Here is a 56,430-nt window from a genome sequence, read left to right on the forward strand (position 1 = left end):
CCCCAAGCTCTGCCGACCATCGTAACGGCGCAGGGCGACAAGTGTCTTTTATTATTGAGAACAAACGCTTATCCAATTACACGGACTGGATGAAGCATCGAGTTGATAGCCCGAAGGGCAAAGAGATTTACAGCCATCGAATGTCAGTCGTAGAACCGGTGTTCGGAAATATTGGCACAACGAAGGGGCTGAACCGCTTTAGCCTGCGGGGCAAGAAGAAAGTACAGGGCCAGTGGCAGCTCTACTGTCTGGTGCACAATATTGAGAAGTTGGCGAATTATGGGCACTTGGCCGCGTCATGAAGGGCTTGGAGCGGGGTATGTTGCTTTGTGAGCTCAAAAGAACATCTTCAACTGGCTTAAGCTGGGCGCTCAAGCGGCTAAATGCCGATATTAAGCTTACTCAGCCAGATGACCGGCTGGGTAAATGAATAAGAACAACAGGCGGTGGAGATAGCTCGAAATCGGGTTTTTCTACAGCCTCGTTATATCCCTAGGAGGTCTTCATGCAACGTACTTTTTCACAGCGAATAGCATCTTACGTCGAAGCAGAGCTGGCGAATGCAAAGCTGGCGAGGTCAGTCGGTGATATCCAGCAAGAGTTTGCTCATCTAGAACGGGCGCATGTGCTTGGGCAGGAATCAACTTATTGGCATGTTAAGGTGCATGTATTGATGCTGATGTGGGCAACTCGTAATCACTCAGTCCGAGAAATGTTGGGTCAGGTTTTCAGAATTGTTGGGGCTGCGACTAAAACCGTATTTGGGTTAGTACCTCAAGGCAATACAGGGGGCGCAAATGTCAGCCCATTCAAGAAAATACCAATTGCGCCTGAGTTGGCTACTTTGATTCAAAAGGCCAAGTCTGGTGTATAAGGCATACGCATCTCACGGATACCTTTTACGTCGTTCCGCTCTGTAAAAGGCACCGATGCGCTCTGCGTTATTTACTTGGAGGGAAATAACAATGGAAGTAACTATCGGTAATGATTCTGAGTTGATCAAGCTGGCTCAAGGTATCCGTTATCAGGTGTTTACACGTGAACAACAGATCCCAGCAGAGTTAGACCTTGATGGATTAGATGAGGAGTCATTCCATGCGTTAGTAACTGAAAACGGTGAACCAATGGCTACGGCTCGCCTAACAGTGAAAGAAGACGGTTCTTCTATTATGGCCAGGGTAGCGGTCAGTGAGGTATACCGAGGAATGGGAGTCGCTTCGAAAGTTGTCCAAGCAATAATTCAATATGCGCAAAATATAGGTGTCAATTTTATTGAAATCCACGCTCACAGTTACCTTAGAAGTTACTACGAAAGGTTTGGATTTGAGTTCATCAAAGAAGTAGAAGTTGTGGGCGAACATCAGTTAATTGAAATGCGGCACCAAATAGTGCGCCCGTAATGCGGCGTTATCAGTGTAATCGCCCCGAAAATCCGAAGCGGTTGTAAGTAGATAATTCCGCTAAATCGAACTCGGTAACTAATTACCGAATTTCGATCAGTAATTGTGCCTGCCTATGTAGTAATTTCTTCGTCGCCGAAGGTTACCAGTTAGCAATTGCGTCACGAGTGGTAGACCTGGCTGCGACCGCCATCGATCAGAATATCGGTGGCATTGATAAAACGCGCTTCATCGCTGGCTAGAAAAAGCGCCGTGTTGGCGACCTCATCGGCCTCACCGATGCGACGGCACGGCAGCAAGTCTATCTGGTGTTGGCGTTCGGCTTCGCTCAGGTCGGCCAGCCAAGCCTGAGCGGGCGGCGTGCGAATCAGGCCGGGTGAGATAGAGTTGACGCGGATACCATGCGCCGCATATTCGATTCCCAGTGAGCGGGTCAAACCGATCAGGCCGTGCTTGGCGACCGGGTACGGGAAGGCGCCGGGGATAATTTTGTGCCCGTGGACGGAGGCGATGTTGACGATATGGCCGTACTCGCGGGCCAACATGCCGGGTAGCGCAGCCTGTATGACCCGCCATGCGCCTTCCAGATTGATCGACAGGCAGCGCCGCCAAGTGGCTTCATCGGTTTCAAGCGGGTCTGAGAAAACGTTGACGCCAGCGGCATTGATCACAATATCGATTCGTCCCAAGGCATCGGTGACTGCCGCGACCGCGCGATTTATCGCTGTCGTGTCAGCTACATCGGCTTCCACGCCCACCACAGGGCGGCCAATTTCGCGCTCAAGCCGAGCACATTCCCTAGCCAGCGCATGGTTATCCCGGTCTAGTAGTGCCACGCTCGCGCCTTCGGAAAGAAAACGCTCAGCCGTTGCCAGACCGATGCCGCTGGCCCCGCCGGTAATGAGTGCCGTACGTTGCTTGAGTCTCATGCGTGGTAATCCCTCTATTTATAATTGGGATGATAAGTAGAGTACGTCAGGAAGCCATGGCTGCCTGTTCTTTAATAGTTATTCCGTCCAATGCCATGTTTGGCCGTTCATCACCCCAACACCTGCGGATTAAGCTGCCACACACTCCAGGTAAGCGCACAGGCTAGGCTGACCCAGGCGAGATAAGGCATTAGCAGCACACCTGCCAACGGCTTGAGCCGCCAAAACATCACCAGCGTAATTAAAATCAACACCCAGAGCGCGACCACGCCGATAAAGGCGATAGCGCCCAGCTGCCAGGCGAAGAAGAGCCAGGTCCAAAGGGCGTTAAGCGCCAACTGTATTATGAATACCACAAGCGCGGGCCGGGCGCCGGGTTCGCGCCAGGCAAGCCAGGCGGCAATGCCCATCAGGCCGTAAAGTGTTGTCCACATCGGCCCGAATAACCAAGCGGGCGGCGCCCAAGCGGGCTGTTGGAGTGATTCGTAGAAAGACGCGGCGTTGATGGAAGCCACGGCGCCTATGCCGGCGGCGATATAGGCCAATACCAGCCAGCCAATCAGGCCCAGAATCTGCTTCTTACGGGAAAGTGCACGCACGTGAGCCTCTGCTGTAAAGTATAAAAATCGTTTCAAGCTTAGTGTAAGGCAATGGGATCGGCCACGACGGCGGTTGTGAAAGCTTGCGGCTAAACACTTCGAGCGTTCCGGCTTAACTCAGGTTCACGGTGAGGCAGGCGCGGTACTTGGTGGCAATTTCCCATCAAGCATCAATCTTCTCTTTCTCGATTCTGAGCGTTCTGAATATCTAATTAGCTACAAGGAGCCGATAACATGAAAGATTTACCCGTAAATGTTTCTCCCTATAAAAGAACGCCAGAATTTACCGAAGAGAGCGTTCCCACGGGATTGTTGAAGGACCACACTACCAAAGACGGTGTATGGGGCAAGATTGTGGTGCTTGAAGGCTTGCTGGAGTACACGATTAAAGAGCCTGCACTGGATATCATCGAGCTAAGCCCAGAGCGGTATGGTGTTGTAGAGCCAACGATAAAACATCATATCAAGCCATTGGGTCCGGTAAGATTTTTTGTTGAATTTTATCGCTAATTTGCAAGCTGATGAGAACCGGCCGCTTGAATATCGTTCGCCATAAGCGTTACGGATTTTACAGGTTTAATCCTGAAGTCGGGATAGAAAAGCCAAATCGTCAAAAAAACTATGTCCCATAGACTGTACAGGTTGAGCATTCGAGCGCATACTTGTACCTTAAAATGTACATGTGGAGGTTCCATGCGAATCGTATCCTTTACAGAAGCCAGAAATGGTTTAAAAGCCGTGTTGGATAGTGTCGTTAACGATGCAGACACCACTGTTATTACCCGGCGTGATGCTGAGGATGCGGTGGTCATGTCATTGGATTACTACAACAGCCTGATGGAAACGGTGCACCTGTTACGTTCACCAGCCAACGCTGAGCATCTAAATCGTTCCATTGCGCAGTTCAAAGCAGGAAAAACAACCCAAAGAGAGTTGGTTGATGAGTAATCGCCTGCTGTCATGGACCGATGAGTCGTGGATCGACTATCTGTACTGGCAAACACAAGACAAAAAGACGCTAAAGCGAATTAATAAACTGATCAACGATATAAAACGTTCGCCCTTTGAGGGCATCGGTAAGCCAGAGCCATTAAAGGAAAACCTGGCTGGCTTCTGGTCCCGCCGTATTGATGATACCAACCGCTTGGTTTACGCCGTGGACGACCAAGCTATTACGATAATTTCGTGTCGCTATCACTACTAACACCATCATTACCGCTTTCAGCGCACAAGATACTTCAGCAGACGAAAAAGCTTAAAGGCGGCATGTCTGACAAATGCTGCCATACTCTTCCATGTCACTAAATCCATGGAAGAGAGGAGCGACACAATGGTACGTCCGGTTTTTGCACGTACGTTACTGGTGAACTGTATGGGCGCCGCACTCGCGGCTGGCTACATCGGCAGCGCCTCGGCTGAAGACGCACCTCAATACGACGGTGAACTGTCCGGTTTTGAATACGCCTACCCGGTCGAGCGGTTCGATTTCAGTTCTCAAGGCCAGGACATGCAGATGGCCTACCTGGATGTTCAGCCGGAAGAGGGCAGCGCCAACGGCCGCACGGTGGTGCTGATGCACGGCAAGAATTTCTGCGCGGGTACCTGGGAAGACACGATTGAAGCGCTGCATGATGCGGGCTATCGCGTCATCGCGCCGGATCAGGTGGGCTTCTGCAAATCGACCAAGCCTGAGCATTATCAGTTTAGCTTCCACCAACTAGCGGCCAATACCCAGGCGCTGCTGGAAGATCTTGATATAGATGATGTGACCGTGATGGGCCATTCCATGGGCGGTATGCTGGCTACACGTTTTGCGCTGATGTACCCGGAGCAGACCGAGCAGCTGGTAATGGTTAACCCAATTGGGCTTGAGGACTGGAAAGCCCTCGGCGTGCCTTACCAGAGCATTGATGAAGGGTATCAATCCGAGCTTGAGAAAACCGCTGAGGGTATTCGCGCCTATCAGGAAAGTACCTACTACGTGGATACCTGGGAGCCTGAGTACGACCGTTGGGTAGAAATGCTGGCGGGTATGTATGCTGGCGAAGACGGGGAACTGGTCGCCTGGAATCAGGCGCTGACGTCAGACATGGTCTTCACTCAGCCGGTGGTTCATGAATTTGATCAATTGCAGATGCCTACGCTGTTACTGATTGGCGAGAAGGACAACACCGCCATCGGCAAGGCGCAAGCGCCGGAAGATGTTCAGGAAACCCTGGGCCGGTACGATGTGCTGGGTGAACAGGCCGCTAACGCCATTCAGCAGGCAACGCTGGTCGAATTTCCAGAGCTTGGCCATTCGCCGCAAATTCAGGAACCCGAGCGTTTCCACGAAGAGCTGCTTAAAGGTCTGGAAAGGCTTTAACGCTGAGATGCATGTTTGAAAACAGCGTCAGCGCCTGAGTGACCTGAAGTGGGCAGGCGCGGGGAGCTTTAAGCGCCTTGCGCCTGTCAGCCTTAATCAAGCGGTCGCTGAGGCTGCCGCGATGCCTCTTAGCTGGCTAACATCGGCACGTGGTGGGGCGCCAAACATGCGGCTATATTCGCGGCTAAAGTGGGAAGGGCTTTCATACCCCACCCGGTAACTGGCGGTGGCCGCTTCCAGCCCCTCGGCCAGCATGAGTCGCCGGGCTTCGTGCAGGCGAAGCTTTTTCTGATACTGCAGGGGTGACATTCGGGTGACTTGCCTAAAGCTGTGGTAAAGCGTCGACTCGCTCATATTGGCAGCCGCTGCCAGTTCGCTGATCTTCAGGGGCTGGGTAAAGTGCTCTTTAAGCGCATAGATGACCCGCGCAATCCGATTCGCCTGAGAATCCGAGGCGGTAAACCGGCGCATATGAGACCCCAGGTCGCCCATCAGGGCTCGATAGATTAACTCTCGACGAGCCAGGGGGGAGAGCACCTTTATATCTTCCGGTGTGTCGAGCAGACTTAATAATCGATAGAGCGCGCCCTGCATCCGGGCATCCATGGGAGCCGACGTTAAGCCGCAGTCCAATTTGGAGCAGATGACATCGCTCCCCGTGGGCAGTGCCTTGTCGCCCAGTTCGAGTATCAAACCGGCGACTTCCTGAGGATCCACCGAGACCTTAACCGCCAGATAGGGCTGCTCTGGCGTGGCATGGTCAATTCTACCTACCACAGGAAGATCAATGGCGCTCGCCATATAGCTTGGGCCGCTGTAGACGAACTCCTTGTCTCCCAATAGCACGGTCTTACTGCCCTGAACCACAAAGCATAGGCACGGCTCATAAACGGCACAGTGAAAACTGGTAGGGGCGTCAGCGCGTATCAGTTGGACCTCGGCAATTGCCGTATCCTGCAGTGCTTCCAGGGGGGACCAGCGCCGCACGACGTGGCTCAATTGCTGTGGCAGGCTGTCGCTGAAATGGGTGATTTGCTCAGGCATGATAACGGTCAATGGCTTTCCTCCTTAACAGATTGCAGTATATGCCTACGCTTCAGGAACCGAAGGCTTTTCGTTGGGTTTTGCAGAATTAGGCAATCACCGCGTTGAAATCGGCAACCCTTGCCGTGTGTCATTAAACAGACACAATGCATAGAGGCGAAAACACACTGCTATCTTGATTCTCCAGCCTTGTTTAGCGACTCACGCCTCACGACAGAATCAGGCAATCATGCCGCAGGAACGCGCTACCTGACATTCGCTCGTCTCGCCTATCGTGAGTGACGTTTGATGGGCATGCCTTTCTGTTCAGCCTCTTCATGCCACCACCCTCGTCTGTCGCTCTCTCGCAGCTTAACCGACGCGTTAAAGCCAGCGCGGTGCGAATCTGTTTACGGGCCTATTCAAGAACGTACACAAGCACGTAATTAAAAACGTAATGAACAATCTAGCTATCGGAAGCCGGTGGCCATTGGAGCAAGTAATCATGGGAAGCCTTTTACAAAGAACCCGTCTTGCAGGCGGCCGGGCGGTGATCCTGCCTCTGCTGCTAACGGCCTTGCTGTCAGGATGCGAGGCTAAGAGCGAAGAAGTGTCAGCGCCTGCACCACCGCCACCGGAAGTTGATGTGGCAGAAATCGTGGCTCAACCAGTGGTGTTGAGTGAGTCGTTCACCGGGCGCGTAGAGGCCGCTGAAACGGTCGAGTTAAGGGCGCGGGTGAGCGGCTATATTCAGGAAGTTGCTTTTGAAGAGGGCGAGTTGGTAGCCCAAGGGGATCTGCTGTTTCTGATTGATCAACGCCCTTATCAGGCGCGTGTTAGCGCTGCTCAGGCAGATCTTGCCCAGGCCAGAAGCCAGCAGGCGCAGGCGGGCAGTGAAGCCGAGCGTGCCCGAGTGTTGCTGGGTCGCAAGGCTATTTCTCAAGAGGTGCACGACCAGCGTCAAGCCGCCATGAATAATACGCGTGCCATGGTGGATGCCGCGCAAGCGGCGTTAGATATCGCCGAGCTTGACCTTGAGTACACCCGCATTACGGCCCCGGTCAGTGGCCGCGCCGGTCGGGCAATGGTGACCCGCGGCAACCTGGCCAATGCCGATCAGAGCTTATTGACCACGCTGGTGAGCATCGATCCAGTCCACGTCTATTTTGAGGCTGACGAACAGGCCGCCTTTGCCAGCCAGGCACTGCTGGTCGGTGACGCGCCGAACAGCCTGAGCATTGAGCTGGGCGGCGACCCTCAGCGGCAGTACAAGGGAACCCTGGACTTTATCGATAACCACTTAAACCCCAATACGGGCACCCTGCAATTCCGGGCGGTGTTAGCCAACCCGGATGGCCGCATCCGCCCCGGGGAATTCGCACGGGTCGACATGCCGGTCGCGCGTTTAGAGCAAGCGTTACTGGTGGACCGCAAGGCGGTATTGACCAATCAGGATCGCCGCTACGTCTATGTCCTCGATGAAAACAACCTGGCAGAGCGGCGCCAGGTAACCACTGGGCGCCAGGTGGGGCAACAAACAGTTATTACCGAAGGGCTTAACGCCGGTGACCGGGTGATCGTCAACGGTGTACAAAAAGTGTTCTTCCCCGGCATGGAAGTGAGCCCGCAAAGCGTAGCGACTGCGCCGGCGGCTGATGCCCAACCCTCCATTGCTGCCAGGGAAGAATAAACCGCCATGAACTTCTCACGTTTCTTCGTGGACCGACCGATTTTTGCGGCGGTGCTGTCGATCATTATTCTGGCGGTAGGGCTGATCTCCATTCCCAACCTGCCGATCAGCGAATACCCGGACGTGGTGCCGCCCTCCGTGGTGGTGCGCACGGTTTATCCTGGCGCTAACCCGAAGGAGATCGCCGAGACGGTCGCCACGCCTTTAGAAGAGGCCATCAACGGCGTCGAGGACATGATGTACCTCAAGTCCGTGGCGGGCTCCGATGGCGTGCTGCAGATGACCGTCACCTTCCGCCCAGGCACCGATGCCGAGCAGGCCGCCGTTCGTGTGCAGAACCGCGTCAGCCAGGCGGAAGCCCGGCTGCCAGAAGCTGTGCGCCGCCAAGGCGTTACCACCCAGAAGCAGTCACCGACATTTCTGATGGTCGTTCACCTGACGTCTCCCAGTGGGGAATACGACACCCTCTACTTACGTAACTATGTGCGGCTGAATGTGCGTGACCGCCTGGCACGGATCGAGGGGATCGGTGATGCGCAGATATTCGGCGGCGGGGATTACGCCATGCGGGCGTGGCTGGACCCCGACCGCATAGCCGCCCGCGGCCTGACCGCCAGCGATGTAGTGGGGGCCATGCGTGAACAGAACGTGCAGGTCTCCGCCGGGCAGCTAGGGGCCGAGCCCATTGAGGAGAGTGACTCCCTAACGTTGATCAACGCCCGTGGGCGACTGGAAACGGTTGAGGAATTTGGTGACATCGTACTAACGCGTGGCGACAGCGGCGAAATTCTCAGGCTTTCTGATGTGGCGCGGCTGGAAATGGGCGCCGGGGACTATACGCTGCGCTCACAGCTGGATAGCAATAGCGCGGTGGGTGTGGGGATATTCCAGGCACCAGGGGCCAATGCGCTGGAGATTCGCGAGCAGGTAATCGCCACCATGGACGAGCTTTCCGAGCAATTCCCGGAAGGCGTGGAATATGAAGCGGTCTACGACACCACCATCTTCGTCAATGACTCCATCAAGTCAGTGATCGCCACCCTGCTGGAAGCCGTGCTGCTGGTGGTGCTGGTTGTCACGCTGTTCCTGCAGACCTGGCGCGCCTCTATTATTCCATTACTGGCGGTACCGGTCTCGGTGATCGGCACCTTTGGGGCGCTCTACCTGCTGGGTTACTCGATCAACACGCTGACCCTGTTTGGTCTTGTGCTGGCCATCGGTATCGTGGTGGACGACGCCATTGTGGTGGTGGAAAACGTCGAGCGGAACATTGAGGAGGGCTTAAAGCCACAAGCCGCCGCGCATCAGGCCATGCGCGAGGTCTCCGGCCCGATTATCGCCGTAGGGCTAGTGCTGTGTGCGGTGTTTATTCCCATGGCCTTTCTGTCGGGGGTGACTGGTCAATTCTATAGCCAGTTCGCGGTGACGATTGCCATCTCCACGGTGATCTCCACCATTAACTCGCTGACCCTGTCGCCCGCGTTGGCAGCCATGCTGCTCAAGCCCCATAACGCCCCCAAGGATCGCCTCACCCGCATCATCGATAAGCTGTTTGGCTGGATTTTCCGTCCCTTCAATCGCTTTTTCAACGCTAGTTCCAACAAGTATCAGGGCGGTGTGGCTCGCTCCCTGAAGCACCGTGGCGCGGTATTTGTAGTCTACGCGCTGTTGCTGGTGGGCACCGGCGTGATGTTCAAGGCGGTACCGCCAGGGTTTATTCCGGTGCAGGATAAACTCTACCTGATTGCAGGCGTCATTCTGCCGGAAGGCGCGTCTCTGGAGCGTACCGACCAGATGCTTCAGGACGTGGTGGATATTGCCATGGAGACTGAAGGCGTTGAGCACGCTATAGCCTTTCCTGGCTTGAATGCGCTGCAGTTCACCAATACCTCCAATACCGGGGTCGCTTTTCTTACTCTCAGCGCCTTTGGTGAGCGCACCCTTGGCGCCGCGGACATTAATGCTCGCATCAATCAGGGCATTGGCGGTTTGAAAGAGGGTTTTGCGTTCTCCTTCATGCCGCCGCCGATTCTGGGGCTGGGCAACGGTTCTGGTTTCCAGCTGTTTATCGAGGATCGCGGTAATCTTGGCTATGGAGCCTTGCAGGAGGCCGTTAATCAACTCCAGGGCGCGATTGCCCAAACGCCTGGGTTGGGGTTTCCTATCAGCAGCTATCAGTCTAACGTGCCTCAGTTGGATGCAGAGGTCGATCGGTTGAGAGCCAAAGCCCAGGGCGTGCCGTTGACTGAACTCTTCGACACCTTGCAGACCTACCTTGGTTCGACCTATGTGAATGACTTCAACCGCTTTGGTCGCACCTGGCAGGTCATCGCGCAGGCGGACGCCCCTTATCGGGCAAGCGTGGAAGATATCGCCAAACTGCGTACCCGCAATGACCAGGGTGAGGTGGTGCCGATTGGTACGATGGTGAATATCAAACAGACCTTCGGTCCGGACCCGGTACTGCGTTACAACGGTTACCCCGCCGCGGATCTCGCCGGAGAGATCGACCCACGGGTGCTCTCTTCTGCCCAGGCGATGGACGTTATCAACGCGTTGGCAGAAGACGTGTTACCTCCGGGTATGGCATTGGAATGGACCGACCTGAGCTACCAGCAATCCACTCAAGGCAATGCGGCCCTGGTGGTCTTCCCGCTATCGATTCTGCTGGTATTTTTGGTATTGGCGGCACTCTATGAAAGCTGGACGTTACCATTGGCGGTGATTCTGATCGTACCGATGTCGATGCTGGCCGCTCTGATAGGCGTTTGGTTTGGCGGGGGTGACAACAACATCTTCGTACAGGTGGGGCTGGTAGTGCTGATTGGCCTGGCGTGTAAAAACGCCATCCTGATCGTGGAATTCGCCCGGGAGTTGGAGCTGCAGGGCAAGGGTGTAGTGGAAGCGGCCTTGGAAGCCTGCCGGTTGCGTCTGAGGCCTATCATCATGACGTCGATCGCCTTCACTGCGGCGGTGTTGCCTTCGGTAATCGCCACGGGTGCGGGCGCCGAGGTACGGGCGGCGCTGGGTACCGCGGTGTTTGCAGGCATGATCGGCGTCACCCTGTTTGGCTTGTTCCTGACCCCAGTGTTCTACGTGGTGCTGCGTAAACTGTCCGGCCCTCTGGTCAGCCATCACAGCCCCACGTTAGAAGCCCCAGCTTACCCAGCCAGCCATTCCTGAATGGCAGGAATAACGACCGGGTAGCGCTTGGGCGGGCCAGCATAGAGCTTGGGCGAACTAACGTAGGAGAAAAGGGCGAAAGGCTCACTCAGTAACTGAACAGACAAGCACAGCGGGCTATTCCCGCTGTGCTTGTCTGTTTTCATCAGGCTAAAAAGAAAGCTGCTGCCGGGCATTTTCAATCGTCGGTCGCAGATTATAAAGGCAGCTACCGCTTCGGTAGACATCGGCGGGCCCAGTAATACGTTCCAGATCATCCGTAGTCGGAATCGTTTGGCACGTCTGATCATCTTGCGCCTGAGTGGCGCCGAGTAGCATCAAATGGCCGAACAACAGCCAGTTGCCATCCCGTTCGCCATACGCATTGCCCACCGCGCTATAGGGTTCAAAAATGAGCCACTGGAAGGGTGTGTCGCTGCTTACTTGCAGGGTCTGGCAGGGTTCCGTCTGGCTCAAGCAGGTGGAGTTCTGTTCAACCAGCAGGTTCAGCAAGGGCTCGGGAAGTGAGGCGCCGTTAGGGCTTGCCTTGAACTGCTGGGCGACGTCATTCAGCTCTTGGGTATCCACCAGCGGTTCCTGACTCCAGCGCTCGGTTTGCTTGAGCGAAAGCTCGATACGTCGGGCCAACTCAGGCTGCGACTGGGAAAATTCGCTCTCCACCAGGGTTTGTAAGGCCAGGGCGCCTGGCTGGCCGAGCTGAAAGCGCAAATAGTCGACATCAAAGGCCTCTGCCGTTGTGCGGCCATCCAGCAGTCGCTTGACCTGATGCTCGGCAACCCACTGGCGCATATCCGCAAGCGGCGTGTTAACCACAATCAACACAATGGCCACCAGCAGGGCCAGGCCGACGTTGGCGCGCTGCAGAGCGGGAAGCGCTGCTCGGCGCCGCCAGAGCAGAAGCACGCTGTAGCTTAGAGTAAACGCCGCGGTTAGCGCTTGCAGCAGGGCGGCCCACAGCCTGTCCAAGCTGAGGCCATATTGATCAATACGCAGCCAGAGCGCCCAGGCGGCCAGCACGCTACCCACCGGCAGCAATACAACGGCTAGTAAGATGACGCGGCGCAGCCAGGTTGGATAGGGGGATGGGCCATGTGTTTGATGAAAGACAACGTTGAAGAACAGCAGCAGGGTCAGCATCAGCGCCATTAATATGGAGGAAGCGCTGCCCGTATCCCACACGGGCTGCACGCCGGTGAAGGGAAGTACGGCAAAAAACAGCAGAATGATAAGCGCCACCAGCGGCAGTAATGCCTTGATAAGCGCCTCACCCATCTGCCGCACGCTTTGAATCAGGCGAAAGCGGTTGCGAATCATCACCAGCGTCAAACCCATCACCAGCCAGGTAGCGGGATAAATAAACATGGGCTCGCTGAAAAGCGTTTCGAAAAAGCCTAGGCCAATAGCGGCAAAGAGCGCCGCCCCCAGCCATAAAAGGCCCCAGAACACGCCAATAAATAGCGCCAACTGGGCAAGCGTCAGAACGAATTCCCAGGAGTAATTTAACAGCGGTGAATAGGCAGTAGGCCAGGTTCTGCTGACGGCGCTGCTACGAAAAAACAGCGCCAGGATGAATAGCGCCACGCCGAGCGCCACGCAAAAGGCAAACGTGAACTGATGCCGCGCCCACGGCTGCTCGGGCGTCTGTTCGGCCCAGCCAAGGTGCCAACCCAGCCAAAACAGCAGCGGGGCCAGCAGTAACGGTAGAAAATTGAGGCGATCATGCAGCCGTTCCATGCTGATCAGATAAAATGCGGGTAGAGCGAGCGTTACCGTATAAAGCGCTTTGAGCCAGCGCAGATCAGCGGTCACCCAGTGCTCGTGGTCGATCGCCAGATGAAGCGCCAACAGCGCAACGCCCTGCATAACGGCAAGCAGAATCAAGCCAGTACTAGTGGCTTTGTCCAGCGTATTCGGTCGATTGTCATCCATGGCAGCTCTTCGCAAGTTGAGTCAGCGTGAGGCCATCTGGTCAGGCCGTGAGTCACCATCATAGTCTGCAAAGAAGGCATTGATAACACTCATTTTGAATAGAGCTGACAATGGTGAGCCTAACAACGACGTTGAAAATGAAATTCTTTTGGCCTTGCAACGATCAACCCATCCTGCCCATAAACAACCCCTTAGCTGTTTACTTAACATTCTTCGCCTTGACGACCTCACTATTGAATCCTTCACTGTATCTTGATGGTTTCGAAGTTGAATCCTTCGTTAACGTGATGGCTTATGGAATCACTCAGGGCTTTCTATCGCAGGTCGGGCGGTGTGGTTAGCGCTTGGCGTGATCAGAAATATCACTTGAATGCTCAATAAGCCCAGCATTTAGTTGAGGAGAATAAAGTGTCTGATCACAAGCCTACACGCCGTGAATGGGGTGCACGTACCACGCCGAGCCTGCAAGGCAATGAACACTGGTGGCCCGACCAGCTCAACCTCAATGTTCTGCATCAGAAACACCCGGATGCCAATCCTTTCAGCGAGAGCTTTCGCTACGGTAAGGCATTTGCACAGCTCAATGTCGACGAGCTGAGTGCCGATGTTGATGCGCTGATGACCGATTCTCAGGATTGGTGGCCTGCCGATTGGGGACATTACGGCCCGTTCTTTATTCGCATGTCATGGCACGCGGCAGGCACCTATCGTGCGCTTGATGGACGCGGTGGTGGCGGCACCGGTGCGCAGCGCTTTGCCCCGCTTAACAGCTGGCCCGATAACGGCAACCTGGACAAGGCACGCCGCCTGTTGTGGCCCATCAAAAAGAAATATGGCGAGAAGCTTTCCTGGGCTGATCTGCTGGTATTCGCAGGCAACCGTGCGCTTGAAACCATGGGCTTCAAGACCTTTGGCTTCGGTTTTGGCCGCGCCGACATCTGGGCGCCAGAGGACGATATCTATTGGGGCCCTGAAAATGAGTGGCTGGGTGACAAAGACGAGCGCTATACCGGCAGCTTCGAAGACGGTAGCCGGGTGCTTGATAACCCGCTTGCCGCGGTGCAGATGGGGCTGATCTACGTTAACCCCGAAGGCCCCAACGGCGTGCCTGATGCAGCAAAATCCGCGATGGACGTGCGCGAAACTTTCGCCCGTATGGGAATGAACGACCGCGAAACCGTGGCACTGACGGTGGGTGGCCACACCTTCGGCAAGATGCACGGCAATGGGCCCGCCGACGCCGTGGGTGGAGCGCCGGAAGAGGCCAAACTTCATGAGATGGGCGTTGGCTGGGCCAACAAACACGAGACAGGCCTGGGCGAGTACACCATTACCTCTGGGCTTGAAGGTGCCTGGACGCCCACACCGACCAAGTGGGACAACACGTATCTTGAGACGATTTTCTCCCACGAGTGGCAAGTCAAAAAGTCCCCGGCGGGCGCCAATCAGTGGGAGCCGGTGGAGGTTAAAGATGGGTTCTGGGTGCCCGACGCGCATGTTGAAGGCAGAAAAAATCCGCCGGTAATGAACGCGGCCGACATGGCCATGATTGTTGATCCGGATTATCTGAAGATATCCAAGGAGTACCGCGAGAATCCGGATGTGCTGGCCGACGAGTTTGCCCGCGCCTGGTACAAGCTGCTTCACCGCGATATGGGGCCAAGTGCTCGCTATCTTGGCCCGCAGGTGCCTGAGGAAGTTCTCGTCTGGCAAGACCCGGTGCCTAAGCATGAAGGGCCGTTGGTTTCTGACGAACAGATCGCCACGCTCAAGCAGGCAATTACCGATACTGGGCTGACTGCCAAACAGTTGATAGAAACCGCCTGGGCCTCGGCCTGTACTTACCGCCAGACGGACCATCGCGGTGGCGCCAACGGTGCCCGCATCCGCCTTGAACCGCAAACCGGTTGGGATATCAACGTGCGCGGCGGCGTGGCGGAGGTGATCGACCAGCTAGACAAGATCAAAGGCGCTTCCAATACCACTATTTCGCTAGCAGACATGATTGTTCTGGGAGGAAGTGTCGGAGTCGAAATGGCTGCAAAATCAGCTGGGCACGATATTACCGTGCCATTCACGCCGGGGCGTACCGATGCGACCCAGGAAATGACCGAAGTGGATGCCCATGCCTATCTCGAACCGAGGCATGATGCGTTTCGCAATTATATGCAGGAACAATCGACGCCTATTCCAGCCGAGCACTTGATGATCGACCGGGCATTTATGCTGAACCTTAGCGCGCCCCAAATGGCCGCACTCCTGGGCGGCATGCGGGCTATCGGTATCAATGCCGGTGATAACAACACCGATGGTATCTTCACTCAGCGCCCGGGCCAGCTGACCAATGACTTCTTCGTCAACCTCATCGATATGGGCACCGTCTGGGAGCCGGTTGATGAGGACGAAGGGCGCTTTATAGGCCGGGACCGCAAGAGCGGTGAAACCAAATGGACCGCCACACGGGTTGATCTGGTCTATGGCTCGAACTCGCAGCTGCGCGCCATTGCCGAGGAGTACGCCGCGGATGGCGGCGAGCGCCATATGCTTCACAAGTTTATCTCTGGCTGGGTCAAGGTGATGGAGAACGACCGGTTCGACCTGCACCGCTAAGGTTCAAGCCTTTGATGAGCGAAAAGATTTTCGCTCCCTAACCTAAATGAGCGCGGCGGAAGGCTACTTCCGCCGCGCTTTTCAATGTCCTCTGTTAATATTCGTGATTTATAGCCTGTCGCTCGTTGGATAGGGCTTTGAATATGCCATAGGGAATCACTCGATGAACCATCCACAGCCTAACAACCCGTTACATGGTTTAAGCCTTGAAAAAATCTTAACCCGCTTGGTCGAGCGTTATGGCTGGGATGGTTTGTACGCAGAAATTAACGTCAACTGCTTTCACAACGACCCTTCCATCAAATCCTCGTTGAAGTTCTTACGCAAAACGCAGTGGGCTCGCGATAAAGTGGAAGCGCTGTATATCAATACGTTTACCTAAAGGTTCGAAATTGGGCCCAATGAGTTATTGAGAAGCCGACATTTAGTCGCATCGGCTAGATGCTAGCCGTAAAGGCGGTGTCGCGGCGACCGCTCGTACTCAGTTACGTTTTACGCTGTTTCATGAGCTGTACCATCTGGCCAGAGGCTGGGTAATCTACCGCGATGAACCGCGCACGACCTTTATGGAGGGGGTTGTCAGCGAAGGGCTTGCGGTTGTATTCGAGCGCGACGTGGGCGGGCGCCCAACACCGTGGGGAGAGTATCCAGATAATGTCCGCGAGTGGGTCGATGAGCTGTTAGCGCTTCCCGTCACGGCGCCGTACTACTCGTGGATGATCCAGCATGCTGATGGGCGGCGTTGGATCGGCTACCGCGCTGGTACCTATAATTGCCGAGCAGGCAATTCGTGCATCGGGCATGTCGGCGGCTGCGCTGGTTCAGGTGCCGACCGATGAGATTTTGAAAATGGCCGGTATTCATTCGATCAAGTAGTCGTGCTAGGCCAAGCGCTACCTCGAGGTTGTTCTATCATCATCCATAAAGAGTCAGAAACCGTGCTGAATCCCGTCATACAGGAAGAAACCACCGGCTGCGGTATTGCCTCGGTCGCCAATATTCTGGGTCATACCTATCCTGAAATGAAAGCCACCGCCAATGCCATGGGCATTTATGCAGAAGATGAATCGCTTTGGTCCGATACTCAGTACGTAAGAAAAATGCTGGCACACAAGGACGTGGTAACGTCACCCGATGAGGCGCCCTTTACCTCATGGCAAGCACTGCCAGATCTGGCACTGCTGGCGATCAAGCCACATCAACGTGACGGCAAGCATTTTTGGCACTGGGTAGTGTTCAAGCGTGCAAATGGCGAGGCGATGGTACTGGATTCCGCAAGCTACCTGCCCGCCAATATCCGTACGGATTTCGCTGCAATGCAGCCAGCGTGGTTTATCGAGGTTAGCCAACCAGCGGCTGAATGAGAAATAAAGGATCGAGACAGTAATGCAAATAGAGCCAGCCACTAAAGCCGATTACCCCGTGTTAATCGAAGTATGGGAAGACTCCGTTCGTGCGACCCACGATTTTCTGTCAGAAGGTGATCTATTGGCACTAAAGCCGCTCATTCTTGAGCAGTACTTTGATGCGGTTAATTTGATGGTAGCCAGAAACGATACTGGTGATATCGTCGGCTTTTGCGGGGTTAACGACGACAATATCGAAATGCTGTTTATTGCCCCACAGACGCGCGGGCAAGGTGTGGGTGTGCAGCTGGTATCTCATGCTATCAATACCCAGGCGGCCACCAAGGTAGATGTAAATGAGCAGAACGAGCAGGCAGTGGGTTTCTATCAGCACATCGGTTTTTCGGTTATAGGACGCTCGCCGCTGGATGGTCAGGGCAAACCCAATCCGCTGCTGCATATGGCGCTCTCAAGTCGCTAGGAGCGGTAGTAAAACAGCTTATACGCGTGTCTAGCGTCTTCTCATAAGCTCTTCATCTAGGGGTGAGCACGGTTCCTATCCACGCCTGGTAAATAAATGCTGGTTGCTGGATGGCCGCATCGTAATAGATAACCTGATCGTAGTTATGCGAACTTTTTCATTAGACCAGACCATAAACGTTAGGGCGATCCCCATGATATGGATTGGGATTGGAAGCCTACGAATGCTGGCGTCAATATAAAGTAGAGCGCGCATGGTGAACTTTGCTGGTAGTTAGTAAGAGCCACTACGCTGAATTTTTGTCTACAGTAAGAGAGTAACTAGAAAATTGATTAAGACAGTACTTAAGACAGTACTTAAGACAGTACTTAAAAAAGTATAAGCGGGTGTTCGCGCATGGTATCCGCTGCAAAGGAGGTAACTATGCTGCTCAAAGGATCATGTCATTGCCAAGCCGTGACGTTCAGCGTGAAGTCACACCACCCCTATCCCTTTAATCTCTGTTACTGCTCTGTGTGTCGCAAGACAGCGGGTGGAGGCGGTTTCGCAATCAATCTCAGTGGAAAAAGCAAAACGCTTAATGTGGAGGGTGATGAGCACATTTCGATCTACCGAGCTGTTATCAATGGCGAGCAAAGCACTGGGGAGCGACATTTCTGCAAGCACTGTGCGACAGCGCTATGGGTTTACGATCCCGATTGGCCTGAGCTTGTGCATCCCTTTGCCTCGGCAATTGATACGGATTTGCCGATACCGCCTGAGCGGACGCATATAATGTTGGGAAGCCGGGCCGATTGGGTTGAGGTAAGCGCACAGCCGCAAGATAAATGTTTCGACGAGTACCCAGATGAAAGCCTTGCCGAGTGGCATCAACGGCTAGGGTTGGAGAGTTAGCGCTATTGCTGGCCTGGGGTAAGGCTTTACCTCGTTTTTATAATATCCCAGTGTGCTGAATAAGGACCATAACGCCAATGCCGATCAGCACAACACCGCCAATAAGCTCGGCCCAGTGGCCGACGAACTGGCCAAATTTATGACCAAGCACGGTGCCAATGGAGGCCATTACGGTGGTTGTCAGGCCAATGGCTAAGCTGGTGACAATGATATCGGCATCAATAAAGGCAAGGCTTGCGCCGACGGCCATGGCATCAATGCTGGTGGCAGTCGCGGTTAAAATGAGCAGCCACAGGGTTTGTTTGCGGTGCTCTATCTTGTCCTCATTTTTAAGCCCGGCGTAAATCATATGCAGGCCGATGGCAGAAAGCAGCGTAAACGCGACCCAGTGATCCCAGGCCTCAACATACTGTTGTGATGCCTTTCCGGCCACCCAGCCAAGTACGGGGGTAATCGCTTCGATAACGCCAAATACCAGGCCAATGCCGATCGCATGATGAAATTTTGGTTTGTTTAATTCAGCGCCTTTGCTGATAGAGGCGGCAAAGGCATCGGCCGACATGGAAATAGCCAGAAATATCAGCGTGACAGGTGCCATGATAACTAAATTCTCTCACTAAAAAACGTACCCACGATGGCGTTCTATTAGCATGTGTCAATGAACATGAAAAAAAGAAAAGCTGGGTATTTGATAGCGATGAATTCTAGCATAATTAATAGCGTTTAAAGGCTAAGTGTCTAAAATATAAAGTTTATTCCCGTCAACTAACATAGCCTTGGCTAACTATCTCAGTATTGGGCTATTTATAAAAGCAGCGCTTTTTAATCAACATAGAAAAACCGAAATGCTAACAACGCTAGTTGAAAAAAATCAGGCCGCTGCGTAGTTATTAAGAGTTAAAGCGCGTTAAACGAGACGCTGCGAATTAACGCGGTTACCTGCATGCCTTGTTTTAGGCCCATCTCATCCCAGGATTTGCGCGTCAGCCGTGCGCGTAAAGCAACTGTGCCGATACTTAAACGTAGCTCGACGGTATATGGCGCCTCGGGAAGTATGGTGAAATCGCTGATAGTAGCGTTGAGCTGGTTACGGTAGCTGGTGTTGGTGGGTGGGGTAAGCGCCAGGGCAATATCCCGGGCCAAAATACGCACACGTAAGCGGCGGCCTAACGGCGCCGATGTACCGGGCAGCACTAACTGGTGGTCGCAATCTAATGCTAAGTGGGTAAGACCGTACGCTTCTTCATGAGCAACCACTTCGCCCTCCAGTAACGAGGCAGCATCGAAGCCGCCTAGCTGGTGCGTCAAATCAAAGCGCTGAAGCAGCGTGCTCAGGCTGCCGCTAGCCTGCACCTGCCCTTTATTCATTAGTACCAGATGATCTGCGATGGCGGAGATTTCTTCCGGGTCGTGGCTGACATACACGACAGGAATATCCACCTGCTGAGTGAGTCGCGTGATATAGCGCAGTAACTCCTCTTTACGCGCACCGTCTAGCCCCGTTAAGGGTTCATCCATAAGCAGTAGCTGTGGGTCGCTGAGCAGTGCACGGCCAATCGCTACACGGCGGGCCTCGCCACCGGATAGCGTGCCTGGCATGCGCTCTAAAAGCGCTTCAATACCCAGTAGTCCAATGATTTCATCAAAACGACTTGTAGCGTGGCGCGGCATTCCATAGGTCAGGTTGCCGCGCACTTGATAATGGGGGAACAGGCGTGCTTCCTGAAAAACCACTCCAATACGTCTTCGGTGTGGAGGTATAAAGACGCCTCGTTGAGTATCGAGTAGCGCACGGTCGCCAATGTAAATATGGCCTTCAGCAGACTTATCCAGGCCGGCGATGAGTCTTAGCAAGCTGGTTTTTCCGCTGCCCGAGGCGCCGAATAGGCCCGTCACACCGCTACCGGGTAGATCCAGAGTAGCGGCCAGCTGGAACTGGCCTAATTGCTGTTTCACCGCCAGCGTTAGTGAGCCAGGCGTTGATTTGTTGGGGTCGCTGGGTCGATTAGCCATCGCGTTCCTGTAAGCGTTGTCGGGTGCGCCTTGCCAGCCATTCAGAGGCGATCAGCGAAAGCAGGGCGATCACAATGGCAATAATGCACAGGCGGGCTGCCGTCGCTTCTTGCCCTGGGGTTTGAATCAGCGTGTAAAGCGCCAGTGGCAGGGTGCGGGTTTCACCTGGGATATTAGAGGCAAACGTGATGGTCGCGCCAAACTCGGAAAGTGCCCGTGCAAAGGCGAGCACGGTGCCGGTGAGTAGGCCGGGCACGGCAAGCGGCAGAGTGATAGTGGTAAATATCCGCCATCGGCTGGCGCCCAGCGTGCTGGCGGCGGCTTCAAGTTTAGGGTCCACCGCTTCAAGGGAAAGTCTAAGGGCGCGTACCAGCAAGGGAAAGGCCATCACACCGCTGGCAACCGCAGCGCCTTGCCAGGTAAAGGGGAGCGATATGCCTAGCGCGTTATACAGCCATTGCCCAATGATGCCTTGCCTGCCCAGCGCCACCAGCAATAAATACCCTACCACCACGGGTGGCAATACCAAAGGCAGGTGGATGAGACCGTCTACCAGTGCCTTGCCACGAAATTCGTGTCGAGCCAGCCACCAGGCGACGGCAATACCTGGCGGTAGAATCCAGGCCACGGCGGCTAAGCCAATTAACAGACTTAGCCTTATGGCTTCCCATTCGGCCGGTGAAAGTGTCACGGTGCTGCGATATCCGTATCGAAACCGTACGCTGCAAAAATCCTCAGCGCCTCATCACTGGCTAGCCACTCACGTAGTGCTATAGCGGCTTCATTATCTTGTGCATCCACCAGCGCGATTGGGTAAGTAATAGGGTCGTGGCTATCGATTGGGAAGAGCCCCAGCGTTCTTACCCGCTCGCTGGCAAAAGCGTCAGTTTGATACACAACGCCAACGGGGGTTTCCTGTCGCTCAACCAGGGTGAGTGCCGCACGCACATCGTTACCACGCGCAAGTCTTGATTCCAGTGTTACCCATTCGCCCAGCGCTTCCAGTGCTTGACGTGTATAGATGCCTGCTGGCACATGATCTGGATCACCAACGGATAGACGCTCCTCGTCACTCAGAAGCGTGGCAATAGCGCTGTCTTCACCTGGCGTAAAGTGTTCTGGAAGGTCAGTGCTAGCCGTGATGAGCGCTAAGCGGTTTTGCAGAAGGTCGCTGCGATCATGAATATTGATCCCTTGCTCTTCCAACCAGTCCATCCACTGAACGTTAGCGGATAAAAATAGATCGGTTGGACTGCCGTTAGCGATTTGCCGGGCCAGGGTGGAGGACGAGGCATAAATGGGCGTTATCTCAACATCATGTTGAGACTCATATATAGCAATAGCTTCATTAAATGCATCGGTAAGTGAGGCGGCTGCCGCTACTTGAACGTTATCCGTTGCATAAGCAGATACGGGCATTGCCAACACTAACGAAACGGCTAAAAAGCGGCGATTAAATATGGCATTGTTCATTGAATGATTCCGTTATTTCCATGTGGATATAGCGGAGATTATACAGAATTGTCGAGTAGCTCAAGATATTAATAATTACGCTTAAGCTTCGTTTTCGGGGCGATTGATGGGCGAAAGCAGTGACAGCAAGGCCTGAGCATCATCAGACTGCTCGATAGTTAGTTGGCTTTCTAAGGCACGGTAATGAGTAAGTACCTGCTTGCCAAGCTCAGTGAGCTGGGCACCACCTCGCTGGTTGCCGCCTGAGTGAGTGGCAACCAGCGGAGACGGGAAGTAGCTGTTCATGGTTTCAATCAACTGCCAAGCTTTTTTATAGCTCATCTTAAGCGCCCGGCCGGCAGCTGAGATTGAGCCTGTCTGGTCGATCATCTCCAACAGGTCTGCTTTACCCGGCCCGATGACCACATCATTATGCAGCGCCAAGCGTAACTGAAACGTTGGTTTAAGATGATGGGTCCGTGTCATATCGCGTGTCCTGCACCAGGGTATTAGTCTTCTAGTTTAGCAGTGACTGATTATCCAGGGCGTATCAATCCCATAAGAGTATAGTAAGGGCGCTTATCTACAGGGCGTTTAGCCGTTTGCTACCCGTTCATCGGGCAGGAAGATACGGCTGTGGGTCGGCCTAATCCAGGCGTCGCTGCCTTGTTTGAGGCCTAGCGAATGAAAGTGGTGCTTGGAAAGCTCGGCATGTACCAGCGTTTCGGTGTTGTCGGTTCTTAACTCCAGGCGCACTGTCGGGCCGATAACCGAAACGAGCTCGATTTGACTGTGCAGGGCATCGTCATGCTGCCGTGTGGCCAGTACTTCGATTTCATGGGAGCGCACGTAAGCTTCACCGCGCTCGTTATGGTAGCCATGAAATTCTGGCGCAGGCAGCTGGATATCACCGATCCGCGCCACGCCATCATGAATCCGCGCGTGAAAAAGATTAACGTTGCCGAGAAAACGGTAAACAAAGGGATTGGCCGGCGTGTCGTAAACCTGCTCGGGCGAGCCATCCTGCTCTACGCGGCCCTTGTTCATAACTACCACTCGATCGGAAACCTCCAGCGCTTCTTCCTGATCATGGGTAACAAAGACGCTGGTGACATGAATGTCATCGTGAAGGCGTCGTAGCCAGCGGCGCAGTTCAGCACGAACCTTGGCATCCAGCGCACCAAAGGGTTCATCTAATAGCAGAACCTTGGGCTCGACCGCCAATGCGCGGGCCAGGGCAATGCGCTGGCGCTGGCCGCCGGAAAGCTGATGCGGGTAACGGTGTGCAGTCCAGTCCAGTTGAACCAGCTCGAGAAGGCGCATGACCTTGGCGTTGATATTAGCCTTGCTAGGGCGGCTCTGGCGGGGGCGCACCGTCAGGCCATAGGCCACGTTCTGAAAAACCGTCATATGCTTGAACAGGGCGTAGTGCTGAAATACAAAGCCGACACCACGTTGGCTGACATGCTTGTCCGTGGTGTCTTCGCCGTGAAAACGAATGCGTCCGGTATCCGGCTGCTCAAGGCCTGCAATAATGCGCAACAGCGTGGTCTTGCCCGACCCTGAAGGGCCAAGCAGCGCGGTTAGCTCACCTTCGTTGAATGTAAGGCTGACGTTATCGACGGCCACAAAATCGCGAAAGTGTTTGTTGACGTGATCGATCTCGATACTCATGAAAGCTCTCTTGTGTGCGTAAGGCTGGCGTTAGGTGGCGGCAATGCGTTGACGACGCTCTTCCTGCCACTCAACCATGCTTTTGATGATGATCGTGACCAGCGCAAGACCGGTCAGCAGCGATGACACAGCAAAGGCGGCGGTAAACATGTATTCGTTGTAGAGCACTTCGATATGCAGCGGCATGGTGTTGGTTTCTCCACGGATTCGACCCGAGACCACGGCAACTGCACCAAACTCGCCCATGGCTCTGGCATTACACAAAATCACGCCATAGATCAGGCCCCATTTGATATTGGGAAGTGTCACGTACCAGAAGGTTTTCCAGCCGTTGGCGCCCAGCGTTAATGAGGCTTCCTCCTCCTCTTTACCCTGCTGCTGCATGAGCGGGATCAGCTCGCGGGCAATAAACGGCAGTGTGCCGAACGCAATCACGATAACGATGCCGGGAACGGCGAAGATGATGCGTAGATCATGGGCGGCGAGCCAAGGCCCTAGCCAGCCCTGCGAGCCAAACAGAATGACAAAGATCAAACCCACCACCACGGATGATATCGCGAAGGGCATGTCGATCAGTGAGATAAGTACGGGTTTGCCGCGAATTTCGAATTTGGCAATGGCCCAGGCCGCAGCGATACCAAACACGGTGTTGAGAGGGACGACGATAGCGACGATCAGCAGCGTTAAGCGAATGGCCGACAAGGCGTCGGGGTCTTGTACGGCCGCCCACCATACGCCAATCCCGCGCTCAAGCGCGCCATACAGCACCACGGTTAGCGGTAGCACCAGAAACAGCGTTACAAACGTCAAAGCGAGCGTGATGAGCGTTAGCCTTATCCACGCAGGCTCTTCGGTGGCGCGTCGCCAGCGTGTGGAGGAAATATCCTGCAGGGGAGTAGCGGTTAGGGAAGTACTCACAGTGAACTCCTTTTAGGCATACCGTCGACCGGCCCACCACTGCAGGCCATTGATGACCAGCAGCATGGAAAACGCCGCCAGCAGCATGACAGTGCCAATAGCGGCGGCGCCGTGATAGTCGTACTGCTCAGCCTTGGAGACGATGAGCAGTGGGGTGATTTCAGTACGAAACGGCAGATTTCCCGAGATGAAAACCACTGAGCCGTATTCTCCCAGCGCTCTGGCAAAGGCCAGGGCGTAGCCGGTCAACAGGGCCGGGAGCAGCGCTGGAAATATCACGCGCCGCAGGGTTGTCAGGCGGCCAGCGCCCAAACTTGCCGAGGCTTCTTCCCATTCGGCTTCCAGGTCTTCAAGAACGGGTTGCACCGTGCGAACCACAAAAGGCAGCCCGATATAGGTCAACGCCACAACGACGCCCAGCTGGGTATAGGCGACGCGAATGCCAAAGATCTCCAGGTACTGCCCCACCCAGCCGGTGCTTGCATAGAGTGTCACCAGCGCGATACCGGCCACGGCGGTGGGGAGCGCAAATGGCAGGTCAACCAGTGCATCGACCACGCGCCTGCCCGGAAAGCGGTAACGCACCAGCACCCAGGCTACCAGTGCGCCAAATACCAGATTGATCGTAGCCGCAATCAACGACCCGCCAAAAGAGAGCTTGTAGGACGCTACGACCTGACGCTGGGTAATCGCGCTCCAGAATATCTCCCAGCTCATGCTGGTGGTATAGAGCAAAAAAGCGCCCACCGGGATAAGAAACACAAGGCCCATATACAGCAGGGTGAAGCCCATGGTCAGACCAAAACCTGGTATGACCCGGCGTTTGGCAAGCGTTATCGACATACCGTTTTCCAGAGACAGGGCCGGGAAGCAAGTGCTCCCGGCGAGGTGGCGAAGTAGTATTATTGAGCGTTGATCGATTCGAGAATCTCGTCGAAAACGCCGCCGTCATTGAAAAAGCGCGCCTGGGCGCTTTGCCAGCCCCCAAACACATCATCAATGGTGAAAAGCTCAAGCGACGGAAACGCATCAATGTGCTCTGCCAGGACCTTTGCGTTGCTCGGGCGGTAGTAGTGTTTGGCAGCCAACTGCTGGGCTTCATCAGAGTAAAGGTATTCCAGATAGGCCTCGGCGACTTCACGGGTTCCCTTACGGTCGACGTTGGCATCCACGACCGCAACGGGCGGCTCGGCCAGAATGCTTTGCTCTGGCACCACAATTTCAAAATCGCCTTTACCCAGCTGTTCTACCGAAAGAATGGCTTCGTTTTCCCAGGCGAGCAGTACATCGCCCAGACGGCGCTGCACGAAGGTATTCGTCGCGCCACGGGCGCCGGAATCGAGTACCGGCACGTTCTCGAAAACCTGGCGCATGAAGTCGAATGTCTGCTCTTCATCGCCATCGAACTGTTCGAGCCCATAGCCCCACAGGGCCAGGAAGTTCCAACGTGCCCCGCCTGAGGTTTTAGGGTTCGGCGTAATGACTTCTACGTCATCACGAGTGAGATCCCCCCAACCCTGAATGTTTTTGGGATTGCCATCGCGAACCAGTAGCACGATGGTCGAGGTATAGGGCGAGCTGTTGCTCGGCAGGCGCGACTGCCAATCTTCGGGGATCAGGTTGGCGCGGTCGTGAAGTGCATCAATATCGTAAGCGAGAGCAAGCGTTGCCACATCGGCATCAATGCCATCGACAATTGAGCGGCCTTGCGAGCCCGAACCCCCATGAGATTGACGTACGGTAACGGTTTGGCCGTTCTGTTCGCGCCAGTATTCACCGAACAGTGCATTGTATTCCCGGTAGAACTCGCGTGTTGGGTCGTAAGAGACGTTAAGGAGTTCGACGCGCTCGCTTTCTGCGTGAGCGATAGCCGGTAGGCCAAGCGTGGTGGTGAATACGGCGCCTCCCAATAAGGCGGCTGCCACTAGCTTGGAAAGGGGCCATTGGATGGATGGGTGAAAGACGTTCATTGGCTGCTCCGATGCTTTTATGTAAGTAGGAAGACAGCCTAAGCAAGTTTATTGATTCTAATAACGAATATAAAATGGATTTATTATTACTTTTTAAGCTTAGCGAGTGGAGTGTGAGATTAAGGTTAATCCTGGCGGCCTGCCAGAACGCGCTGAACGGTGTCTTCATCCAGGTTATCGCGGCACAGCTTAAGAAATTGATAAACGTACCCGCGTAGAAAATGACCGCGCCGTAGCGCCAGATAGGTAGTGTTGCGTGGGAACAGCGCGCTGGCATCCAGTAGTTTAAGCCCTTGATCACGCGCTTCGTAATAGGCCATCGAGGCAATCAGCCCCACGCCCATGCCCAGCTCAACGTAGGTTTTGATAACGTCTGCATCCAGGGCAGTCAGCACGATATCGGGATACACGCCAACCGAGGTAAACGCCGTGTCAATGCGTGCTCGGCCCGTAAAGCCGTCATGGTAGGTAACAATAGGGTGCTCGGCGATTCGCTCAAGCGTTAACGGTAAGCCGTCGTTCAAAGGGTGCTGTTCGGGCACGATGACCCCGTGATACCAGTGATAAAAAGGAAAGCAGGCAAAAAGCTGGCTCTCTTCGTGCAGCGCTTCGGTGGCGATGCCTATATCTACCTTGCCCGCCTTGAGTAGTGAAACGATCTCCTCTGGCCCGCACTGGTGGAGCTCCAGATGTACTTTGGGAAAGGCCTTCTTGAACTGGGCAATAATCGGGGGAAGTGCATAGCGTGCCTGAGTATGCGTTGTCGCAATGGCAAGACTTCCCTGGTCTTCATGGGTTAGCTGGTGAGCCGAACGCTTGAGATTTTCGACATCCAGCAAGATGCGCTCAATGCAGTCGATCAACGTGCGGCCTGCAACGGTTAACCCAAGAATACGCTTGCCGCGGCGCTCGAATAACTCAACGCCCAGCTCGTCTTCCAAGTCGCGAATATGCTTACTGGCACCTGACTGAGAGGTCTAAAGCGCGTTAGAGGCTTCAGTCAGATTGAAATGCTGACGTACAGTTTCCCGAACGATACGCAGTTGCTGAATATTCATGACAGATATCCAATGAAAGCAGATTTAATATTCTAAAAAAGAATATTAAATATTGTTCTTATACAATAAATTGTATTTTCTGCTATCTATATCGTTTTTTACACCTAAGGCAAAAATAAGTCAGAACCGTTATCCCATTTAGCTATCTAACGCCCGATAGCGTGGTAACACTACGTTAAGCAATAAGTCGTTCAAAAGGGATAAAATCAATGAAAAACCGTGTAGTTAACGTAGCTGTTGTAGCCTTGCTGACAGGGCTTGCACTGCCATCCATGGCAAGCGCTGCAGAAGCCCTGTGCGAAAGCAAGGCGACTGATATTCGCCAGCAATTGGAGCATGCCCAGTCACAAGGCAATCAGCAGCGGGTAGAGGGTTTGCAGCGTGCGCTGGACGCGATAGAAAGCAACTGCACCAATGAAAGCGTGTTAAACGAAGCGACCGACGAAGTGAAAGCAAGCCTTGCCGAAGTGCAGGAGCGCCAGGCGGATTTTGAAGAGGCGTTAAGCGATGGCGATGAAGACGATATTCAGAAAAGGCGCGTTAAGCTCGAAGAAGCGACCCAGGAATTAGAAATGCATACCCAAGAGCTGAATGCGCTACAAAGCCAGATTACTAACTAAGTAGGCGGGGCGCTATGTGCTCAGAGGCGCCCCAGATTTAGCCTGATCACATTCGGGTCTATTTATGTTGAGACTGTTTGTAGAGCCATCTAATATCCATCCCAAATGAATAGGCTAGCGAGACTAGTGCGCTAAACGCTAACAGGCTTGCCAAAAACGGGTGGGTAAGTGGCGTTAATGCCAGCAATAGCGCGGACACCTGCCAAACGCATACCAGTTTGCGCCGAAAGCTGGCAAATAAAGGCGCAGATAGCCAGGTGAAATGCCAGCTGGCGGCCACAAAAAAATAGCGCATTAAGCCAATCAGCAGCACCCATAGGCCCAGCGATTCCAGTTGGATCAGCCCGATACACAGCAGAAGAATCAGTAGGGCATCCAGCTCCATATCAAAACGTGCGCCAAACGCGCTATAGCTTTTGGTTCGCCTGGCAATCCAGCCATCCACACCGTCAAGCATAAGCGCCACGGTCGCGATAACTAACCATAGCCAAATGGCCTGGGTGAAGACGTTATTGGCAAGTGCCCCGGCTGCCAAGGCAACCAGTATTGCGCGTAGTAACGTAATGCGGTTCGCCCATCCCAATGCGCCACCAGACCAAAAAATCATTACCAGTAAGCTAATCAGGGCATATAACCCAAATGCCAGCCCCCAGTTCAAGGTAGTGGCCAGTAGCGTCGGTAACACACTCCCCATCCCCAGAAGTACTAAGCTGCCCACAGTCAGTTCGCCAGCGGTATATAGTCGACTAGATAAAAGCGGAGTAGAGGCGGAGGGAAAGAATCGAAGCATGGCATCTCGCAGAGCGAACCGTCTGTCCGCAGCTAATTAATTGATGCAAATATTTTTATATGTACCATTCTTGTACATAGGCGCAGTGTTGTCTATCTCATTCATCATAGCGTATTGATGTTCCTGAAAACGGCTTACCTGATTTTTAAACGTTATTAAACGAAATTGGCTTCCTGCATTCATCGACCAATGGCTTTTCTACGCTAAGCTTTAAGAAACGCCACAATACGTTCATGAATTGGTAACGTTGAGTTACCCATCGGGGCACCCGATTCATTGGATGAAAACGCTAATAATAGGGAAACGTCATGTCGGCGACAGAAACATCCACCGCCTTTTGGGTCACTCACCCAGGGACGGGCAAGCTTAAAAGCGAACCGCTAGCCCACGTTGGAAGTAGTGACGTTCTAGTGCGCGCCTTGTATAGCGGCGTTAGTCGGGGCACCGAGTCATTGGTGTTTAATGGCCGTGTTCCAGAAAGTGAAGTGGATCGCATGCAGGCGCCTTTCCAGGCGGGGCGTTTTCCGGGCCCCGTCAAGTATGGCTACTGCAACGTTGGCGTAGTCGAGCAGGGGCCAGAGCATCTGCTTAGTAAAACGGTATTTTGCCTCTACCCCCATCAAGATCGCTATGTTGTGCCCGCCACGGTGGTACTGCCGATTCCTGAAAACATACCGGCTGCGCGAGCCGTGCTCGCCGCCAATATGGAAACCGCCATCAATGGCGTGTGGGACGCTGAGCCTATGCTGGGCGAACAGATCAGCATTATTGGTGCTGGCGTTGTCGGCACACTGGTAGCTTACCTATGCGCGCAGATACCCGGCGTAACGGCGACGCTGATCGATATTAACCCTGAGCGCCAAGTGCTTGCCGAGCGCTTGGGCCTTACCTTCTGTACGCCTGAGCGGGCCCCCAGTGACCAGGATTGCGTTATTCACGCCAGCGGCCACCCTGAAGGCTTACGCCAAGCGCTCGCTCAGCTGGGCAATGAAGGCCGTATTATTGAAATGAGTTGGTTTGGCGAGGGCGATGTGAGCATTCCTCTGGGTGGGGCTTTTCATTCTCAGCGCCTTAGCCTGCGCGCCAGCCAAGTGGGCCAACTGCCTGCCAAGTTACGCCCGCGCTGGGATTACCAGCGCCGCTTGACCCTTGCCTTGAGCCTCTTGACCGATAACCGATTGGATGCCCTGATCAGCGGCGAGAGTGACTTTGAAACGCTGCCTCAGCTTGCCCCTAAGCTCTTTGCGACAGGCAGCGATGTGTTATGCCACCGCCTTCGTTATCCCACTTGAAATTAATCAAATCCAGGAGCGTTTATGTACCGTCTATGTGTTCGTGATCACTTTATGATTGCGCATAGTTTTAAAGGTGAAATTTTTGGCCCCGCTCAGCGTACCCATGGGGCTACCTATGTCGTTGATGTGATATTTCAACGCCCTGAATTGGATGAAGATGGTCTGGTGATTGATATCGGCCTGGCGAGCGAAACGGTTAAAGAAGTGTTATCGCACCTGAATTATCGCAACCTGGATGACGAAGAGGCGTTTGCGGGCAAAAACACTTCTACTGAATTTATGGCCAGCGTTATTTTTAGCCGCCTGGCCGATGCCATTGGCGAAGGCAAAATGGGTAAGACCGCGCAGGGTATCACCCGTATGGAAGTCAAACTGCACGAATCCCATATTGCCTGGGCAAGCTATGAAGGGGATCTATGAGCCAATCACTAACCCTTATCGTCGCGGGTGATCTTAATCAGCGCACTGGTGGATATATTTACGACACTCGCATCGTCGAAGCGCTGCGTGGCGCAGGACATTCTGTTGATGTGGTTAGCCTGGCGGGGCGTTTTCCTGATGCTGACCAGCAGGCCAGTGACCAGCTATCGGCTGCGCTAGGTGACTTACCCGATGCAGCGACCGTCGTGATTGATGGCCTGGCCATGGGGGCGCTCCCTTCGGTGATTGCCCAGCACGCCGAGCGCTTAACGATAACGGCGCTGGTGCATCATCCGTTAGGCGATGAACAAGGGTTAAGCGATACACAGCAACAGCAGTTTCATCAGCGTGAGCTGCAGGCTTTGGCCGTCGTCTCGCAAATTATTGTGACTAGCCGGTTTACCCAGCGCCGTTTAAAGGCATTGGCGGACCACTATTCAATGTCGATTGCCGCCAAGATTAGCGTGGTAGAGCCCGGTGTAGATGCGGCTCTTATCAATAGTGAAATTCCGGCAAGTATAGGTTCAGAACCAGGTAAACCGCTGCGTCTTTTATGTGTAGCAACGTTGGTGCCACGTAAAGGGCAGGATCTGCTGGTTCGCGCCTTGGCAGGCGTGACGTCGACCAATTGGCAGTGCGACTGTTATGGCGCTGCACGTGACGCGGCGTTTGCCGAGCGCGTGCAGCAGCTTATTGAAGACAACGCGCTTAACGTGAATATTCAACTGCACGGTGAGTGCGATGAAGCCACGCTGATACAGGCCTATCAGGAGGCCGACGCGCTAGTGCTGCCTTCCTGGTATGAAGGCTATGGCATGGTGGTAACCGAAGCGCTGGCGCATGGCCTGCCAGTCATTACCACAACGGGCGGGGCCCTGGATGAAACCTTACCACAAGGCGCGGGGCTTAAAGTCGCACCGGGTGATGTCGAGGCCCTAAAGCATGCCCTAAGCCGTTTTTGTGATGACGCGGCGCTGCGTGATTCTTTGAAAGCCGGAGCATTAGCCGCGCGTGAGCAGCTCAATGATTGGCAGGCCGCGGGCGTAGCATTTGCAAAAGCGTTAAGCCATGCGCCCGCGTTGAGTGCGGGTAGCCAGTTTGCACCTGACTGGCTGACGCTGCGTGAAGAGATAGATTTTACATTTAGAAGCCAGCAGCTTCCGGGCAAAGCCGCCCAGTGGTTAAGCGCGCGTACTCAAGCGCCGCGTCTGGTCGATTTGGGGGCAGGTCGCGGCAGCAATATGCGTTTTCTTGCCCCTTTCATGCCCTTGCCGCAGCATTGGACGCTGATCGATCATGATGCGGCCTTACTTGAAGAGGCCAAGGCAAGTGCTAAGTCGCTTGCTGATCAAAGCGCGATAACGCTGGAAACCCTGTGCGTATCGCTCGATTCACTGGATCACCCGCCGTTGCAATCGGCCCATTTGGTAAGCGCATCAGCGTTGCTTGATCTCGTCTCGCAGACTTGGATTGAAACGCTCGTCACGCACTGTACCACGCACCAGCAGGCGCTTTTGATGGCGCTTAGCGTTACGGGCGAATGGGGCTTTACCGCCGCTGATGGCGAACCGCAAGCCGATGATGAAGATCATTGGCTGCAGGCGCTGTTTATCGCCCATCAGCAGCGTGATAAGGGCTTGGGTGATGCGCTCGGCGGTCAGGCCCATGGCGCGCTGGTTAGCGCGCTTGAGCAGGCAAACTATCAGGTTGAACAGGTAGAAACGCCGTGGCTATTGGGGGCAGGTAATCGTTCACATCAGCCTCTGATGACAGCCTTGATCAACGGCTGGACCGAAGCCGCGACAGAGCAGGCGCCTGAGGCTGCAACTCGAATTGCCGAGTGGCGTGAGCGGCGTACGCAGGCCGTTGCCAGTGGTGAACTGGGCATTTGGGTTGGCCATTGTGATCTGCTCGCAACGCCTTTGAGGGCGGAGTAAGCCTATGGGCATAAAGCGCATCGTGCGTTCTCCCTGGGTTCAGCGTGGGGTCATTAGCGTAGGGCTTTTGGGCGCGGTGGCACTCTTTGTGAACCCGCGCGAGATCATGGCTCAGGTGGAGCGGTTATCGCCTGGCTGGGTGGCGTTAGCGCTATTTATCAGCGTGCTGCAAATCATGCTGAGTGCCTGGCGGTGGCAGTTTACCGCTGAGCGGGTAGGGGCGCCGCTGCGCTTTAGCTATGCCTGGCGTGAATACTATCTGGCGCTACTCATGAATCAGCTGTTACCCGGCGGAGTGCTGGGCGACGCAGGACGTGCTCATCGGCATGCTAGCCAGTCGGTATCGCGCGGCAGCGCTTGGCGGGCGGTCATTATCGAGCGCACTTCGGGTCAGGTCGCCGTAGTGATTCTGACCCTGGCGGCGCTTCTGTTGTCGCCACTTTGGCATGCCGTGCTGGGGTGGCCGGTGAGCCTTATGATTGTCGGTGGACTTTGTGTGGTGTCGGTGGCGGTGTGGCAAGGGCTAATCCGTCTGTCTTCCTCAAGGCTGCCTGCGTGGTGGCACTCCATGCGATTGGATATCAAGCGTGGGCTGTTAAGTCGGGGGGTGTGGAATTTACAGTTAGCCTCTTCGCTGACCATCGTGATGAGCTATGGGCTCGTGATGGTGTGCGCCGCGCGTGCCATTGGTGTGGAGCTTGAAGCACTGCAGATTCTGGCGCTTGCCCCCGTGCTGCTTTTGGCCATGCTGGTGCCGCTTTCCGTTGCTGGCTGGGGAGTGCGCGAAGGTGCCGCGGTGGCAACTTGGGCGCTGGTCGGGTTGCCAACGGCTCAGGGCGTGGCGGTCTCCCTGGCGTATGGGGTACTGGTACTTCTTTCCAGCCTGCCGGGCATCTGGGTGGCGCTATCGCGTCATCACCGCGCTCAACCATCAGGTGAAGGTGGCGGCACGCAGCAGCACGTCAAACAGAGTGTCGTCACCACAACGGAACCGGCGCATCGTCGGGCGCAGCGCACTTTCAAGCGTTTCGATGGGCGTCATTTGCAGTCCGGGCCTGCCCGAGCCGATCAGCAGCGGGGCGACCAGAAGATGCAGGCGATCGATCACACCGGCCTCAATAAATTGGGAAACCGTAACGCCGCCGCCTTCCACCAGGATGCGCTTAAGCCCGCGCTGGTTGAGCAGGTTAATAACATCGCTGGGGGCGAACTGCCCCTGGGCATTGAGTGGCAACCTGCAGCGTTGAACGTTGGCACTCGGCGGCGCAAGCGCTGTATCCGGCCCCACCACGTGCAGCGTGGGCGCCGAATCGGTTTGGAACAGCTTGATATCGCGAGGCACGCGTCCACGTGGGTCGAGCACCACCCGCGTGGGGTGAGTGCCGGTGGCGTGACGTACCGTCAATTGGGGGTTGTCGGCGCTTGCCGTGCCCGCACCAATTACCACGGCATCCACCAGGGCACGCAGCCGGTGCAGGTGCACCAGGCTTTCTTGACCGTTGATGTAATGCGAGTGGCCACTTTGGGTCGCAATACGTCCATCCAGGCTCTGCCCCAGCTGGGCGATCACCCAGGAGGCGTGGCTCGCCAGCGGTGTCAGACAGTCCAGCAGCTCAGTGGCTGCTGGCGTAACAGCCGTATGGGTATGCCATTGCCCCTCGGGGCTGAGCTCAATTGGTGTGCTGGAGGGCTTACGATGGCGCATAGCCAAAAGCCAATCCCAGGCCGCCTCAATATCCAGCAATGTTTCGTGACGAGTGCAGCCATTTTGACGATCGGTGTCGGGCATAACGCCTCCGCGCTGAGAAAACCGTCTTATCTTGCGGGGCCACATGGCCCAGCGCAAGCGTACGCTATTCGCTGCAACAGGCAATTAGGAGGCCTATATGTATCACATTGAACGCGCTATCTTTGATATTCGCCGTGGGTTGCCGGTCGTTATCAACACGGGCGAAAAGCGTCTGCTGGTACAGGCATTGGAAGGCATTGAGTCGGTGGATATGCTGGCCAAGCTTGCAGGGACGCGTCCATCACTGGTGTTAACACGCCACCGCCTTGAGGCGATGGGAATGTCGCTTACCGCTGAGGCTGCGTGTTTGCCGCTGGTTGAAAATATCGGCGAGAATGACCTGAACGCGTTGGCCGTTACGCAAAGCGCGCATCGTCCTTCGCACTCGTTATTAAGTGGCTTGAAGCCGGCAGGGCCCGGCGAGCGCGGGGCGGTTGCCATCATGCGCCGTGCGTTACTTATCCCGGCAGCCCTATGTGCCGAGGTCAGTGAGCAGGCAGCAAGCGCCGTGGCCCAGGATATTGCCCAGGGTAAGCTGTTAGAGGTTGAGGCGAAGGATGCCGAAAAATGTCTGGCGGGGGCGCCGGGCATGCTCAAGCGGGTAAGCGAAGCCAGTATTCCGCTTGAAGACGCGCCTGAAAGCCGCTTTGTCCTCTTCCGCGAGCCGGATGGTCTGCGCGAGCATGTAGCAGTGGTCATTGGTCAGCCGGAAACGCTAGAAGGCGCTGTGCCGCTACGTATGCACTCTGCTTGCCTGACAGGAGATTTATTTGGCAGCCTGCGCTGCGACTGCGGTGAGCAGCTGCGCAACGCCGTCGCGGATATTCAAGCAATGGGCGGTGGTGTACTGCTGTATTTGGCTCAGGAGGGGCGCGGCATTGGACTTGCCAATAAGCTACGCGCTTATACTTTGCAGGATGGCGGGCTAGACACCGTGGACGCCGACCAGGTGCTGGGTTTTGGCGACGATGAGCGTCAGTACGCGGTCGCGGTGGATATGCTCAACGCCCTGGATATTTCCCAGGTTCAGCTACTGACCAACAATCCTTTAAAAATTGAAGCTCTACGTGAGGGAGGTATTGAAGTGGTATCGCGTCAGGCGCTTTATGGCAGCGTCACCGACCAAAACCACCGTTATTTGAGTGCTAAGGCCAACCGGGCAGGCCATCTTTTCGGCGATGTGCTAGGCAGCAATAGCCGCTAGCGGCCACGCTGCTCTAACACTAGGGTTTTTGAGATACTGCGGGTAGCCGGGCGGTTTCAGCCACCACGGTTGCCAGTTGGCTAGCGTAGTGTTGTACCAAGCGCTCACCCAATGCGGCGTTAGCCTGGCGGGCATCGCCTGCCACACCGTGTTGGCTGAGATCTTCGGCAAGCCAGGCAAACGCGGCCGCGCCTTCCGGCCCTAGCAGCTGATTATGCTGCAAGGTGCCAATTGGGGCAGTTTGATAGCCCTCAAGCTTTACAGAGGCTGGCGCGAGGTACTGCATCATGGCGGTTTCCAGCAGTCCGCCATGTAAGCCATAGCGCAGCTCGTCGGCATTGATAGCCCCTTCAAGTGGGGGCAGGCGGGTGTACGTTGCTTTAACGACGCGCATAGCAAAACGCTTACGCAAGGTGAGTGACGCCAAATCCATGATGGCTTTGTTACCGCCATGGCTATTGATTAATACCAAACGCTGGATGCCAGCCCGAGAAACGCTTTCGCCATATGCTTCAAGCGTCGCTATGGCGAGCGGTGCCGGAAGGCTTAACGTGCCTGAAAAGTTGGCGTGCTCGTCGCTTGCGCCCACCGCAATAGGTGGTAGGCAAACAACATCCAGGGCAGGGTCGAGAAGAGGTAGCATGGCGGCTTGCAGCCCTTCGCCGATGATAAGGTCTGTGCCTAGAGGCAGGTGAGAGCCGTGCTGCTCAATGGCTCCCAACACCAAAACGGCGATCGGGTCGCGCTTCGCTAGAGCGGCCAGTTCAGGGGTGGTCAGCGACTGCCAATGGTAAATCATAAATTTTAAATCCTGCGCCTTTAAGCTTGAATGTATTAGCACCAAAGCGGGTTGCCCCGCTTAGATGCTTACCAGCCCAGTCAGTGGCTAAGCATTAATTAGGCTCTTTTGCTTGAGGCTCGGGGGACGTCATTGTCTGCGCATTAAACTGATAGAGCGACTGACACGGCATATCGCCCGATAGCTCACAGGGCAGTGCGTTCAGGGTTAGCGTAGCGCCGTCTTCGGCTGGCGGTAGCGTTGAACTATCGCGCGACATCAGGGCATTAAACTCATTCAGCAGCGGTGGACTTAAACTAACGCTGGGCGTTTGTAAAAGTCGTAAGCGTTGGCTAAGGACTCCACCCCAGGTACTGCTACTTGAGTATTTTATAATCGGTACCGCTACAACCAAACCCAACCAGACAGGCGTTAGCCAACCAAAGGCGGAGGGCGAAAACAGTATGACGCCGCCTGACCAGGCAAGGCCGCACAGTGTCATCCATCCTGCGTGTTGCCATACCTCTCGCCAGCGTAGCGAACGCTCACCCCGCGGTTGTGTCTGCCACTCGATAGAGCCACCTATCAGGACGTTAATAACAAAAAGACTATGGAAGGCCATCATCAACGGGGCGGTTAGTGCGGCAAAAAGTATCTCCAGCACCGCGCTTGTAAGCAGCCGGAATCGGCCACCAAACGCGTGAGGGCACTGAATAAACGCCAGTAGCAGACCCAGCACTTTGGGGGCCAGCAACATACCCAAGGTAATCAACAGGAGCCCCACTGAAAGCGATTGGGGGAGCATCTGCTCGGATGTGTTATCGATGGCTTGATAGCCCACCAGTAGGCTTGTACAGGCCAGCAAGCCAAGCCAAACCAGCGACGATAGATAGGCAAATGCGCCGAACAAAAAGTGCAGACGACTAAGGGTGTGAAGCCCTGCACCTGTCAGTAGGCGTAAATGTTGCAGGTTGCCCTGTAGCCAACGACGGTCGCGCTTGGCAAAGTCGAGCATGTTGCTGGGCATTGCCTCAAAACTATTGTGGGAGGCGCTGGCGTAAGGGTTATGGCTTGAAACAGCGGTAGTCGCCGACGTATCCAGCAAAACCTGCCAGCCGCTTCTTTTGAGTAGCGCAGCTTCCACAAAGTCGTGGCTTAAGATTTCGCCTCCCAACGGCGGTTTGCCAGACAGCATGGGTAACCCTGCGCTTGCCATAAACGCCCGGGTGCGGACAATAGCATTATGTCCCCAGTAGTTAGCAGCGTCGCCCTGCCAAAAGCTTTGCCCTGCTGCCAGCATCGGGCTGTACAGTGCTGAGGCAAACTGGGTAAACAGGCCAAACAGCGTACGCTGGCCAACCGGGATCGGCACGGTTTGAATCAAGCCAACGCTTGGCTGGCGCTGCATGCGATGGACAAGCTTCAATAGCGTTGCACCGCTCATGAGACTATCGGCGTCGAGCACTACCATATAGTCATAGCGCCGCCCCCAGCGGCAGCAAAATTCGGCAATATTGCCCGCTTTACGGCCCAGGTTGTTCTCCCGGCGCCGGTAGTGAACCGATAGCTGGCCTGCCAGGCGTTGCTGTAATGCAACCACATGGGCGGCTTCCACTTTGGCCTTCTCGGCATCCTGGGTGTCGCTCAGAATAAACACTTCAAAGTGTTCGCTGAGCGGCGTTTCAATATGGTTATCCGGTGTTTTTGCCTGCTCGATCAACGAACGACAGGTAGCTTCAAGCCCCGCGATAGTAGGAATGGGGGGCTCTGCATAAATTGGCATCACCAGCGCTGTTCGGCTAACCAATAAACTGCCGTTAGGCGCAAGCGGTACTTGCCGCCGTAGGCTTAACGGATCGCGCCGCAGCAGGCATACCATAAAGCCAAAGACGGCTCCCCAGAAAGCTAGGGCGATCCAGGTGAAGGTGAGCGCAAATAGCACCAGCATGGTGACCTGCCAACCTATTTCCAGGTTGGAAATGACATGATACATGGCCACACAGCCAGCGATGCTGGAACTTATTACCAGCACGGCCAAAAGGATGCGGCGAAACCCGAGCCATGGAATCGAGGGTGCTAGTTCTGATGCAAGTTCTTGTGGCTGTTTTTGTGATCGTTCGTTTTTTTTATGCATCGGGATACCACACGTAGTTCCAGGTTTCGCTAATCGGCTGGCCGTTAAGCATTAAACGCAGGCGAATATCGCTAGGTTCATTATGAGACTCTATGCGAAAGCTGGCGCGCCAAGCATTGTCGGGTAGCGGCATCACATGCGCTGCGCTGGCTTCTCCTGTCTGCGTGCTAATTTCAAGCTCGACAGGTTGGTCGGCGGCAATATCGTTAAGCGGTCCGCCCTGAAAGTCGACAATAAATTGACGCTTTAGTGCATTATCTTCACCGGTTCCTGGAACGTTGGCAGTGCCATGGCGGGTGCGGATGACCTGGCCAAGCGTATGCTTTTCAGGAACATCATTGAGCGTGTAGGTATGGTAATGAAGCTTACGTGATTCTCCGGCCTTGAGCGGCTCGTCGGCAACCCAGTAAGCCACTATATTATCGAAGGTTTCATCTGGCGTAGGGATTTCCACCAGCTCAACATGCCCTGCACCCCATGGCTCGATCGGGGCTACCCATTGGCTGGGCCGGAGGTGGTACTGGGCCTCCATATCCAGGTAGCGGTCAAAGTTGCGCTGGCGTTGCATTAACCCAAAACCGTTGGGGGCGTCATCCAAAAAGCTTGAAATGTGTACATTTTTTGGGTTGCTCAGCGGGCGCCAAATCCACTCATCCGCGCCGGTATGGATCAACAGGCCGTCAGAGTCATGTACCTGAGGGCGAAAGTCATCAGGGCGCTCGTCACTGGCTTCCCCAAAAGCATACATGCTGGTCAGCGGAGCAATACCTAACTTGGCAACATCGCTACGCGCAAAGAGCCGAGCATCAATTTCTGCATCTGTTTGCTCACCCGGGTGTAACGTAATCCGGTAGGCGCCGCTTAAAGACGGGCTATCCAGCAGAGCGAGAAGGGTTATTTCATCGTCATTCGCACCGGGCTTATAAAGCCAGAATTCTCGAAATGCCGGAAACTCTTCCCCCTCGGGGGATGCCGTATCAATGGCGAGCCCACGCGTGGAGAGCCCGTAAGTTTGACCCTGACCCGTCAGGCGAAAATAGCTGGCACCTAAAAAGACCGCGAACTCATCGGCGTAGTCTTGGTTGTTAAGGGGGTAATGCAACCGAAATCCGGCATGGCCGCTACCGGTCAGATCCTGCTCCAGAAGAGCCTGGGCATCGTCATCGTATTGGAAATCATCGCTTGAAAAAGGCAGGGGGGTTACCGTGTCGTTCTCGATGATATTAAGGGTGATGGGCGTTTGAAATATGAAACCGCTATGAAATAGCTGTAGATTGAAGGGGCTTTCATCACGCCAATACGCCTTTTCAGGCGCAAAGCGTATTTGTCGGTAGGTGTCGTAATTAACGTCTTGTAATGCTGGGGGAAGCGACTCTTCTGGCGCTTGGTAAGTCTGTTCGGCAAGCTTTTGGGCTCGCTCAATGACTCGATTAAAGTGTTCATCTTGATTAGCGTTGACAGGCAGAGGCAGCGCTGTAAAGCAGCCGAGCAACAACATCCATTTTCCAGTATTTGTACTTTTCATGTTCGTACAGCGCATAAACGATTTCCTTTCGAATGCTGCCTTGAAGAAAGCTATATAGAGCTAACTAAAATGTTTTTTTAATACAAATATTATACGTTTAGTACTTTATGCACACAGTTTATTTAACGTAAGGTCATTTATTCGACGGTTTTTTTGATACAGCTAAGTAAGGTCCCCCGTCCTGTTGATTGCCCACCTCTTGAGAGGGTCTCGAACCTATTATGTTGCGATTATTGGTTGGTGCACTAGCACTCAATTTACTGCTTGTGGCTCCCTTATGGTGGCGCTTTGGCACCATTGGGCAGCCTCTTGTCGCCTGGGAAGCATGGGTCATCGTACCGCTTATGCTGATGCTCCCCGTCGGTTATGGGCGGCGCTTACTGGGGGTGGCTCTAATCAGCTGGGTTGCCTTGGTAACCGTTGCTAATCTAGGCAATGCAGCCACTTACGCGGCATTTGGGCGGCCCCTCAACCTGTATTTAGATCTCCCTCTGGTGCGCTCAATTTTTAACTTACTGGTAGGTAATGTAGGCCAAATATGGGCAGTTTGCGCAATGCTCGTCGGCGCCGTCTTGCTGATGGGAATATTGGGTGGGCTGCTTTACTTACTGCTTCCAGCACGTCCTTTGTGGGGGCATCGTATAAAAGGAGCGGTAGCCCTTTACATGTTAGTGGTTGCGCTTGGCCTGGGCATAGCCGATAGCACAGGGAAGCCGTTAGGGCACCATTCGTCGCTGCCCATGGCTGAGGCATCGCGCTTTCAGTGGCATCAGATAAGCGTGACTCATCAGGCACGGCTTGCGTTTTCCGAGCAACTTGACTCAGCACCTCTTGAAGCGCAGCCGCTCCAAGGGCTTGAAGGCCACAACGTGCTGCTTACATTCGTTGAATCTTATGGAGTATCGGCACTCAACGATACGCGCTATAGCGACTTGCTGCTTCCTACGCTTGCATCCATGGAGCAGAGGTTAGCCAAGCGCAGTCTGCATGTCGTCTCGGGATTGCTGCAAGCGCCTATTCAGGGCGGGCAGTCATGGCTTGCGCATGCCACGGTACTCAGCGGACGCTGGATCGATAATCAGCTGTGGTACCGACTAATGCTCAATAGTGAAACCTCAACCCTGATTGATGATTTTAAAGCAACCGGTCAGCGCACGCTGAGTATCATGCCCGCGATTACGCTTGCCTGGCCGGAGGGTAAAATGTATGGCTTTGACGATATTTTTGCAGCAAAAGATATCGACTATGCAGGCCCTGCCTTGAACTGGGTCACCATGCCGGATCAATTCACGCTCGACTATACGCAGCGGCAACTGCTGGGTGACACACCTGTGTTTGCCCAGATGGCGCTGATATCAAGCCATGCGCCCTGGACACCCATCTTGCCGGTTATTGAAGACTGGTCGACGATAGGTGATGGCGCTATTTTTGCGCCCTGGGAGCATGCAGGTGACCCGCCAGAGGTACTTTGGCAGGATGCTGAACGGGTTCGCGAGCACTATGGCCGCTCTGTCGACTACGCTGTAGATGTCACCGGGCGCTGGGCGGAAAGAGTAGTGGATGACAATACGCTGCTTATAGTACTTGGTGACCATCAGCCAGCGCCGCTCATCACCGGCGACAACGCCAGCAAGGCAGTGCCGGTACATATTATTAGCGGCGATGCCAGGCTGTTAGCGCCTTTTCGCGCGCATGGATTTATCGACGGTACCTTGCCGCCTTTGGACAACCCCCAAGGCGCCGCCAAAATGAGCCAGCTACGTCACTGGCTGCGTGAAGGGTTTGGTGAAGAGATTTCTCTGGAAACTGGCCAGTTGGCTCAGTAAAGCCGAAAATCATTGGCTTGCGGGTGCTGTTGCTGTTCTTCGACGACTTTCCGGTAGCGCTTGTATTCCCACTGGTACTGGGCTGGGTCAAGCGCGATCGATGCTTCGACACTCGCATTGACGCCAACGGCTGATTCCGCTTCTTCAGCGCTATACACACGCTCGTCGGCATCCAGAAAGTGGATCGCAAAGCCGCGGCCTGGAAGGCGCAGGGCAACGCCAGTGACCACACGCGCTTGGGTGCGGGCGACCAGCTTGGGTAAAAGCGTTGCGGTGTAAGCATTACGCCCATAAAAAGGCGCAAACACGCCGCTGCCCCAATCGGGCTCTTGGTCGGGCAGAATGCCGATGGCCTCGCTGCGCTTTAGCGCCTTGAGAAGCGCTGCCACACCGCGTGGGTTGGTGGGCACCAGTTGGGCACCCATGCGCTCGCGGCCGTGGCGAATTATCGGTTCAAGCTCAGCCATTTTGGGCGGCTCGTACATGGCGGTAAACGGGAAGTGGCTGGAAAGCCAGAAGTTGAGCACTTCCCAGTTACCAAAGTGCGGTGCCAGCACGATAACACCGCGGCCTTCAGCGCGGGCGCTATCCAGCTTCTCGCGGCCGTGCACTTCCAAAATTGATGCAGACACTTTCTCTGGCTTGGCCATCCAAGCATGGCCAAGCTCAAGCATTGTCGCCGTTGAATGCTTCAGACTCTGTTTGGCAAGCGCCTTGCGATGAGCGGCTGAGGTAGTCGGATAGACTACGTTAAGATTGAGCTCAGTGACTCGACGCTCGCGTTTACTGAACCGGTAAACTTGAGGGCCGAGCAATGAGGCCATACGCCAGAGGCGTGGCAAGGGCCATTTGGCGAGCGTTCTCCATAGCCATGAGATAGCGCTCGCCTGAGTGAATGGACGCCGCTTGGCGGAAGCCTTATGTTGCATCGCTTAAATCAGCCAGGTATCCACGTTGGCAGGGGCACGCTGTTCCTGCAACGCTTTAAAGCCGATAACGCAGCGAATGATGATCCATGCAGCGAGTGCAAAAAAGAGCAAGAAGCCGACTAGAGCCAGCGTAAGCACCAGCGCAATGCAACCATACACACAGCCGATCCAGAACGTGCGGATCTGGTAGCGGTAATGCTCATCTAGCCAAGCAGGCCCTTTACCACGATATACATAGGCAATAATAACGCCGACAAACATGCTGAAACCGACTAAAAAGCTTGCCAGATAAAGGCCATAATTGACCATGGCCATGGTGGTGTCGGGTTTTTTGACGGGAGAGTCTTGATGTGTCTCGTTGTGTATTACTTCGCCTTCCAGAGACGTATCATTATCGCGCATGATTACTCCTGTTGCATGCTTTGAAACTAAGCATCCTGTGGATACCGTTCGAGCGCGTTATAATAGCGCGCATAGCAATGCTTATCATCGAAGCAGAAAAGTTTTTTTCTATCGGGGCGCCGGACGACAAATTTCCAGCAAGTTGCCATCGGGGTCACGCAAGTAAACAGACTCAATGGCGCCATTGGCGCCCTGGCGGGCGACAGGGCCAAGCTCAACTTCGATATCCAACGCTTCCAAGTGCTGTTGAAATTCATCCAGTGGCAGCTGGCAACGCAGGCACAGATCTAAGCTGCCTGGAGTTGGGGTGGCAGAAATCGGCTCGATATCGGTATCGGTTTGATGAAGCCGTAAGGCCGTGTCGCCCAGCATTAAATCCACCCGTTGTGCATCGCGATAACGTACATCCAGCCCCAAAACGCGTGAATAGAAATCAACCGCGCGACCCATGTCAGTCACAGTCACTACAAGATGGTCCAGACCTGAGAGCATGCCACTTTCCTTAAATGCAAAACCGAAAACCAGAGGATACGACGATGCGATGCTGTCCGCTATGTGGCGAAACGAAAGTCAGCTTATATCACCAGGATCACCGTCGTGATTATTACCAGTGTGCCACGTGTTCGCTGGTGTTTGTGCCGTCAGATCAGCATTTAAGCGCAGCGGATGAAAAAGCGGAATACGATAAGCATCAAAATTCACCCGAGGATACGGGGTATCGAGCGTTTCTCGGCCGATTGTTTACCCCGCTCCGCGCCAAATTGCCTCAAGGGGCTAAGGGTTTGGATTTTGGTGCGGGGCCGGGGCCAACGCTTTCGGTAATGTTCGAGGAAGTTGGCCATCCAATGGCCATTTTCGATATTTTCTACGCGCCCGATACATCAGTGTTGCAGCATGTCTATGACTTTATTACCGCCACAGAAGTGTTGGAGCATCTGGCGCTGCCCGGCCAAGTATTGGCGCAATTGGTTGGCCAGCTTACCCCCGGCGGTTATTTGGGGCTGATGACCAAGCGCGTTACCACACAAGCAGCCTTTTCACGCTGGCACTATATTAATGATCCTACCCATGTGTGCTTTTTTAGTGAAGCGACCTTTGAATGGTGGGCTGCAAAGCATCAGTTTACAGTCGAATTTCCTGCAAAGGATACGGTTATTCTGAGAAAACACTGATTACGGCAGTTAAGGTGTGAAAAAGCGTTGACTTTGTGCTATCCAAAGCAATAATTGCGCGCCCGTTTCTTGCCTGTCGTGGTGTGGGAGGCGATAACGGTCCTCTAGCAGCGTCTTTAGCAACTTGTTTGGCAAGGTGAGGTTTTCATGTCGCGGCAACTACTGGCCATGGCGCTAGCGCCCCTGTTAGGCCTGTTTATTCTAGGTATCGGCAATGGTTTTTTAGCGACCTTAATCACCGTACGCTTGGATGCCGCCGGGGAGTCCGCAACGGTTATCGGGATTGTCTCTTCGGCCTATTTTATTGGTCTGGCGCTGGGTGCCATGGTTAATGACCGTTTGCTGCTGCGCATTGGCCATATCCGTGCTTACGGTAGTTTTGCATCGCTGGTCGCCGTCACGGTGCTTCTGCAAGGTTTGTTCTTCGATCCCTGGGCATGGTTTGCGCTACGGTTGGTGGGCGGCTGGGCCACGGTAGGTGTTTATCTGGTTATTGAGAGCTGGTTGCTGACAGCGGGGGACCAGAAAGTTCGCGGCCGTTTGCTGGCGCTGTATATGATTTCGCTGTATGCCGCCGGTGTGGTGGGCCAGCTATTGCTGGGCGTGACCAATGCGATGGGGGTGACCGCACCCTTTATGGTGATTGGCCTGCTGGCTTCGCTCTCTGTGTTACCCATGGCCATGATCCCCCGCGTATCACCGATTATGGAGCATGCGGAACCATTGCCTCCGCATCGCCTGATTACGCTCACACCTACAGGCGTGATGGGCAGCTTAGGCTCAGGCATGGTGGTTGCTGCCGCGTATACGCTGCTGCCGCTATACTTGCAGCGCATCGGTATGAGTGTAAGCCAGGTGGGGCAGATGATGGCCGTGGTAATCATGGGCGCGATGCTGCTTCAATACCCGATTGGCCGCTGGTCGGATCGGCATGACCGGCAGATGGTGCTGATTGGTATTAGCGGTTTCTGCGTGCTGATCTCGGCAGCGATGCTCTGGCTGCCGCTCTCTACGCTAGTGCTGGGGGCGCTTCTGTTCCTGCTCGGTGGCGGAGTATTTGCGCTGTATCCGGTTGCGGTGAGCCACGCCGCCGATCGTGCGCCGGCAGGCGCGTTGGTGCGGATGAGTCAGGGACTGCTGTTGATCAACTCGATTGGTGCCACCATCAGCCCGTTGTTGATCTCACCGGTGATGACCGCCATGGGTGATGCGGGTCTGTTCTGGGCTTTCGGCTCGCTAAGCCTGTTCCTGGTGGCGTTCTTCTCCTGGCGTCGGCATGTACGCCCAGCGCCGCTGCCTGTTGCGCCGTTTACACCTACTACTCCCATGACGGCTGCAGGGGCTGAGCTGGTGGTAACCGAAGAGTTGCTGCAAGGGGCGCTTGAGCACGAGTATCTGGAAGATTTATCCGATGCCGTCTGGGATGTGGATGCCGTCGAGCCGGTCGTGGGGCCACCTGCAGAAGATGAGAGCCATATCACCTTCTACGACGATGTTGAACAATCGGCAGTGCGTAAATAATCAGGCATAAGAACGGGATGGGAGGCGGCTGATACCTTGGGCTAATGGTATCTGGGCGAGTATTACTACTATCCTAGGCATACTTTCAAACAATTGTTTAAGAAAGCTCTGTTTAATTTTCAGCCCGAGGTTTGCCATGAATGTCTATGCCGCGCCGATACGCGATTTGCGCTTTGTGCTTGAAGAGCTCTTGGCGCACCGTTCACTTAGCTTACCGGGCTTTGAGGATGCCTCGCCTGACTTGGTCGAGGCGGTGCTTGAGGAAGCGGCAAAACTGGCGGGTGACGTTTGGGGGCCGCTTAATACCATTGGCGACCGCCAGGGCGCTAAACGCCAGAGCGATGGCAGCGTAACAACGCCAGAGGGCTTTGCAGCCGCCTACCAGGCCTATGTAGAAGGGGGCTGGAACGGCATCGGCGTATCCGAGGCGTTAGGTGGTCAAAATCTGCCTGAAGTGGTGGCCAGTGCCGTACAGGAAATGCTGCATGGCGCCAATATGGCGCTAGGCCTTTGTCCCATGTTGACCGCGGGGGCTATTGAAGCGCTGGCGCATCACGGCAGTGATGCATTAAAGGCGGCCTACCTCCCTAAACTTGTTGAAGGTACCTGGACCGGTACCATGAACTTGACCGAACCCCAAGCGGGGTCGGATCTTTCCAAAGTACGCACCAAAGCGGTTCCCGAAGGCGATCACTATCGGTTAAACGGCCAGAAGATCTACATCACCTGGGGTGAACACGACGCCGCTGAAAATATCATCCACTTTGTGCTGGCGCGCAAACCCGATGCCCCTGAAGGCAATAAAGGCATTTCGCTGTTTCTGGTGCCTAAATTCCTGGTCAATGATGACGGCACTCTGGGTGAGCGCAACGACGTGATCTGTACCGCTATTGAGCACAAGCTGGGTATCCACGGCTCGCCCACCTGCTCGCTAAGTTTTGGTGAACAGGGTGGCGCGATAGGGTACTTGGTGGGTAAAGAAGGGCGCGGCCTGAACCATATGTTCACGATGATGAATGAGGCGCGCCACAAAGTCGGCATTCAGGGGATTGGTGTGGCTGAGCGTGCCTGTCAGCACGCGTTTGCCTATGCCCGCGAGCGCCAGCAGGGGCGCCTGCCCGCCGCGCGTGGTGGCCAGGAATGTACCATCAGCGAGCATCTGGATGTACGGCGCATGCTGCTTGCCATGCGTGCCCGCACTGATGCTCTGCGTGCCTTGGCACTTTACTGCGCCGCTCAACTGGATATCGCCCGCCATGCGCACAATCCAGCAGAGCGTCAAACGGCCCAGGCGCGTGTCGACATACTCATCCCAGTAGTGAAAAGCTTTTCGACCGATCAGGCGGTAGAGATCGCCTCGTTAGGTGTGCAGGTGCATGGCGGAATGGGGTATATCGAAGAAACGGGCGCCGCGCAGCTGCTGCGTGATGTACGTATCGCACCGATTTATGAAGGCACCAATGGTATCCAGGCGCTGGATCTAGCCGGGCGCAAGTTACAGCGCGACAACGGCGAAGCGTTTGCCAGCCTGTTAAAAGATGCGGCTGAAACCGTTGAGAAGCTTAACGCTGAACCGGCGCTTGGCCACCTGGGGCAGGCGTTAGCCGCCGGGCTTGAAGATTTAAGCGCCGCCCAGCAACAGGTACTTGAACAGGGTAAAGATCCTGACCGTGGGCCAGATGCTGTGCAAGGCTATGCAACGCCGTTTTTAAACCTGGTAGGTCACGTGCTGTGCGCCTGGCAGATGGGACAGGCAGCACTTAGCGCGCAGGCTGCGCTTAACAACGGCAGCGATGACCCTTTCTATACCGCCAAAATGCGCAGCGCCGAGTTTGCGATTATGCAGTGGCTTCCGATTGGGCGCGCCCAGCGGGCCGTGATCGAAGCGGGCATCCAGTGCTTGAGCGATTTTGAAGTAGATTAATACGCAGCCGCAGCCGCCGCCCTTGGGCGGCGGCTGTGTTTCTGGCGATGAAAACAAGCTATAAACCGGTTTAATACAACAAACGCTATTCAGGCGAACACGCTAGCGCAACGGGCAGACTTCGCCAATCAAGGAGCGCTGTATGTCTTCTATTTTCGAGCAGGATCTTCCCCAAACCGTCGCCAATCATGTACCGCTCTCGCCGCTGACGTTTATAGAGCGTACGGCGTCCATTTACCCCGACTATCCCGCTATCGTACATGGCCAGATCCGTCGCAACTGGGCTGAAACCTGGGCACGCTGTCGTCAGCTTGCATCAGCGCTTGAGCAGCGCGGACTTCAGCCAGGTCAGACGGTGGCCGCCATGCTGCCCAATATTCCTGCGATGTTTGAAGCGCACTTTGGCGTGCCTCTGGCGGGCTGTGTGCTCAATACCCTAAACATTCGTCTCGACGCTGAGGCGATCAGCTATATGCTGGCCCACGGCGAGGCCAAAGCCATTCTTGTGGACCCTGAATTTTCCGAGGTGGTTCAGGCAGCGGTCGCCATGCTTGAGCAGAAACCATTGATCATTGATGTTGCTGATATGGAGTTTCTGGGCGATCCCCAAGGCATTGGCGCAGTTGAGTATGAAGCTCTGCTCGCCGAAGGCGACCCCGACTACGCCTATCGGCTGCCGGATAATGAGTGGCAGGCTATCTCGCTTAACTACACCTCAGGCACTACCGGTAAGCCTAAAGGCGTGGTTTATCACCACCGCGGCGCCTACCTGAACGCTGTCAGCAACGTGATGGAGTGGGCGATGCCGCATCATCCCATCTACCTGTGGACACTGCCGATGTTTCACTGCAACGGCTGGTGTTTTCCCTGGACGATTGCCGCCAATGCCGGGGTCAATGTTTGCCTGCGTAAAGTCGAGCCTAAAAAGGTGATGCAGCTGATTGCCGATGAGCGCGTCAGCCACTTTAGCGGCGCACCGATTATTCTTAACGGCTTGGTTAACCTGCCCGCTGAAGATAAGCGCGAATTCGACCACCCGGTAAAAGTGACGACTGCGGGAGCCGCACCGCCAGCCTCGGTGATTGCGGGTATCGAGACATTGGGAATCGAAGTAACCCACGTGTATGGGTTAACCGAAGTGTATGGGCCGGTAACGGTATGCGCCTGGCGCGAGGCCTGGAACGAGCTACCCCTGGCTGAGCGCGCCACGATCAAATCGCGGCAAGGCGTGCGCTACCATATGCTGGAAGCGCTGTGTGTTGCCGATCCTGTCAGTCTGGAGCCCGTGCCCAAAGATGGTGAAACCATCGGCGAAATCATGATGCGCGGCAACAACGTGATGAAAGGTTATCTAAAAAATCCAAAGGCCACGCAGCAGGCGTTAGAGGGCGGTTGGTACCACACAGGTGACCTGGCCGTCTGGCATGCAGACGGCTATATCGAGATTAAGGACCGTTCCAAGGACATTATTATTTCGGGCGGTGAAAACATCTCCACTATCGAGGTGGAAAACGCCATCTACGCCCACCCGGCGGTAGAGGAAGCCGCCGTTGTCGCCAAGCCGGATGAGAAGTGGGGAGAGACGCCCTGTGCTTTTGTAAAATTGAAAATTGGCTATGGCGAGGTTAGTGAAGCGGACATTATTGCGCATTGCCGCGAGCGGTTAGCCGGCTTCAAGGTGCCCAAAACGGTAGTGTTCAGCGAGTTGCCCAAAACCTCGACGGGCAAGATACAAAAGTTTGTTCTGCGCGAAGAGGCAAAACAGCATTAAAGAAACGACGATACAAGAAGTGATTGCCTCCCAACCAAGCGTTAGCTAGGGTTGGAAGGCAGGCCAGTTAGCGCCGCCATAACAATGAAGGAGCCAATATGAGTGAAGCAGTGATTGAGAAGGTCGACAACGACGGCGTGGTACGTCTCACCATTAACCGCCCGAAGGCACTGAACGCCCTGAATAGCGAAGTGCTTGCCGCGTTGGAGTCCCATCTGGTTGAGCTTGAAGCCCAGTCCGATCTGCGCGCGGTACTGATTACCGGCGCGGGCGAGAAGTCCTTTGTTGCTGGTGCGGATATCACCGAAATGCGCGATAAAACGCCCGAGGAGGCCCGCGCGTTTGCAAGCCAGGCGCTGCGTACCATCAAACGTTTGGAAACCTTGCCAGTGCCGGTGGTCGCGCTGGTGAACGGGTTTTGCCTTGGCGGCGGCTGCGAACTGGCATTGGCCTGCGACTGGGCGGTAGCGAGCGACAACGCCGTATTTGGTCAGCCGGAAGTATTGCTGGGCGTGATCCCCGGTTTTGGCGGCACACAGCGCTTGCCGCGCCGTGTTGGCCCGGCGATGGCCATTGATCTGGTCACCACCGGGCGCAAGATCGACGCGCAGGAAGCACTGCGTATCGGTCTGGTGAACCGCGTCATGCCCCAGGCTGAGCTGGAAAGCTATGTCGAAGAATTTACTAAGCAGCTTAAAGGCAATGGTCGGCTATCGGTACGCGGCGCCAAGCAGGCCGTACACGACGGCATGGATCAGGAACTCGACAGCGCTCTGGCGCTCGAAACCAGCCTGTTTGCGTTCTGCTTCGCCGGTGAAGAGCAGAAAGAGGGCATGGCGGCCTTCGTCGAGAAGCGCAAACCCAACTTTTAAGCGCAGGCGTTAATCAATAGAAGCGGGCTCTTGGCCCGCTTCTTCTATTTTGTGCCCAGAAACGTTTTTGTAACCAGAAACGTTACGGCCAGAGTTCAATCAGCACCTTGCCGGAGATTTCAGAATCCTTGGCGATGGCAAAGGCGTTCTGGGCATCAGCGGCGGGCAGCACATGGGTGATGACATCATCAAAGCGGGCGTCGGCGGCCAGCAGCGCAATCGCGTCATCGATTTCATCATGAAAGCGGAAGCAGCCGCGTAGCTGAACTTCCTTGGCAATCAGCGGTGCCAGAGCAAGCGGCTGCGGGGTAGCGGGCATCATGCCAATCTGGGCAATAACGCCTGCACGGCGAACCGCCAGGATCGCGTCGTTGATGGAGGCCGGTACGCCAGTACACTCCAGCACCACGTCGAATGCTTCTTGGGGAACCTCATCTTCGCCGATGCGGTAGGTGCGCTGCACGCCAAGCGCGCGCGCCCGAGAAAGCGGGCCTTCCAGCACATCGGTAATGCTCACCTCTAAAGCGCCCTTGGCTAGCGCCGCTGCGGCTGCCAGCAGCCCGATGGGGCCTGCGCCGCAAACCAGCACCCGCTGCTTCTCGACACCGCCAGCCACTTCAATGCCGTGCAGGCCAACCGCCAGCGGTTCGGCCAGGGCGGCGCGCTTGAGCGGAAGAGAGGAAGGCAGAACCCGTACCATACCGGGGTCCACATCCAGATACTCACTCATGCCGCCTTGGGTATGCGGCCAGGTAGAGGCAGAGCCTAGGTAGGCGCCTTCCGGCCACAAGTGCGGCTTGCCCTCAATGCCTGGCTGGCTTTTGCCAAAAGTGGCGGGGTGGAGGGTAACCGGCGTTCCTGGGGCCAGTTTGCCGCTCGGGTCTTCCTCGACTAAGCCTGCCATCTCGTGGCCGGGGATAAGCGGTTCGCGCACCACGAAGGCCCCGTTGGCGCCCTCATGGTAGTAGTGAAGGTCCGAGCCGCAAATCCCGCCAAAGGCCATACGCAGCCGAACTTTTCCCGCTGCCAGCTCGGGAAGGGAGAGACTCTCTTCGCGCAGATCCTGCTTACCGTGAATAACTAATGCTTGCATGGCGTTTCATCCCAAAGGGCGGTTCTCGGAGGTTAAACCACCGAGGTCATGCCGCCATCAACAAAAATATTTTGTCCGGACACGAAGCTCGAAGCGTCCGAACACAGATAGACCAGCGTGCCCACCAGCTCGTCGAAATGTCCCCAGCGTTGTGCAGGAGTGCGTTTTTCAACCCACTGATTGAAGCTTGGGTCTTGCCATAACGCGGTGTTCATTTCGGTTTTGAAGTAGCCGGGTGAAATGCAGTTGACCTGAATGTTGAAGCGCGCCAAATCGGCAGCCATACCCTGTGTGAGTAGCACAACGCCGCCTTTGGTTGCTGAATAAGGGGCAATGGTTTCGCGGGCAAGCTTGGACTGTACCGAGCCGATGTTGATGACTTTACCTGAGCCACGTTTGCTCATGGCGGGAGTCAAGGCTCGGGATACGTAAAACAGGCTCGACAGATTAGTGGCGATAAGTGCATCCCAATCTTGTGTCGCGTATTCGTTGAACGGCGCTCGGCGTTGAAGCCCGGCATTATTGACCAAGATATCCGGAACGCCGAATTGATCGATAAGGGCTTCCACGGCTTGCTGGGTCGCTTGGGCATCAGTGACATCGAAGCTGACGGCTTCAACGCTGGCGCCTGTCTCCTGAGCGATGTTGCAGGCTTCCTCCTTCACGCGGTCTAGATCCCGGCCGTGCAAAATGACGCGAGTGCCTTGTGAAGCAAGCCCCCTGGCAAGTGCATTGCCCAAGCCCCTTGAGGACCCGGTTATTAGTGCTAGACGGTTGCTAATATCGAAAAGTGCTTTGGTCATCGTGTTCACCTAAAACAGCATGAAAATAATAGTGGCGAATATAAAGCCGACAACGGATTCCAGCGCTTGCTGAACTGTCCAGGTCTTTAGCGTCGTCTTGACATCCATACCTAAAAGGCGGCCAACCAGCCAGAACCCAGAGTCGTTGACATGCCCCGCAAAGACAGAGCCCGCTGCCGTTGCCAGGGTAATCGCGACTACCTGCATGGAGGTAAAATCACCGCCAATCACGGCGGGCGCCATGAGTCCGGCAGCGGTTACCAACGCCACGGTAGCCGAACCCTGAGCCAGGCGCATAATCACGGCAATCACGTAAGCTGCCAGAATGATCGGAAGACCAATATCGCTGAGGGAGTTAGATAAGGCGTCGCCAATGCCTGACGCCCGAAGCACGCCACCGAACATGCCGCCGGCGCCGGTAATCAGTACTACCGAGCAAATCGGGCCTAAGGAAGAGTCCAGAACTTTTTCCAACGCGCTGCCCCCGATACCCTGGCGACGACCTAGTACTAGCATGGCCACTAGCGTTGAAATAAGCAGCGCCACCGGCGTGTTACCGACCGCTGAGAGCAGCTGAAACCATAGCGCGTCGCTATCGACAACACCCATTGAGCGTAGGAAGTCTAAGCCGGTATTCATGAAGATCAGCACAAGCGGCAGCAACAGCATGCTGATAACCACGCTGACCGAAGGCGGGTTGGTAACGCTGTCATCGCTGACTTCACCGAACAGCGAGCCAGCGAGAGGGAAGGGGTAGCGCTTAGCGACGATTTTCCCCCACATATAGCCTGATATCCACCAGAGTGGAAACGCAATCACCACACCGGCAAGCAGTAGCAAACCCAAGTTCGCATTATAAAGTTCTGATGCGGTAACGGGGCCTGGGTGAGGCGGTAGAAATACGTGCATAACCGAGAACGCTGCAGCGGCGGGCATGGCGTAAAGCAGGACAGGGCCACCCAGACGGCGTGACACGGCAAAGATGATGGGGAGCATAACGATCAAGCCCGCATCAAAAAAGATTGGAAAACCCATCAACAGCGATGTAATACCCAAGGCAAAAGGCGCGCGTTTCTCCCCGAATAGGTCGATCATTTTATCGGCAAGGGCTTTGGCGCCCCCCGATTGCTCCACCAGCTTGCCCAGCATGGCGCCTAGCCCAACCAATAGAGCAACCGCGCCTAGCGTTCCTCCAAAACTATTCACCATGGTCGGAACAATGGCGTTGACCGGAATCTGAGTGGCTAGCGCCGTCAGTAAACTCACTAGCATTAGCGCCAGAAAAGCATGCATCTTAAATCTGATGATCAATACTAAAAGGGCCAACACCGCTACGGCTGCAATGCCTAGCAGCGGTCCTGCGGACATCGTTTGAGTCCAACCATCCATGCGAGTGCTCCAATAAGTGAAAGTTTGTTACCGGTAATGTTATCGGTAACATCGTATAGATTGGCAGCTCCTTGGATACACGACCTTGGTTTAAGATGGCTACAAAAAAATGCCAAAATCGTAAAAAGCGGTCTACAGAACTTTAACTGGAGAGGGATATACTGTTTATTTCTAATTTCATTGAGTATTTGTTTTTACCAGTGGCGCATTTCTCGCTTGGTCTCTTTAAAATGAGGTATTCATGTTTGATCTCTATATCGCCAATAAAAACTACTCCTCATGGTCGCTGCGCCCCTGGGTGCTGATGAAGGCGCTCAATATCCCCTTTAAAGAGTACGTTATGCCATTTGAAGGAGGGACCGGCGTAAGCTACGCCACGTTTAAGCGCTTTTCGCCCTCAGCGCTAGTGCCCTGCTTGGTCGATAAAGAGCTCGCCGTGTGGGATTCGCTTGCCATTATTGAGTATGTGGCCGAGCAACACTCTAAGGTGTGGCCACAGGATGTCGCAGCACGCGCCTGGGCGCGCTCGGCCAGCGCCGAAATGCATAGCGGCTTTGCGACCTTGCGAAATGAATGCCCCATGAACTGCGGGGCACGCGTTGCGCTTGATGATTTATCGAGTGCTCTCAAGGCCGATATGGCGCGGCTGGATGAACAGTGGCAGCAGGGGCTTTCACGCTTTGGCGGGCCTTTTCTAGCCGGTAAAGACTTTACCGCGGTGGATGCCTTCTATGCGCCAGTCGTATTTCGCGTGCAAACATTTGGTTTGCCGCTGAGCGAAGCATCCCAAGTATACGTAAAACACATGCTGGCACAGCCAGCCATGCAGGCGTGGTACCAGGACGCACTTGAAGAGCGCTGGCGCGAGCCCAGCCATGAAGCAGATACGCTAAAGCAGGGTACGCTAACCGCCGATTATCGTAAGGCCTGCCCATAACCGGCGATGCATCAGGTAAACTAGGCTTTGTACGAAAACTGCTTGCGCTCGACCATACGGCGTTAAAAACCAGATCAAAATACTCATTTACACAAGTAAACTCCGTTTTTTCACTGATTTTTTCCTTGTCTGGTCTTCGCTCAGCTACTTTTCGCGCAAACCCTAGCGAATATTTACCGATGGAAAACCCCATGGCCCTTAGCGCAACGCCTTATAAAGTCGATATCAACCTCACCGATTTGGATCGTGGGGTATATGAAACGTTACGGTTTACCGTGGCGCGTCACCCTTCTGAAACAGAAGAGCGGATGAGCGCACGGCTAATTGCCTATGTACTTTGGTACAGCGAAGCGATCGCATTTGGGCGCGGCCTTTCCGATGTGGATGAGCCCGCCCTTTGGGAAAAAAGCCTGGATGGCCGAGTGCTCCACTGGATCGAAGTAGGTTTGCCGGATGCCGAGCGCTTGACGTGGTGCTCGCGCCGTGCTGAGCGGGTGTCGCTGCTCGCCTACGGGCGTATTGATGTGTGGGAGAACAAGGTATTACCTAGTGTGAGCAACCTTAAAAATGTTCACGTGGCTGCCTTGCCTCAAGAAGCGCTAGCGACCATTGCTCAAAACCTGCCCCGGGCGATCAATTGGGCCATCATGATTAGTGAAGGATCGTTGTTTATCACTGATGAAATAGGCCAGCATGAAATTACTCCCCAATGGCTTTTAGGCGACCGTTAAGCTTCATTCTCGGGCAAGTTCTACTACGCTTTTTATTAGCCTAGCTACTTACCAGTTCTACTAGGCTGTTAAGTAGTGCTACTACGCTATAAAAGCCAGGATTAAGAATTTTTAAGAAAAACGCGTTAAATGACGTTTGTTGAAGATAATTAACCTTGTTTGCTTGCTATCTTTTTGCACATTTACATACAATCAGCAATGTTTGTTGGCGCATTACTCTGCGTTAACACGGTTTGCCCCTCACTCAAGGAACGAGCAATGCACAAATTCTGTCTGCCTACCTGGCGCCTGCTTCCTCTTGTAGCAGCGATGAGCCTCTTGCCTGCTTTCGCTCATGCAGATAACAACGTCATTACTGTCAAGCATGAAAACGATGGTCTGGCGAGTAGTGATGATGGCCATTTTACCAGCGGTTTCGAAGCTAACTGGGCATTTAAGCCCAGCCCTGAGAGCTGGACCCAGCGTTTAGCCACCTCGCTACCTAATAGCTTGATAGGGCAGGCAGACACCGTGGCTTTTCGGCTGGTGCATCAAATCTATACGCCAGATGATATTAGGCGTTCCGAGCTGATTGAAGATGATCGCCCATATGCTGGCTTGGTGTATGGCGGCCTATCGCTTTATGAAGATATACCCATGGGGAGCTGGCAGCAGGCGACGGATCTGCATGTAGATATCGGTTTGGTTGGTCCCTCATCGCTTGCCGATAGCGTGCAGCGTGAAGTGCATCGTATTACTAATAGCGATCGACCCAACGGTTGGGACAACCAGCTAGGCGATGAGCCGCTGCTTAACGTAACCATGCGCCGCCAGTGGTGGCACAACGTTCCGCTGGCGGGTAAACGCTTTGCTCATGGTCCTAGCCTTAGCGTGGCGCTGGGTAACCTTAATACCTACGCAAGCGCGGGCTACAGCGTACGTTGGGGCGACGATGCCAGCGGTATCCCGACGCTGACGCCCAACCCAGGTAATCGTGGTCGAATGACAAGCACCACCGGCTGGCAGTGGTACTTATTTGCTAATGTTGAAGGCTA

Annotated in this window: 53 protein-coding genes and 3 pseudogenes (1 of these 56 only partly in view); 30 read left to right on the top strand and 26 right to left on the bottom strand. The window is 54.8% G+C overall.

Annotated features, from left to right (window positions below):
- The 3 genes from ACT3XD_RS12715 to ACT3XD_RS12725 form a co-directional block, all read left to right on the top strand.
- A partial coding sequence (locus tag ACT3XD_RS12715) for a transposase (RefSeq protein ID WP_444280594.1) occupies nt 1-302 on the top strand: 302 nt, incomplete at its 5' end.
- Between the two features lie 203 nt (nt 303-505).
- The gene (locus ACT3XD_RS12720; RefSeq protein WP_192538375.1) at nt 506-874 is read left to right on the top strand and encodes a DUF3703 domain-containing protein; all 369 of its coding nucleotides are present in this window, start codon (nt 506-508) and stop codon (nt 872-874) included.
- 91 nt (nt 875-965) lie between these two features.
- Nucleotides 966-1,400, top strand: coding sequence for a GNAT family N-acetyltransferase (locus tag ACT3XD_RS12725; protein WP_192538373.1), 435 nt, complete (start codon nt 966-968; stop codon nt 1,398-1,400).
- A gap of 161 nt (nt 1,401-1,561) precedes the next feature.
- Here ACT3XD_RS12725 and ACT3XD_RS12730 read toward each other — a convergent pair whose 3' ends face one another.
- Together ACT3XD_RS12730 and ACT3XD_RS12735 are read right to left on the bottom strand one after the other, a co-directional pair.
- Nucleotides 1,562-2,329 carry an SDR family oxidoreductase gene (locus ACT3XD_RS12730; RefSeq protein ID WP_192538371.1) on the bottom strand — a complete coding sequence of 256 codons (768 nt, stop codon included), beginning with the start codon at nt 2,327-2,329 and terminating at the stop codon, nt 1,562-1,564.
- A 110-nt stretch (nt 2,330-2,439) separates the two neighbouring features.
- Nucleotides 2,440-2,928 (bottom strand): TspO/MBR family protein, encoded by a 489-nt coding sequence (locus tag ACT3XD_RS12735; RefSeq protein ID WP_192538369.1) that lies wholly within the window; start codon nt 2,926-2,928, stop codon nt 2,440-2,442.
- Between the two features lie 234 nt (nt 2,929-3,162).
- Between ACT3XD_RS12735 and ACT3XD_RS12740 the strand changes: the two genes are divergently transcribed.
- The 4 genes from ACT3XD_RS12740 to ACT3XD_RS12755 all read left to right on the top strand — a co-directional run bounded on the left by ACT3XD_RS12740 (nt 3,163) and on the right by ACT3XD_RS12755 (nt 5,293).
- Entirely contained in the window at nt 3,163-3,438 is a 276-nt protein-coding gene (locus ACT3XD_RS12740; protein WP_018918780.1) for a DUF1971 domain-containing protein, read from the top strand.
- 183 nt (nt 3,439-3,621) lie between these two features.
- Entirely contained in the window at nt 3,622-3,876 is a 255-nt protein-coding gene (locus ACT3XD_RS12745) for a type II toxin-antitoxin system Phd/YefM family antitoxin (protein WP_192538367.1), read from the top strand.
- Nucleotides 3,869-4,132, top strand: coding sequence for a Txe/YoeB family addiction module toxin (locus ACT3XD_RS12750; protein WP_192538365.1), 264 nt, complete (start codon nt 3,869-3,871; stop codon nt 4,130-4,132). The genes ACT3XD_RS12745 and ACT3XD_RS12750 overlap by 8 nt, the downstream gene beginning before the upstream one ends.
- A 126-nt stretch (nt 4,133-4,258) precedes the next feature.
- A complete protein-coding gene (locus ACT3XD_RS12755) occupies nt 4,259-5,293 on the top strand; it encodes an alpha/beta fold hydrolase (protein WP_192538363.1) in 1,035 nt (344 codons plus the stop codon).
- A 96-nt stretch (nt 5,294-5,389) separates the two neighbouring features.
- On the opposite strand, the gene ACT3XD_RS12760 is transcribed toward ACT3XD_RS12755, so the two are convergent.
- Nucleotides 5,390-6,349: an AraC family transcriptional regulator gene (locus ACT3XD_RS12760; protein ID WP_192538361.1), complete on the bottom strand. Its 960-nt coding sequence runs from the start codon at nt 6,347-6,349 to the stop codon at nt 5,390-5,392.
- A gap of 472 nt (nt 6,350-6,821) precedes the next feature.
- Here ACT3XD_RS12760 and ACT3XD_RS12765 point away from each other — a divergent pair, with 472 nt between their 5' ends.
- Both ACT3XD_RS12765 and ACT3XD_RS12770 read left to right on the top strand, forming a co-directional pair.
- A complete protein-coding gene (locus ACT3XD_RS12765; protein WP_192538359.1) occupies nt 6,822-8,006 on the top strand; it encodes an efflux RND transporter periplasmic adaptor subunit in 1,185 nt (394 codons plus the stop codon).
- A gap of 6 nt (nt 8,007-8,012) precedes the next feature.
- Nucleotides 8,013-11,189: an efflux RND transporter permease subunit gene (locus ACT3XD_RS12770; protein WP_192538358.1), complete on the top strand. Its 3,177-nt coding sequence runs from the start codon at nt 8,013-8,015 to the stop codon at nt 11,187-11,189.
- 150 nt (nt 11,190-11,339) lie between these two features.
- On the opposite strand, the gene ACT3XD_RS12775 is transcribed toward ACT3XD_RS12770, so the two are convergent.
- On the bottom strand, nt 11,340-13,118 hold the full coding sequence (locus ACT3XD_RS12775; RefSeq protein WP_192538357.1) for a DUF4153 domain-containing protein: 1,779 nt from the start codon (nt 13,116-13,118) through the stop codon (nt 11,340-11,342).
- Nucleotides 13,119-13,526: 408 nt separating this feature from the next.
- Here ACT3XD_RS12775 and katG point away from each other — a divergent pair, with 408 nt between their 5' ends.
- From katG to ACT3XD_RS12805, 6 genes and pseudogenes are all read left to right on the top strand, one after another.
- The gene (gene katG, locus ACT3XD_RS12780) at nt 13,527-15,728 is read left to right on the top strand and encodes a catalase/peroxidase HPI (protein ID WP_192538356.1); all 2,202 of its coding nucleotides are present in this window, start codon (nt 13,527-13,529) and stop codon (nt 15,726-15,728) included.
- Nucleotides 15,729-15,891: 163 nt separating this feature from the next.
- The gene (locus ACT3XD_RS12785; protein ID WP_018918769.1) at nt 15,892-16,110 is read left to right on the top strand and encodes a VF530 family protein; all 219 of its coding nucleotides are present in this window, start codon (nt 15,892-15,894) and stop codon (nt 16,108-16,110) included.
- Between the two features lie 103 nt (nt 16,111-16,213).
- Nucleotides 16,214-16,567, top strand: a pseudogene (locus tag ACT3XD_RS12790) (DUF2268 domain-containing putative Zn-dependent protease); the annotation flags it as partial.
- A 99-nt stretch (nt 16,568-16,666) separates the two neighbouring features.
- Nucleotides 16,667-17,092 (top strand): hypothetical protein, encoded by a 426-nt coding sequence (locus tag ACT3XD_RS12795; protein WP_192538354.1) that lies wholly within the window; start codon nt 16,667-16,669, stop codon nt 17,090-17,092.
- 22 nt (nt 17,093-17,114) lie between these two features.
- Complete coding sequence (locus ACT3XD_RS12800) at nt 17,115-17,555, top strand: acetyltransferase (RefSeq protein WP_192538352.1); 441 nt, start codon at nt 17,115-17,117, stop codon at nt 17,553-17,555.
- A gap of 423 nt (nt 17,556-17,978) precedes the next feature.
- A complete protein-coding gene (locus tag ACT3XD_RS12805; RefSeq protein WP_192538350.1) occupies nt 17,979-18,449 on the top strand; it encodes a GFA family protein in 471 nt (156 codons plus the stop codon).
- Between the two features lie 37 nt (nt 18,450-18,486).
- Here ACT3XD_RS12805 and ACT3XD_RS12810 read toward each other — a convergent pair whose 3' ends face one another.
- The 11 genes and pseudogenes from ACT3XD_RS12810 to ACT3XD_RS12860 all read right to left on the bottom strand — a co-directional run.
- The gene (locus ACT3XD_RS12810) at nt 18,487-19,047 is read right to left on the bottom strand and encodes a manganese efflux pump MntP (RefSeq protein ID WP_192538348.1); all 561 of its coding nucleotides are present in this window, start codon (nt 19,045-19,047) and stop codon (nt 18,487-18,489) included.
- Between the two features lie 299 nt (nt 19,048-19,346).
- Nucleotides 19,347-20,462, bottom strand: coding sequence for a molybdenum ABC transporter ATP-binding protein (gene modC / locus ACT3XD_RS12815; protein WP_192538346.1), 1,116 nt, complete (start codon nt 20,460-20,462; stop codon nt 19,347-19,349).
- Nucleotides 20,455-21,153, bottom strand: a complete 699-nt coding sequence (gene modB, locus ACT3XD_RS12820) for a molybdate ABC transporter permease subunit (protein WP_192538344.1) — start codon at nt 21,151-21,153, stop codon at nt 20,455-20,457. Before modB ends, modC begins: the two co-directional genes overlap by 8 nt.
- Complete coding sequence (gene modA / locus ACT3XD_RS12825) at nt 21,150-21,935, bottom strand: molybdate ABC transporter substrate-binding protein (RefSeq protein WP_192538343.1); 786 nt, start codon at nt 21,933-21,935, stop codon at nt 21,150-21,152. The genes modB and modA overlap by 4 nt, the downstream gene beginning before the upstream one ends.
- 81 nt (nt 21,936-22,016) lie before the next feature.
- Entirely contained in the window at nt 22,017-22,400 is a 384-nt protein-coding gene (locus tag ACT3XD_RS12830) for a winged helix-turn-helix domain-containing protein (RefSeq protein ID WP_192538341.1), read from the bottom strand.
- A 108-nt stretch (nt 22,401-22,508) separates the two neighbouring features.
- Nucleotides 22,509-23,588 (bottom strand): sulfate/molybdate ABC transporter ATP-binding protein, encoded by a 1,080-nt coding sequence (locus tag ACT3XD_RS12835; protein WP_192538340.1) that lies wholly within the window; start codon nt 23,586-23,588, stop codon nt 22,509-22,511.
- 30 nt (nt 23,589-23,618) lie between these two features.
- Nucleotides 23,619-24,506, bottom strand: coding sequence for a sulfate ABC transporter permease subunit CysW (gene cysW, locus ACT3XD_RS12840; protein WP_192538339.1), 888 nt, complete (start codon nt 24,504-24,506; stop codon nt 23,619-23,621).
- 12 nt (nt 24,507-24,518) lie between these two features.
- The gene (cysT, locus tag ACT3XD_RS12845) at nt 24,519-25,349 is read right to left on the bottom strand and encodes a sulfate ABC transporter permease subunit CysT (protein WP_192538338.1); all 831 of its coding nucleotides are present in this window, start codon (nt 25,347-25,349) and stop codon (nt 24,519-24,521) included.
- A gap of 59 nt (nt 25,350-25,408) precedes the next feature.
- Nucleotides 25,409-26,476, bottom strand: a complete 1,068-nt coding sequence (locus tag ACT3XD_RS12850) for a sulfate ABC transporter substrate-binding protein (RefSeq protein WP_225736175.1) — start codon at nt 26,474-26,476, stop codon at nt 25,409-25,411.
- 125 nt (nt 26,477-26,601) lie between these two features.
- Nucleotides 26,602-27,339, bottom strand: a complete 738-nt coding sequence (locus ACT3XD_RS12855) for a LysR substrate-binding domain-containing protein (RefSeq protein ID WP_444280595.1) — start codon at nt 27,337-27,339, stop codon at nt 26,602-26,604.
- Between the two features lie 15 nt (nt 27,340-27,354).
- A pseudogene (locus ACT3XD_RS12860) lies at nt 27,355-27,438 on the bottom strand (LysR family transcriptional regulator); the annotation flags it as partial.
- A 305-nt stretch (nt 27,439-27,743) separates the two neighbouring features.
- Here ACT3XD_RS12860 and ACT3XD_RS12865 point away from each other — a divergent pair.
- A complete protein-coding gene (locus tag ACT3XD_RS12865) occupies nt 27,744-28,154 on the top strand; it encodes a DUF1090 domain-containing protein (RefSeq protein WP_192538336.1) in 411 nt (136 codons plus the stop codon).
- Nucleotides 28,155-28,212: 58 nt separating this feature from the next.
- On the opposite strand, the gene ACT3XD_RS12870 is transcribed toward ACT3XD_RS12865, so the two are convergent.
- Nucleotides 28,213-28,944 (bottom strand): CDP-alcohol phosphatidyltransferase family protein, encoded by a 732-nt coding sequence (locus ACT3XD_RS12870; RefSeq protein WP_192538335.1) that lies wholly within the window; start codon nt 28,942-28,944, stop codon nt 28,213-28,215.
- Nucleotides 28,945-29,252: 308 nt separating this feature from the next.
- Between ACT3XD_RS12870 and ACT3XD_RS12875 the strand changes: the two genes are divergently transcribed.
- The 4 genes and pseudogenes from ACT3XD_RS12875 to ACT3XD_RS12890 form a co-directional block, all read left to right on the top strand.
- Nucleotides 29,253-30,236, top strand: coding sequence for a zinc-dependent alcohol dehydrogenase (locus ACT3XD_RS12875; protein WP_192538333.1), 984 nt, complete (start codon nt 29,253-29,255; stop codon nt 30,234-30,236).
- A gap of 24 nt (nt 30,237-30,260) precedes the next feature.
- The gene (locus tag ACT3XD_RS12880; protein WP_018918747.1) at nt 30,261-30,659 is read left to right on the top strand and encodes a 6-pyruvoyl trahydropterin synthase family protein; all 399 of its coding nucleotides are present in this window, start codon (nt 30,261-30,263) and stop codon (nt 30,657-30,659) included.
- The gene (locus tag ACT3XD_RS12885) at nt 30,656-32,596 is read left to right on the top strand and encodes a glycosyltransferase family 4 protein (RefSeq protein ID WP_192538332.1); all 1,941 of its coding nucleotides are present in this window, start codon (nt 30,656-30,658) and stop codon (nt 32,594-32,596) included. Before ACT3XD_RS12880 ends, ACT3XD_RS12885 begins: the two co-directional genes overlap by 4 nt.
- 4 nt (nt 32,597-32,600) lie before the next feature.
- A pseudogene (locus tag ACT3XD_RS12890) lies at nt 32,601-33,464 on the top strand (lysylphosphatidylglycerol synthase transmembrane domain-containing protein); the annotation flags it as partial.
- Between the two features lie 63 nt (nt 33,465-33,527).
- Here the strand turns inward: ACT3XD_RS12890 and ACT3XD_RS12895 are convergent.
- On the bottom strand, nt 33,528-34,430 hold the full coding sequence (locus ACT3XD_RS12895; RefSeq protein WP_319643919.1) for a RibD family protein: 903 nt from the start codon (nt 34,428-34,430) through the stop codon (nt 33,528-33,530).
- Nucleotides 34,431-34,482: 52 nt separating this feature from the next.
- Here ACT3XD_RS12895 and ribA point away from each other — a divergent pair, with 52 nt between their 5' ends.
- Nucleotides 34,483-35,589 carry a GTP cyclohydrolase II RibA gene (gene ribA, locus ACT3XD_RS12900; protein ID WP_192538329.1) on the top strand — a complete coding sequence of 369 codons (1,107 nt, stop codon included), beginning with the start codon at nt 34,483-34,485 and terminating at the stop codon, nt 35,587-35,589.
- A 19-nt stretch (nt 35,590-35,608) separates the two neighbouring features.
- On the opposite strand, the gene ACT3XD_RS12905 is transcribed toward ribA, so the two are convergent.
- From ACT3XD_RS12905 to ACT3XD_RS12915, 3 genes are all read right to left on the bottom strand, one after another.
- Nucleotides 35,609-36,388 (bottom strand): creatininase family protein, encoded by a 780-nt coding sequence (locus ACT3XD_RS12905; protein WP_192538327.1) that lies wholly within the window; start codon nt 36,386-36,388, stop codon nt 35,609-35,611.
- Between the two features lie 94 nt (nt 36,389-36,482).
- Entirely contained in the window at nt 36,483-38,501 is a 2,019-nt protein-coding gene (gene mdoH, locus ACT3XD_RS12910; protein ID WP_192538326.1) for a glucans biosynthesis glucosyltransferase MdoH, read from the bottom strand.
- Nucleotides 38,494-40,041 carry a glucan biosynthesis protein gene (locus ACT3XD_RS12915; protein ID WP_407648041.1) on the bottom strand — a complete coding sequence of 516 codons (1,548 nt, stop codon included), beginning with the start codon at nt 40,039-40,041 and terminating at the stop codon, nt 38,494-38,496. Before ACT3XD_RS12915 ends, mdoH begins: the two co-directional genes overlap by 8 nt.
- Nucleotides 40,042-40,247: 206 nt before the next feature.
- Between ACT3XD_RS12915 and ACT3XD_RS12920 the strand changes: the two genes are divergently transcribed.
- The gene (locus ACT3XD_RS12920) at nt 40,248-41,852 is read left to right on the top strand and encodes a sulfatase-like hydrolase/transferase (protein ID WP_192538324.1); all 1,605 of its coding nucleotides are present in this window, start codon (nt 40,248-40,250) and stop codon (nt 41,850-41,852) included.
- Here ACT3XD_RS12920 and ACT3XD_RS12925 read toward each other — a convergent pair.
- The 3 genes from ACT3XD_RS12925 to ACT3XD_RS12935 all read right to left on the bottom strand — a co-directional run bounded on the left by ACT3XD_RS12925 (nt 41,846) and on the right by ACT3XD_RS12935 (nt 43,675).
- The gene (locus tag ACT3XD_RS12925; RefSeq protein ID WP_192538323.1) at nt 41,846-42,781 is read right to left on the bottom strand and encodes a lysophospholipid acyltransferase family protein; all 936 of its coding nucleotides are present in this window, start codon (nt 42,779-42,781) and stop codon (nt 41,846-41,848) included. The two genes, ACT3XD_RS12920 and ACT3XD_RS12925, sit on opposite strands and share 7 nt — an antisense overlap.
- Nucleotides 42,782-42,784: 3 nt before the next feature.
- Nucleotides 42,785-43,183: a DUF4870 family protein gene (locus ACT3XD_RS12930; RefSeq protein ID WP_192538322.1), complete on the bottom strand. Its 399-nt coding sequence runs from the start codon at nt 43,181-43,183 to the stop codon at nt 42,785-42,787.
- Nucleotides 43,184-43,291: 108 nt separating this feature from the next.
- Nucleotides 43,292-43,675, bottom strand: a complete 384-nt coding sequence (locus tag ACT3XD_RS12935) for a VOC family protein (protein ID WP_192538321.1) — start codon at nt 43,673-43,675, stop codon at nt 43,292-43,294.
- Nucleotides 43,676-43,719: 44 nt separating this feature from the next.
- Here ACT3XD_RS12935 and ACT3XD_RS12940 point away from each other — a divergent pair, with 44 nt between their 5' ends.
- The 5 genes from ACT3XD_RS12940 (at nt 43,720) to ACT3XD_RS12960 (ending at nt 50,443) form a co-directional block, all read left to right on the top strand.
- A complete protein-coding gene (locus ACT3XD_RS12940) occupies nt 43,720-44,355 on the top strand; it encodes a class I SAM-dependent methyltransferase (RefSeq protein WP_192538320.1) in 636 nt (211 codons plus the stop codon).
- 147 nt (nt 44,356-44,502) lie between these two features.
- On the top strand, nt 44,503-45,876 hold the full coding sequence (locus ACT3XD_RS12945; RefSeq protein WP_192538319.1) for an MFS transporter: 1,374 nt from the start codon (nt 44,503-44,505) through the stop codon (nt 45,874-45,876).
- 136 nt (nt 45,877-46,012) lie between these two features.
- Nucleotides 46,013-47,800, top strand: a complete 1,788-nt coding sequence (locus ACT3XD_RS12950) for an acyl-CoA dehydrogenase (RefSeq protein WP_192538318.1) — start codon at nt 46,013-46,015, stop codon at nt 47,798-47,800.
- 142 nt (nt 47,801-47,942) lie between these two features.
- A complete protein-coding gene (locus ACT3XD_RS12955; RefSeq protein WP_192538317.1) occupies nt 47,943-49,571 on the top strand; it encodes an acyl-CoA synthetase in 1,629 nt (542 codons plus the stop codon).
- A 98-nt stretch (nt 49,572-49,669) separates the two neighbouring features.
- Nucleotides 49,670-50,443, top strand: coding sequence for an enoyl-CoA hydratase-related protein (locus tag ACT3XD_RS12960; RefSeq protein WP_192538315.1), 774 nt, complete (start codon nt 49,670-49,672; stop codon nt 50,441-50,443).
- An 82-nt stretch (nt 50,444-50,525) separates the two neighbouring features.
- Here the strand turns inward: ACT3XD_RS12960 and ACT3XD_RS12965 are convergent, their stop codons facing one another.
- Genes ACT3XD_RS12965 through ACT3XD_RS12975 form a run of 3 tightly spaced genes read right to left on the bottom strand, consistent with a single transcriptional unit; the run spans nt 50,526 to nt 53,728 of the window.
- The gene (locus ACT3XD_RS12965) at nt 50,526-51,536 is read right to left on the bottom strand and encodes a zinc-binding dehydrogenase (RefSeq protein WP_192538314.1); all 1,011 of its coding nucleotides are present in this window, start codon (nt 51,534-51,536) and stop codon (nt 50,526-50,528) included.
- Between the two features lie 32 nt (nt 51,537-51,568).
- Nucleotides 51,569-52,339 (bottom strand): SDR family oxidoreductase, encoded by a 771-nt coding sequence (locus tag ACT3XD_RS12970; RefSeq protein ID WP_192538313.1) that lies wholly within the window; start codon nt 52,337-52,339, stop codon nt 51,569-51,571.
- A 9-nt stretch (nt 52,340-52,348) separates the two neighbouring features.
- Nucleotides 52,349-53,728 carry a GntP family permease gene (locus ACT3XD_RS12975; protein WP_192538312.1) on the bottom strand — a complete coding sequence of 460 codons (1,380 nt, stop codon included), beginning with the start codon at nt 53,726-53,728 and terminating at the stop codon, nt 52,349-52,351.
- 241 nt (nt 53,729-53,969) lie between these two features.
- Here ACT3XD_RS12975 and ACT3XD_RS12980 point away from each other — a divergent pair, with 241 nt between their 5' ends.
- The 3 genes from ACT3XD_RS12980 to ACT3XD_RS12990 form a co-directional block, all read left to right on the top strand.
- On the top strand, nt 53,970-54,665 hold the full coding sequence (locus ACT3XD_RS12980; protein ID WP_192538311.1) for a glutathione S-transferase family protein: 696 nt from the start codon (nt 53,970-53,972) through the stop codon (nt 54,663-54,665).
- Nucleotides 54,666-54,856: 191 nt separating this feature from the next.
- Nucleotides 54,857-55,396, top strand: coding sequence for a YaeQ family protein (locus ACT3XD_RS12985; protein WP_192538309.1), 540 nt, complete (start codon nt 54,857-54,859; stop codon nt 55,394-55,396).
- Nucleotides 55,397-55,654: 258 nt separating this feature from the next.
- Nucleotides 55,655-56,430 carry the 5' portion of a lipid A deacylase LpxR family protein gene (locus tag ACT3XD_RS12990; protein ID WP_192538308.1) on the top strand. Its footprint extends 214 nt past the window's final position, so 776 of the gene's 990 nt are visible here — the first part of the coding sequence; the start codon lies at nt 55,655-55,657; its stop codon lies off the right edge, out of view.

This window comes from Halomonas sp. AOP7-B1-5 (assembly GCF_052353045.1).
In the GTDB taxonomy this organism is placed as follows: domain Bacteria; phylum Pseudomonadota; class Gammaproteobacteria; order Pseudomonadales; family Halomonadaceae; genus Vreelandella; species Vreelandella colorata.

Bases quoted from the DNA above. Each gene is read 5' to 3' on its own strand.
- ACT3XD_RS12725 (WP_192538373.1), top strand. From the start codon at position 966: ATGGAAGTAACTATCGGTAATGATTCTGAGTTGATCAAGCTGGCTCAA.
- ACT3XD_RS12730 (WP_192538371.1), bottom strand. From the start codon at position 2,329: ATGAGACTCAAGCAACGTACGGCACTCATTACCGGCGGGGCCAGCGGC.
- cysT (WP_192538338.1), bottom strand. From the start codon at position 25,349: ATGTCGATAACGCTTGCCAAACGCCGGGTCATACCAGGTTTTGGTCTG.
- ACT3XD_RS12765 (WP_192538359.1), top strand. From the start codon at position 6,822: ATGGGAAGCCTTTTACAAAGAACCCGTCTTGCAGGCGGCCGGGCGGTG.
- modC (WP_192538346.1), bottom strand. From the start codon at position 20,462: ATGGCTAATCGACCCAGCGACCCCAACAAATCAACGCCTGGCTCACTA.
- ACT3XD_RS12880 (WP_018918747.1), top strand. From the start codon at position 30,261: ATGTACCGTCTATGTGTTCGTGATCACTTTATGATTGCGCATAGTTTT.
- ACT3XD_RS12885 (WP_192538332.1), top strand. From the start codon at position 30,656: ATGAGCCAATCACTAACCCTTATCGTCGCGGGTGATCTTAATCAGCGC.
- ACT3XD_RS12835 (WP_192538340.1), bottom strand. From the start codon at position 23,588: ATGAGTATCGAGATCGATCACGTCAACAAACACTTTCGCGATTTTGTG.
- ACT3XD_RS12925 (WP_192538323.1), bottom strand. From the start codon at position 42,781: ATGCAACATAAGGCTTCCGCCAAGCGGCGTCCATTCACTCAGGCGAGC.
- mdoH (WP_192538326.1), bottom strand. From the start codon at position 38,501: ATGCATAAAAAAAACGAACGATCACAAAAACAGCCACAAGAACTTGCA.
- ACT3XD_RS12875 (WP_192538333.1), top strand. From the start codon at position 29,253: ATGTCGGCGACAGAAACATCCACCGCCTTTTGGGTCACTCACCCAGGG.
- ACT3XD_RS12785 (WP_018918769.1), top strand. From the start codon at position 15,892: ATGAACCATCCACAGCCTAACAACCCGTTACATGGTTTAAGCCTTGAA.
- ACT3XD_RS12935 (WP_192538321.1), bottom strand. From the start codon at position 43,675: ATGCTCTCAGGTCTGGACCATCTTGTAGTGACTGTGACTGACATGGGT.
- ACT3XD_RS12985 (WP_192538309.1), top strand. From the start codon at position 54,857: ATGGCCCTTAGCGCAACGCCTTATAAAGTCGATATCAACCTCACCGAT.
- ACT3XD_RS12975 (WP_192538312.1), bottom strand. From the start codon at position 53,728: ATGGATGGTTGGACTCAAACGATGTCCGCAGGACCGCTGCTAGGCATT.
- ACT3XD_RS12745 (WP_192538367.1), top strand. From the start codon at position 3,622: ATGCGAATCGTATCCTTTACAGAAGCCAGAAATGGTTTAAAAGCCGTG.
- ACT3XD_RS12800 (WP_192538352.1), top strand. From the start codon at position 17,115: ATGCAAATAGAGCCAGCCACTAAAGCCGATTACCCCGTGTTAATCGAA.
- ACT3XD_RS12770 (WP_192538358.1), top strand. From the start codon at position 8,013: ATGAACTTCTCACGTTTCTTCGTGGACCGACCGATTTTTGCGGCGGTG.
- ACT3XD_RS12850 (WP_225736175.1), bottom strand. From the start codon at position 26,476: ATGAACGTCTTTCACCCATCCATCCAATGGCCCCTTTCCAAGCTAGTG.
- ACT3XD_RS12960 (WP_192538315.1), top strand. From the start codon at position 49,670: ATGAGTGAAGCAGTGATTGAGAAGGTCGACAACGACGGCGTGGTACGT.
- ribA (WP_192538329.1), top strand. From the start codon at position 34,483: ATGTATCACATTGAACGCGCTATCTTTGATATTCGCCGTGGGTTGCCG.
- ACT3XD_RS12830 (WP_192538341.1), bottom strand. From the start codon at position 22,400: ATGACACGGACCCATCATCTTAAACCAACGTTTCAGTTACGCTTGGCG.
- ACT3XD_RS12740 (WP_018918780.1), top strand. From the start codon at position 3,163: ATGAAAGATTTACCCGTAAATGTTTCTCCCTATAAAAGAACGCCAGAA.
- ACT3XD_RS12755 (WP_192538363.1), top strand. From the start codon at position 4,259: ATGGTACGTCCGGTTTTTGCACGTACGTTACTGGTGAACTGTATGGGC.
- ACT3XD_RS12775 (WP_192538357.1), bottom strand. From the start codon at position 13,118: ATGGATGACAATCGACCGAATACGCTGGACAAAGCCACTAGTACTGGC.
- ACT3XD_RS12940 (WP_192538320.1), top strand. From the start codon at position 43,720: ATGCGATGCTGTCCGCTATGTGGCGAAACGAAAGTCAGCTTATATCAC.
- ACT3XD_RS12905 (WP_192538327.1), bottom strand. From the start codon at position 36,388: ATGATTTACCATTGGCAGTCGCTGACCACCCCTGAACTGGCCGCTCTA.
- ACT3XD_RS12955 (WP_192538317.1), top strand. From the start codon at position 47,943: ATGTCTTCTATTTTCGAGCAGGATCTTCCCCAAACCGTCGCCAATCAT.
- ACT3XD_RS12865 (WP_192538336.1), top strand. From the start codon at position 27,744: ATGAAAAACCGTGTAGTTAACGTAGCTGTTGTAGCCTTGCTGACAGGG.
- ACT3XD_RS12895 (WP_319643919.1), bottom strand. From the start codon at position 34,430: ATGTGGCCCCGCAAGATAAGACGGTTTTCTCAGCGCGGAGGCGTTATG.
- ACT3XD_RS12920 (WP_192538324.1), top strand. From the start codon at position 40,248: ATGTTGCGATTATTGGTTGGTGCACTAGCACTCAATTTACTGCTTGTG.
- ACT3XD_RS12965 (WP_192538314.1), bottom strand. From the start codon at position 51,536: ATGCAAGCATTAGTTATTCACGGTAAGCAGGATCTGCGCGAAGAGAGT.
- ACT3XD_RS12805 (WP_192538350.1), top strand. From the start codon at position 17,979: ATGCTGCTCAAAGGATCATGTCATTGCCAAGCCGTGACGTTCAGCGTG.
- ACT3XD_RS12810 (WP_192538348.1), bottom strand. From the start codon at position 19,047: ATGGCACCTGTCACGCTGATATTTCTGGCTATTTCCATGTCGGCCGAT.
- ACT3XD_RS12915 (WP_407648041.1), bottom strand. From the start codon at position 40,041: ATGCGCTGTACGAACATGAAAAGTACAAATACTGGAAAATGGATGTTG.
- ACT3XD_RS12980 (WP_192538311.1), top strand. From the start codon at position 53,970: ATGTTTGATCTCTATATCGCCAATAAAAACTACTCCTCATGGTCGCTG.
- ACT3XD_RS12950 (WP_192538318.1), top strand. From the start codon at position 46,013: ATGAATGTCTATGCCGCGCCGATACGCGATTTGCGCTTTGTGCTTGAA.
- ACT3XD_RS12750 (WP_192538365.1), top strand. From the start codon at position 3,869: ATGAGTAATCGCCTGCTGTCATGGACCGATGAGTCGTGGATCGACTAT.
- ACT3XD_RS12970 (WP_192538313.1), bottom strand. From the start codon at position 52,339: ATGACCAAAGCACTTTTCGATATTAGCAACCGTCTAGCACTAATAACC.
- ACT3XD_RS12720 (WP_192538375.1), top strand. From the start codon at position 506: ATGCAACGTACTTTTTCACAGCGAATAGCATCTTACGTCGAAGCAGAG.
- ACT3XD_RS12870 (WP_192538335.1), bottom strand. From the start codon at position 28,944: ATGCTTCGATTCTTTCCCTCCGCCTCTACTCCGCTTTTATCTAGTCGA.
- ACT3XD_RS12945 (WP_192538319.1), top strand. From the start codon at position 44,503: ATGTCGCGGCAACTACTGGCCATGGCGCTAGCGCCCCTGTTAGGCCTG.
- modA (WP_192538343.1), bottom strand. From the start codon at position 21,935: ATGAACAATGCCATATTTAATCGCCGCTTTTTAGCCGTTTCGTTAGTG.
- ACT3XD_RS12930 (WP_192538322.1), bottom strand. From the start codon at position 43,183: ATGCGCGATAATGATACGTCTCTGGAAGGCGAAGTAATACACAACGAG.